Origin of the sequence: Coprococcus sp. RTP31081st1_H1_RTP31081_211007, assembly GCF_040227275.1 — a bacterium.
Taxonomy (GTDB): domain Bacteria; phylum Bacillota; class Clostridia; order Lachnospirales; family Lachnospiraceae; genus Coprococcus; species Coprococcus aceti.
Map to the genome: position 1 here is coordinate 1 of NZ_JBEHVP010000004.1, position 57,671 is coordinate 57,671.

At 44.7% G+C, this 57,671-nt stretch carries 53 protein-coding genes, 1 tRNA gene and 1 pseudogene (1 of these 55 running past the window's edge); 48 read left to right on the forward strand and 7 right to left on the reverse strand.

The annotated features are described in order from the left end of the window. Window positions 1-277: 277 nt before the first annotated feature. The 12 genes and pseudogenes from ABUA31_RS07900 (at window position 278) to ABUA31_RS07955 (ending at window position 11,709) form a co-directional block, all read left to right on the forward strand. Window positions 278-348: transfer RNA gene (locus tag ABUA31_RS07900), tRNA-Trp, on the forward strand. A gap of 196 nt (window positions 349-544) precedes the next feature. Next, window positions 545-1,450 (forward strand): cysteine synthase A, encoded by a 906-nt coding sequence (gene cysK / locus ABUA31_RS07905; RefSeq protein ID WP_055147632.1) that lies wholly within the window; start codon window positions 545-547, stop codon window positions 1,448-1,450. Window positions 1,451-1,603: 153 nt separating this feature from the next. Next, window positions 1,604-2,263, forward strand: a pseudogene (locus ABUA31_RS07910) (glycoside hydrolase family 32 protein); the annotation flags it as partial. A 42-nt stretch (window positions 2,264-2,305) separates the two neighbouring features. Further along, window positions 2,306-2,779: a GH32 C-terminal domain-containing protein gene (locus ABUA31_RS07915; RefSeq protein WP_349819003.1), complete on the forward strand. Its 474-nt coding sequence runs from the start codon at window positions 2,306-2,308 to the stop codon at window positions 2,777-2,779. A gap of 263 nt (window positions 2,780-3,042) precedes the next feature. After that, window positions 3,043-3,855 (forward strand): glycine zipper domain-containing protein, encoded by an 813-nt coding sequence (locus ABUA31_RS07920; RefSeq protein ID WP_349818973.1) that lies wholly within the window; start codon window positions 3,043-3,045, stop codon window positions 3,853-3,855. Between the two features lie 50 nt (window positions 3,856-3,905). Next, the gene (locus tag ABUA31_RS07925) at window positions 3,906-4,115 is read left to right on the forward strand and encodes a helix-turn-helix transcriptional regulator (RefSeq protein ID WP_055147626.1); all 210 of its coding nucleotides are present in this window, start codon (window positions 3,906-3,908) and stop codon (window positions 4,113-4,115) included. 55 nt (window positions 4,116-4,170) lie between these two features. Continuing rightward, a complete protein-coding gene (locus ABUA31_RS07930) occupies window positions 4,171-4,950 on the forward strand; it encodes a DUF3169 family protein (protein ID WP_349818974.1) in 780 nt (259 codons plus the stop codon). 217 nt (window positions 4,951-5,167) lie between these two features. Next, complete coding sequence (locus tag ABUA31_RS07935; RefSeq protein ID WP_055147620.1) at window positions 5,168-5,626, forward strand: ferritin-like domain-containing protein; 459 nt, start codon at window positions 5,168-5,170, stop codon at window positions 5,624-5,626. A gap of 257 nt (window positions 5,627-5,883) precedes the next feature. Beyond that, on the forward strand, window positions 5,884-7,035 hold the full coding sequence (locus ABUA31_RS07940) for a DNA/RNA non-specific endonuclease (protein ID WP_349818975.1): 1,152 nt from the start codon (window positions 5,884-5,886) through the stop codon (window positions 7,033-7,035). Between the two features lie 422 nt (window positions 7,036-7,457). Beyond that, window positions 7,458-8,087, forward strand: a complete 630-nt coding sequence (locus ABUA31_RS07945; protein WP_117874464.1) for a TetR/AcrR family transcriptional regulator — start codon at window positions 7,458-7,460, stop codon at window positions 8,085-8,087. Window positions 8,088-8,210: 123 nt separating this feature from the next. Further along, window positions 8,211-9,974, forward strand: a complete 1,764-nt coding sequence (locus ABUA31_RS07950; RefSeq protein ID WP_349818976.1) for an ABC transporter ATP-binding protein — start codon at window positions 8,211-8,213, stop codon at window positions 9,972-9,974. A 1-nt stretch (window position 9,975) separates the two neighbouring features. Continuing rightward, window positions 9,976-11,709, forward strand: coding sequence for an ABC transporter ATP-binding protein (locus ABUA31_RS07955; RefSeq protein ID WP_349818977.1), 1,734 nt, complete (start codon window positions 9,976-9,978; stop codon window positions 11,707-11,709). 89 nt (window positions 11,710-11,798) lie between these two features. Here the strand turns inward: ABUA31_RS07955 and ABUA31_RS07960 are convergent, their stop codons facing one another. Next, window positions 11,799-12,035, reverse strand: coding sequence for a hypothetical protein (locus tag ABUA31_RS07960; protein WP_349818978.1), 237 nt, complete (start codon window positions 12,033-12,035; stop codon window positions 11,799-11,801). A 103-nt stretch (window positions 12,036-12,138) separates the two neighbouring features. Continuing rightward, complete coding sequence (locus tag ABUA31_RS07965) at window positions 12,139-12,825, reverse strand: Crp/Fnr family transcriptional regulator (protein ID WP_119998045.1); 687 nt, start codon at window positions 12,823-12,825, stop codon at window positions 12,139-12,141. A 145-nt stretch (window positions 12,826-12,970) separates the two neighbouring features. Between ABUA31_RS07965 and ABUA31_RS07970 the strand changes: the two genes are divergently transcribed. From ABUA31_RS07970 to ABUA31_RS08045, 16 genes are all read left to right on the forward strand, one after another. After that, on the forward strand, window positions 12,971-13,810 hold the full coding sequence (locus tag ABUA31_RS07970; RefSeq protein WP_055147605.1) for an ATP-binding protein: 840 nt from the start codon (window positions 12,971-12,973) through the stop codon (window positions 13,808-13,810). 34 nt (window positions 13,811-13,844) lie between these two features. Next, a complete protein-coding gene (locus tag ABUA31_RS07975; RefSeq protein ID WP_015533581.1) occupies window positions 13,845-14,393 on the forward strand; it encodes a hypothetical protein in 549 nt (182 codons plus the stop codon). A 207-nt stretch (window positions 14,394-14,600) separates the two neighbouring features. Then, complete coding sequence (locus tag ABUA31_RS07980) at window positions 14,601-16,043, forward strand: MATE family efflux transporter (protein WP_015533582.1); 1,443 nt, start codon at window positions 14,601-14,603, stop codon at window positions 16,041-16,043. Between the two features lie 60 nt (window positions 16,044-16,103). Then, window positions 16,104-16,814: an ABC transporter ATP-binding protein gene (locus tag ABUA31_RS07985; RefSeq protein WP_015533583.1), complete on the forward strand. Its 711-nt coding sequence runs from the start codon at window positions 16,104-16,106 to the stop codon at window positions 16,812-16,814. Further along, a complete protein-coding gene (locus tag ABUA31_RS07990) occupies window positions 16,811-18,409 on the forward strand; it encodes a putative ABC transporter permease subunit (RefSeq protein ID WP_349818979.1) in 1,599 nt (532 codons plus the stop codon). Before ABUA31_RS07985 ends, ABUA31_RS07990 begins: the two co-directional genes overlap by 4 nt. A 146-nt stretch (window positions 18,410-18,555) precedes the next feature. After that, entirely contained in the window at window positions 18,556-19,308 is a 753-nt protein-coding gene (gene trhA, locus ABUA31_RS07995) for a PAQR family membrane homeostasis protein TrhA (RefSeq protein WP_015533585.1), read from the forward strand. Window positions 19,309-19,677: 369 nt separating this feature from the next. Next, window positions 19,678-20,307, forward strand: coding sequence for a sugar O-acetyltransferase (locus ABUA31_RS08000; protein ID WP_349818980.1), 630 nt, complete (start codon window positions 19,678-19,680; stop codon window positions 20,305-20,307). Between the two features lie 99 nt (window positions 20,308-20,406). Beyond that, window positions 20,407-21,150 (forward strand): tRNA pseudouridine(38-40) synthase TruA, encoded by a 744-nt coding sequence (truA, locus tag ABUA31_RS08005; protein ID WP_118017129.1) that lies wholly within the window; start codon window positions 20,407-20,409, stop codon window positions 21,148-21,150. Window positions 21,151-21,179: 29 nt separating this feature from the next. Further along, window positions 21,180-21,827, forward strand: coding sequence for a DUF6709 family protein (locus tag ABUA31_RS08010; protein ID WP_055280425.1), 648 nt, complete (start codon window positions 21,180-21,182; stop codon window positions 21,825-21,827). Between the two features lie 42 nt (window positions 21,828-21,869). Continuing rightward, complete coding sequence (locus tag ABUA31_RS08015) at window positions 21,870-22,682, forward strand: threonine/serine exporter family protein (protein WP_022216863.1); 813 nt, start codon at window positions 21,870-21,872, stop codon at window positions 22,680-22,682. 13 nt (window positions 22,683-22,695) lie between these two features. Then, entirely contained in the window at window positions 22,696-23,160 is a 465-nt protein-coding gene (locus tag ABUA31_RS08020) for a threonine/serine exporter family protein (RefSeq protein WP_349818981.1), read from the forward strand. A gap of 46 nt (window positions 23,161-23,206) precedes the next feature. Next, a complete protein-coding gene (locus tag ABUA31_RS08025; protein ID WP_015533590.1) occupies window positions 23,207-23,485 on the forward strand; it encodes a hypothetical protein in 279 nt (92 codons plus the stop codon). 173 nt (window positions 23,486-23,658) lie between these two features. Then, entirely contained in the window at window positions 23,659-23,946 is a 288-nt protein-coding gene (locus ABUA31_RS08030; protein WP_349818982.1) for a hypothetical protein, read from the forward strand. Window positions 23,947-24,016: 70 nt separating this feature from the next. Beyond that, window positions 24,017-25,459: a DUF6034 family protein gene (locus tag ABUA31_RS08035; RefSeq protein ID WP_055280429.1), complete on the forward strand. Its 1,443-nt coding sequence runs from the start codon at window positions 24,017-24,019 to the stop codon at window positions 25,457-25,459. Window positions 25,460-25,575: 116 nt separating this feature from the next. Beyond that, window positions 25,576-25,794 carry a hypothetical protein gene (locus tag ABUA31_RS08040; RefSeq protein ID WP_118649791.1) on the forward strand — a complete coding sequence of 73 codons (219 nt, stop codon included), beginning with the start codon at window positions 25,576-25,578 and terminating at the stop codon, window positions 25,792-25,794. A 12-nt stretch (window positions 25,795-25,806) separates the two neighbouring features. Further along, on the forward strand, window positions 25,807-26,022 hold the full coding sequence (locus ABUA31_RS08045) for a hypothetical protein (protein WP_015533594.1): 216 nt from the start codon (window positions 25,807-25,809) through the stop codon (window positions 26,020-26,022). A gap of 121 nt (window positions 26,023-26,143) precedes the next feature. On the opposite strand, the gene nrdD is transcribed toward ABUA31_RS08045, so the two are convergent. Continuing rightward, window positions 26,144-28,339, reverse strand: coding sequence for an anaerobic ribonucleoside-triphosphate reductase (gene nrdD / locus ABUA31_RS08050; protein WP_055273236.1), 2,196 nt, complete (start codon window positions 28,337-28,339; stop codon window positions 26,144-26,146). 422 nt (window positions 28,340-28,761) lie between these two features. Here nrdD and ABUA31_RS08055 point away from each other — a divergent pair, with 422 nt between their 5' ends. The 14 genes from ABUA31_RS08055 to ABUA31_RS08120 all read left to right on the forward strand — a co-directional run bounded on the left by ABUA31_RS08055 (window position 28,762) and on the right by ABUA31_RS08120 (window position 44,676). Continuing rightward, window positions 28,762-29,637 carry a phosphoribosylaminoimidazolesuccinocarboxamide synthase gene (locus tag ABUA31_RS08055; RefSeq protein WP_015533595.1) on the forward strand — a complete coding sequence of 292 codons (876 nt, stop codon included), beginning with the start codon at window positions 28,762-28,764 and terminating at the stop codon, window positions 29,635-29,637. Window positions 29,638-29,946: 309 nt separating this feature from the next. Then, window positions 29,947-31,938, forward strand: coding sequence for an NAD(+) synthase (locus tag ABUA31_RS08060; protein ID WP_349818983.1), 1,992 nt, complete (start codon window positions 29,947-29,949; stop codon window positions 31,936-31,938). Between the two features lie 116 nt (window positions 31,939-32,054). Next, window positions 32,055-32,396 carry a phenylpyruvate tautomerase MIF-related protein gene (locus tag ABUA31_RS08065; protein WP_015533597.1) on the forward strand — a complete coding sequence of 114 codons (342 nt, stop codon included), beginning with the start codon at window positions 32,055-32,057 and terminating at the stop codon, window positions 32,394-32,396. Next, window positions 32,396-32,908: a phosphatase PAP2 family protein gene (locus ABUA31_RS08070; RefSeq protein ID WP_349818984.1), complete on the forward strand. Its 513-nt coding sequence runs from the start codon at window positions 32,396-32,398 to the stop codon at window positions 32,906-32,908. The genes ABUA31_RS08065 and ABUA31_RS08070 overlap by 1 nt, the downstream gene beginning before the upstream one ends. 33 nt (window positions 32,909-32,941) lie before the next feature. Next, a complete protein-coding gene (locus ABUA31_RS08075; protein ID WP_349818985.1) occupies window positions 32,942-33,943 on the forward strand; it encodes a helix-turn-helix transcriptional regulator in 1,002 nt (333 codons plus the stop codon). A gap of 117 nt (window positions 33,944-34,060) precedes the next feature. Beyond that, window positions 34,061-35,581, forward strand: coding sequence for a hemoblobin-interacting domain-containing protein (locus ABUA31_RS08080; RefSeq protein WP_349818986.1), 1,521 nt, complete (start codon window positions 34,061-34,063; stop codon window positions 35,579-35,581). 314 nt (window positions 35,582-35,895) lie between these two features. Next, complete coding sequence (locus ABUA31_RS08085) at window positions 35,896-37,647, forward strand: ABC transporter ATP-binding protein (RefSeq protein ID WP_349818987.1); 1,752 nt, start codon at window positions 35,896-35,898, stop codon at window positions 37,645-37,647. A 60-nt stretch (window positions 37,648-37,707) separates the two neighbouring features. Beyond that, window positions 37,708-39,624 (forward strand): ABC transporter ATP-binding protein, encoded by a 1,917-nt coding sequence (locus tag ABUA31_RS08090; protein ID WP_349819004.1) that lies wholly within the window; start codon window positions 37,708-37,710, stop codon window positions 39,622-39,624. Window positions 39,625-39,866: 242 nt separating this feature from the next. Next, window positions 39,867-40,370: a DUF2798 domain-containing protein gene (locus tag ABUA31_RS08095; protein ID WP_117550981.1), complete on the forward strand. Its 504-nt coding sequence runs from the start codon at window positions 39,867-39,869 to the stop codon at window positions 40,368-40,370. A 305-nt stretch (window positions 40,371-40,675) separates the two neighbouring features. Then, entirely contained in the window at window positions 40,676-42,808 is a 2,133-nt protein-coding gene (locus tag ABUA31_RS08100; RefSeq protein WP_119998060.1) for a TaqI-like C-terminal specificity domain-containing protein, read from the forward strand. A gap of 39 nt (window positions 42,809-42,847) precedes the next feature. Then, a complete protein-coding gene (locus ABUA31_RS08105) occupies window positions 42,848-43,666 on the forward strand; it encodes a pyridoxamine kinase (protein ID WP_015533605.1) in 819 nt (272 codons plus the stop codon). Beyond that, a complete protein-coding gene (locus ABUA31_RS08110) occupies window positions 43,663-43,941 on the forward strand; it encodes a TIGR04076 family protein (protein WP_022216852.1) in 279 nt (92 codons plus the stop codon). Before ABUA31_RS08105 ends, ABUA31_RS08110 begins: the two co-directional genes overlap by 4 nt. Before the next feature lie 120 nt (window positions 43,942-44,061). Next, window positions 44,062-44,481, forward strand: coding sequence for a hypothetical protein (locus ABUA31_RS08115; RefSeq protein WP_015533607.1), 420 nt, complete (start codon window positions 44,062-44,064; stop codon window positions 44,479-44,481). A 33-nt stretch (window positions 44,482-44,514) separates the two neighbouring features. Next, window positions 44,515-44,676: a hypothetical protein gene (locus ABUA31_RS08120; RefSeq protein WP_349818988.1), complete on the forward strand. Its 162-nt coding sequence runs from the start codon at window positions 44,515-44,517 to the stop codon at window positions 44,674-44,676. A gap of 84 nt (window positions 44,677-44,760) precedes the next feature. Here the strand turns inward: ABUA31_RS08120 and ABUA31_RS08125 are convergent, their stop codons facing one another. Then, window positions 44,761-46,122 (reverse strand): MATE family efflux transporter, encoded by a 1,362-nt coding sequence (locus ABUA31_RS08125; protein WP_022216274.1) that lies wholly within the window; start codon window positions 46,120-46,122, stop codon window positions 44,761-44,763. 255 nt (window positions 46,123-46,377) lie between these two features. On the opposite strand from ABUA31_RS08125, the gene ABUA31_RS08130 reads away from it, so the two are divergent. The 4 genes from ABUA31_RS08130 (at window position 46,378) to ABUA31_RS08145 (ending at window position 50,798) form a co-directional block, all read left to right on the forward strand. Then, the gene (locus tag ABUA31_RS08130; protein WP_117874480.1) at window positions 46,378-47,424 is read left to right on the forward strand and encodes an SGNH/GDSL hydrolase family protein; all 1,047 of its coding nucleotides are present in this window, start codon (window positions 46,378-46,380) and stop codon (window positions 47,422-47,424) included. A gap of 68 nt (window positions 47,425-47,492) precedes the next feature. Beyond that, the gene (locus tag ABUA31_RS08135) at window positions 47,493-48,647 is read left to right on the forward strand and encodes an SGNH/GDSL hydrolase family protein (protein ID WP_022216276.1); all 1,155 of its coding nucleotides are present in this window, start codon (window positions 47,493-47,495) and stop codon (window positions 48,645-48,647) included. Window positions 48,648-48,856: 209 nt separating this feature from the next. Further along, window positions 48,857-49,336, forward strand: coding sequence for a cyanase (locus tag ABUA31_RS08140; protein ID WP_015533612.1), 480 nt, complete (start codon window positions 48,857-48,859; stop codon window positions 49,334-49,336). A 109-nt stretch (window positions 49,337-49,445) separates the two neighbouring features. After that, a complete protein-coding gene (locus tag ABUA31_RS08145; protein WP_349818989.1) occupies window positions 49,446-50,798 on the forward strand; it encodes an MATE family efflux transporter in 1,353 nt (450 codons plus the stop codon). A gap of 93 nt (window positions 50,799-50,891) precedes the next feature. Here ABUA31_RS08145 and ABUA31_RS08150 read toward each other — a convergent pair whose 3' ends face one another. The 3 genes from ABUA31_RS08150 to ABUA31_RS08160 are packed head-to-tail and all read right to left on the reverse strand — an operon-like array spanning window position 50,892 to window position 53,319. After that, the gene (locus ABUA31_RS08150) at window positions 50,892-51,770 is read right to left on the reverse strand and encodes a YitT family protein (RefSeq protein ID WP_055147563.1); all 879 of its coding nucleotides are present in this window, start codon (window positions 51,768-51,770) and stop codon (window positions 50,892-50,894) included. Window positions 51,771-51,808: 38 nt separating this feature from the next. Beyond that, window positions 51,809-52,468: a TatD family nuclease-associated radical SAM protein gene (locus tag ABUA31_RS08155; protein ID WP_349818990.1), complete on the reverse strand. Its 660-nt coding sequence runs from the start codon at window positions 52,466-52,468 to the stop codon at window positions 51,809-51,811. A gap of 23 nt (window positions 52,469-52,491) precedes the next feature. Then, window positions 52,492-53,319, reverse strand: a complete 828-nt coding sequence (locus ABUA31_RS08160) for a pyridoxamine kinase (RefSeq protein ID WP_349818991.1) — start codon at window positions 53,317-53,319, stop codon at window positions 52,492-52,494. 197 nt (window positions 53,320-53,516) lie between these two features. On the opposite strand from ABUA31_RS08160, the gene ABUA31_RS08165 reads away from it, so the two are divergent. Together ABUA31_RS08165 and ABUA31_RS08170 are read left to right on the forward strand one after the other, a co-directional pair. Next, window positions 53,517-56,636, forward strand: a complete 3,120-nt coding sequence (locus ABUA31_RS08165; protein ID WP_349818992.1) for a diguanylate cyclase domain-containing protein — start codon at window positions 53,517-53,519, stop codon at window positions 56,634-56,636. Continuing rightward, on the forward strand, window positions 56,626-57,671 hold the 5' portion of the coding sequence (locus ABUA31_RS08170; protein ID WP_349818993.1) for a histidine kinase N-terminal 7TM domain-containing protein. It continues 664 nt past the right edge of the window; the window shows 1,046 of its 1,710 coding nt (coding positions 1-1,046); its start codon is at window positions 56,626-56,628; its stop codon lies off the right edge, out of view. The genes ABUA31_RS08165 and ABUA31_RS08170 overlap by 11 nt, the downstream gene beginning before the upstream one ends.

The window sequence follows — 57,671 nt, forward strand, 5'->3', positions numbered from 1 at the left end:
AGTGCGGTAACGCACTCAGCTGAGAAGTACTAATAGGTCGAGGACTTATCCTTAGAGGTTTCTAAGAGATAAGCTTTGGAGATACGCAAGTGTGCATGATATCTGCAAGGTGCAGAATCTAAGGCATACACAGTAAAGAATAAAGTTTACTTTGAAACAGTCTTTGGTTGTTAGATGGGGTTAGGTTACTAGCTTTCTGTGTGAAATTCTGAAGGTACAAAATAAAAGTACCGAGAAAATTTAACGCTGCAACAGGTGTTAAATTTTTTCTGTATATAGGGGATTGGTCAAATGGTATGATAGGGGTCTCCAAAACCTTTGGTGGGAGTTCGATTCTCTCATCCCCTGCTAAAAAGCCTTGAAAACTCAGTGTTTCAAGGCTTTATTTATATTAGTGGGAAGGGAAATGGCAAACTATGAAAAAACTATGAAAAAGGAGAATAAACCACATTAATATAAAGGCAGTTCAATATATTTTATAGTGACTTTGGTGGAAAAATATGTAAAATATTATAATATAAAGTAAAGAGAAGAAGGGATTAATATGTATTACAATGATGTGCTTGATCTGATAGGGAATACTCCGCTTATGTGTCTGAAAAAGTCGACAGGATACAATATATTTGCCAAGGCGGAATTCCTTAATCCTGGTGGAAGTATTAAAGACAGGATCGCAAAAAACATGCTGGAGGTTGCAGAGAGTGAGGGAAAACTCAAGCCGGGAATGACTATTATAGAGCCTACGAGCGGTAATACCGGAATAGGGCTTGCACTCTGTGGTGTTCAGAAAGGTTATAAAGTGATAATTGTGATGCCAGAGAATATGAGTGAGGAGCGAAAGAAGGTTATCAGGGCATTTGGTGCTGAGCTGGTACTTACGGATCCGGTTCTAAGCATCGGTGGTGCTGTTGATAAGGCAAATGAGATAGCAGAATCTGATCCAGAGAAGTATTTCATGCCGCAGCAGTTTGTCAATCAGGCAAATCCAGATGCGCATTATCGCACAACAGCAGTTGAGATGTGTGAACAGCTTGGTCAGAAGATAGACATATATGTGTCTGGTGTTGGAAGTGGAGGTACTCTCCAAGGTATAGCTAAATATCTGTTGGAGAAAAATCCAGATACGAAGATTGTTGCCGTTGAGCCTAAGGGAGTGTCAGCGCTACATGGAGATGGCCCGGGAATCCATCAGATACAGGGAATAGGCGATGGATTTATACCGGATGTCCTGGATACATCACTGGTAACAGATGTAGTGGAAGTGGCGGATAAGGATGCCATTGAGATGGCGAGACGACTTGCCAAAGAACAGGGACTTCTTGTAGGTACGTCATCCGGTGCAAATGTATGGGCGGCTATGAAGATGGCAGAAAAATATGGGAAAGATAAAGTTATAGCCACTGTGATGGCGGACAGAGCTGAAAGATATTTCAGTGTAGGTTTATTATAAAATAGGAAATAAATTTATTTAGGGACATTTTCAAGAGATGCTATGTATGGTACAGTGGAAATGTCTCTATTTTTATTGATTTAAATGTGTTATTTGAAAGGACGCAAAATATAAACCATGTAAGTATAAAGGAGAAAAAGAGATGGAGAGCATGTCCTGATATATACCAGTGTTATGAAAAATCCCGACGGTGATGGGGTATTGCAGAACCAGAGCATAGCGGTTGGTGATGGCATTACATATAAAAAAATACGGAATAACCCGGTGGTGACCGGAGATATGCTGCCGGAGGGATTGAGCAGAGCGGATTTCAGAGATCCGAAGGCATGGCTTGAGGAAGGCAGATACTATATGGCTGCAGGCTGTGTGGATCAGGATAATAAGGGGCTTGTGGTATTACTTTCGAGCGCTGATATGGAAAGCTGGACATTTGAGAGTATCCTTGCACGGAATGAAGGTGATCTGGGCGGCATATGGGAATGCCCTGATTTCTTCAAATTAGACGATCATCATGTACTTCTCGTATCGCCTACGGGAATGAAAGCAGAGGGATATGAATTCCACAATGGAAATAATTCTATCTATTTTGTTGGAGAATTTGATAAAGGTGAGAAGAAATTTGACGGTGGAGAGCCATTATCACTTGATTATGGAACAGATTTCTACGCGCCTCAGACTACACTTTTGCCGGATGGCAGAAGGATAATGATAGCGTGGATGCAGTCGTGGCATAATCTGTGGATACCCGGTGGACAGAAGTGGCAGGGAATGATGACGATTCCGAGGGAGATATCTCTGAAAAATGGATGCTTGATACAGAAGCCAGTGAGAGAGATAGAGAAGTATCATGCTAATATGGTCAGGTACTCAGATGAAGTAGTGAGTGGACGGCGTAGTCTGGAAGATATAAGTGGAAGAAGTCTGGATGTGACATTTGTAATCACTGGAAACAAATACAGCAGATTTACCGTGAATCTGGCAAAGGGAAGCGGATATTATACTCGATTTATATATGACAGAGAAAATAATATAATAGAGATGGACAGAACATTTGCCGGATTTGAGAAAGATGTGGTGTGTATCAGAAGGGCCTGCGTGAAATCAGCAGAATGTTACGGGGATGTCAAGGGAAAGGTTGATGAACAGCAGGAGGCTCAAGATAGTATAAAGCTCAGATTTATACTGGACAGGAATTCGATAGAGCTGTTTGTAAATGATGGAGCTATGACAATGAGCACGGCGATATATACACCTATTGAAGCGGATGGAATAGAACTGTTATGTGAGGGACAGGCAGTCGTGGATGTGGAGAAGTATGATATCATTTAACAAAAGATGATCTTGCTCAATTGTTTAGTTGTTGCACTGCCAGGCATCAGTCTGGCGGTTCTCCAGGTTTCAGGTGCCTCCGTTCCAACATTGAGATGACAAGGAAAGTTGTCAAAAGTTATTGACAACTTTCCTTGTCATTTGTTATACTCCATTGTAAAAGAAATGACAACTATAGTTGTCATTTGGCATATATAATATATATATAGCTTGAATTTGGAATGGGATTTTAGTGGTAAGAATTAAAATGGAGTTATGAGGATATGAGGAAAAAGCAAGGTGTAAATAAAAAGGACAATCTAAGTGAAAATGGCATGGATAAAGGTAATAAGAAATCTACCTGTGAAACACTACAAGCTATGTTTGAGGGCATGATCGTCTCCCAACCAGTGGACAAATTGAAGACACAGGTCAAGGGATATTCCGTGACACCGATCACAGAAAGAATGTTAAAGAAGCACAAGCTAGGGGATGTTATTGCTGAGATCTGTGATATGACTGAGCTTGAGCGCGAAATCCGCCAAGGTCTGGAAAATGGATTCCCTGTGTATGGTTTCTTCAGAAACAAGCAGATGTGGAGCTGCTTTATCTTTGATAAAGAAGATATTGCCAGGAGTGAGTTGACGCCTGAACCTGAAAGTGGCAAGGATGTACTCAGTATATACAAGCTTAGAAAGTATTACATTCATCCTGAGGTGGAGGATCTGGCAGATGACATGATGGAGGTTGCCCACAGCAATGTGTATCAGAATGTGATAGATGTATTTGGAGATGGGAAGAGTGATGGATTCTTTTTGAGGGATAAAATATATGTGTGTAAGCGCGATAAAACCACTGGCGCACCACTTGGAATTATCATAGGTGTTGCACTTGGTATAGTGTATGGAATGCTGTTTGACAATTTGGCGCTTGGAATTTCCATTGGATTCTGTTTTGGAATAAGTTTTTCCATGATAAGGGGGACATCCACACATAAGTATGCAGAGCATGGGCTGGCAGACAGAGCAGAAGCTGAAGATGCGGACAATGTAATAAAAGGATTGGGCTCTGATGGAGAGGACGGCATAAACAGATAATGGACCTGATTATGATGACAATACAGATTAACAAGCTGGAGGTGATATAGATGCCGCTGTACAACAGGCTGAAGGAATATCGGGCGAAGCTGGGGGTAAACCAGCAGGAGATGGGTGCACTGGTGCAGACATCAAGGCAGACGATAAGCCAGATAGAGAGGGGCGACTACAGCCCATCGGTGACACTGGCACTGAAGATCGCGAAGGTATGTGGCGTCAGCGTGGAGGATATATTCCAATACGAGGATGATAAGGAATGATTCCTGACATATGGATAAGGTCGTGTTAATTCATAGAATGAAAAGAGGATATGAGATGAAGGATACTGATAAAAAAGTGAACAAGAAAAGTAATCTGAAGATATATATAATATTTGCGGTCATGATCCTGGCAAGTCTGCTGGGAGGTTTCCTGGCGGGAAGGCTTGCCGCGGTGAACAAGGACACATTGGATGGGATCAACTGGGATCATATATGGTGGGTAACAGCTGATACGCTGCCTATAGTATATGGTGTGCTCATGCTGGCGACGTTTGTGGTGTCATTTGTCATGTATGGGAAGATAAAGAGGATGATCAGAGGTTGGGACGGAGAGAACGAGGATGTGATAGTGGATATAGAGAGTCGGATCACGACTGCCTCATATCTCCCGTGTGTCATCGTGTTCGTTGGACTTGTGTTGTTTCCGGTGTGTATATACGCTGTGGACAGGACGTACAGTGATGGGCGTGGCACATTCCTGACAGTGCTGTCTGAGCTCGTATTTCTGATATCTATGGCACTGTATTGTGTGGTTGAAAAGCTTGTCATCGATGAAGAGAAGAAGCTTAACCCGGAGAAAAGCGGAAATATATTCGATATGCATTTTCGCCGTGACTGGGAGAACACATCGGACGAGGCTGAGCTTATCATGATAGCCAAATCCTCCAAGAAGGGATTTATGACTGGAATTAAGGCAGGATTTGTCATGTGGATACTTACGTTTATGAGCATGTTTGCATTTGACACAGGCGTGATGCCAATAGTGGCTGTTGGACTTGTGTTGATTGTAATGTATGTGGCTTATTGCAGAGAGTTTGTGAGACTACAGAAATAAATATATGTGATATAATGGCGGATGGCTGTATGACAATTGCAGGGCATTCGCCTTTTATTGTATGACACGGTCCTGAGATTTTTCATTGCCATACATATATATAAATGACCAGAAGGCAGAAAAATATAAAAAAATAGAGATGTAGGAATAGAGCTGTACTATTTTGGACAATAATATCTATGCGATGGGATGAATTTTAATCGAAAGGAGTATTGCTATGATATTAAAGGAAAAAGAGAAAACAGTTATCCAGGATCTTCAGACACAGGAGAAGTCCTGTGTGGAGAAATATGGAAGATATGCGGAGCAGGCGAAGGATCCTGAGCTTAAGAATCTGTTCCAGACTATACAGAAGGAAGAGCAGAAGCACTATGATTCACTTACCCAGGTGCTTGACGGACAGGTTCCACAGTGTGACTGCAATGACAGCGATGGAAAAGATTATGAGCCAAAGCAGACATACAAGATGATGGACGATTCCGAGGATAAGAAGAATGATGAGTTCCTTGCAACAGACTGTATTGGAACAGAGAAGCTTGTGTCAGGCGAGTACAATGGAGAGATATTTGCATTTGGCGAGAGCGCGGTGAGAAAGCTTCTGGCGGATATACAGATCGAGGAGCAGAATCATGCGGAGATGCTCTACAAGTATAAGGTCGCAAATGGAATGGTGTAGGGAAAAGCTTACACAAGGAAGCATAAATTGTAAGGAGGATATGTATCACATGTGGTATATATCCTCTTTTTTGTTGCAATGATTTGTTAAAGCAGCTAGTGAAAACTCTTTGTTTTGAATTGAGGTTTTATGCGGGGATGTATTCACAAAACGGATGACAAAATGTAGAATGTTATTATACATTTTGGAAAAAGATAGCTAAATTTTAATAGGATGTATATAGGCAGGGATAACATTTTCAGAGAGGAGAATGTGACGTGAAAAGAAAATTTTACAGTGTACTGTATGTAGCAATATTTGCATTGCTGATGTCCGGGTGCAGTATGTCAGGAATTGCGGATGGCAGCAGGTCCGCGGTAAAGGGATATGAGAAGGAGACTGTAGAAGATACCTCAGAATCAGAGAATACCACAGCTGCGGAGAAAAAAGATAACACCGGCAACACGTCACCTGAAAGCAGTGCGGCAGCATCTGAGAATATTGCAGATCAGCAGGCTTCGAGCATGGAGAATGCTGATATTCCCATATATTCGGGAGAGGCATATTGTGAGATAAATGGCAATGTGCCTTATTTCAGTGAGGATGAGATGGTGACGGAGGCATTTGAGAATTACAGCGATCTGGACTTTCTTGGAAGATGTGGAGTTGCCTATGCCAATATCTGTAAGGAGATTATGCCAACGGAGGAGCGCAGCGAGATAGGTATGATAAAGCCTTCAGGGTGGCATACAGTTAAATACAATGATCGTATAGACGGCAATTATCTGTATAATCGCTGCCATCTGATCGGATATCAGCTTGCCGGGGAGAATGCTAATGAAAAGAATCTGATAACTGGAACTAGATATCTGAATGTCACTGGCATGCTGCCATTTGAAAATGAGGTAGCTGATTATGTGGAAAGTACTGGAAATCATGTGCTTTACAGGGTTACACCTGTATACGATGGAGACAATCTGGTTGCGTCCGGAGTGCAGATGGAGGCGGAGTCCGTGGAGGATAAAGGCGCAGGAGTAAGTTTCAATGTGTATGTGTACAATGTACAGCCAGGCGTGATAATCGACTATGCTACAGGGGACAGCGAAGCGGATCCGGATTATGTGGTGCCGGGAGAGAATGCCAGCACTAAAGTATCAGAGGAAAAAGGAGATGATGACCAGACAGCAGAAGCTGGAATGATCGGAGAAACTCGGGATACGGAGTCAGATATTGGCAGTGATACATCGGAGATCCAGAAGGAGTCTGCGGATGAGGATACATACATAGTCAACACCAACACCGGTAAGTTTCATAAGCCATCATGCAAGAGTGTGAAACAGATGAAGGAAGCGAATAAATCTGAGAGAACGACCACAAGGGACGAGCTTATATCTGAGGGATATGAACCTTGTAAGAACTGCAATCCGTAGTTGGACTTTGCTTGGGATTCTGATACACTCAGAACAAATTAGGAGAGAGCTTCATCGGATAGTGACCGCAGTTAAGAAAGATGGAGAGGTAGGTCTTGAGTATATGAAGAGTGTGGAGATAGAGAAAAGAATAAGACAAGAGAGCAGAGAAGAAGAGAGAAAAACTAATTAGACAATCACTTGATATCGTATTGTATATCAGGTGGTTGTTTTTTATAAGGGTAAAGCGCATATTTTATCAAAAATTTGATATGGCTGAAAAAATATCAAAACAGCACTTGACAACAGGGGGATTATATATAAAATATAACAGTGTAATATAACACTGTTATATTTGCGCGTGTCTGATGGTTGGTATGGCACTTGCATTTGGAATCTGTTTCGGTCAGAAGCGAGGCATATTAAACGGGAGAGGAGTCTTTATGACAGAAAAAGCAGAGAACACAAGACAAAATATTTTGAAAACAGCACTGAATCATTTCCTTGAGTATGGATTTGCAGGGGCATCGCTCAGAAGCATTGTGAAAGATGCCGGACTTACAACAGGTGCATTCTATAAATATTATCCTACAAAGGAGGCACTTTTTGATGCACTGATAGATCCGTATGTGGATGAGCTGTATGGGATATATGACAGCGTGCTTGAGGAGTTCCAAAGTCTGCCTCCGGAGAAGCAGACAGAGAATATGGCAAGCGCATCCGGAAACGGAATGGATCAGATGGTTAATTATGTGTATGATCATTATGATAATTTTAAACTTCTGCTGCGGTGCAGCGACAATGAGAAATACGGAGATATGATACATAATCTGGTAGACCGTGAGATGAGATCTTCAAAGCAGTATGTGGATGAGATGCACAGAGCCGGTATAAATGTGCCGGACATAAGCGACAGCCTTTGTCATATGATATATAGTGGCTTTTTTTCGGCGATATTCCAGATCATAGAACACGACATGGATCGTGAGACTGCGATAGAGAATGTCGGCAAGCTCAAGAAGTTCTACACCGGAGGCTGGGAGAGACTATGGAAGGTGCAGTTTCCGGAGTAGTCAGTAGGTATGCGGCAAGGTAAAATACCGAACCGCATAATTTTAAACTATGAGGTTAGGCGAAACTAATACAAATAAGTGAAAACGAACAAGTTTTTGCTCAAGATATAAGGAGGAGAAAAAGTGGAAGAAAAAAAGAAATCAGCGGTGAGCTGGGTCCTCACATGGGCGGGGCAGAAGAAGTCATCCTATGTGTGGAGCGTCATTTTGGCGGTTATCAATGTAGTATTCAAGATAGTTCCGTATTTCATCATTGCGGACGTGGTCAGGATGTTCCTTGACGGGGATAAGGATCTCAGGGAATATATGGTGAAGGCTCTTATCATAGCGGGATCATTTATACTTGCAGAGCTTTGCCACAGCGTATCAACGGCATGTTCCCACAAGGCGACATTTACCGTGCTTGCAAATATCAGAAAGTCATGCTGTGACAAGCTTGCAAGGGTGCCGCTTGGATATGTGAAGGACACTCCATCGGGATCATTCAAGAACATCATGGTGGAGAGAATAGACAGCATAGAGACGACTCTGGCACATGTTGTGCCTGAGTTTACATCCAACCTGCTGGCGCCTATCATTGTCATCGTGTATTTTTTCATGGTTGACTGGAGACTGGCGTTGTTCTCATTTATCCCGATAGTCGTTGGATTTGCAACGTATATGGGCATGATGATCGATTTCCAGGAGAACTACAACAGGACAGTTGAGAAGACCAAGGCGCTGAACGACGCAGCAGTGGAGTACATAGATGGAATTGAGGTCATCAAGGCATTTGGCAAGACAGAGAGCTCATATGCCAAGTTCACAAAGGCGGCAAAGGAGAACGCAGACTCGTATATCAACTGGATGAAGAAGTGCTCATTCTTCCAAGCAGCCATGTTCGTCATCACACCGTACACACTTGCAACGGTCCTTCCGATAGGTGCGCGCTATGTGTCAAATGGTTCGCTCACCACAGCGGATTTCGTTGTGTGTATCATCCTCTCACTCGGAATAGTCGGCCCGCTGCTCACCATCGGTTCATACACCGATGACTTAGGCAAGCTGTCGACAGTCATCGGAGAGGTGACAGGAATCCTGGAGCAGCCGGAGCTTGTGAGACCTGAGCGAACAAAGGCACAGCCGAAGGACAATGGAATAAAGGTTACAGATATTACATTTGGCTATCACGACAAGGAGATACTCCACGGCGTGAGCATGGATATAAAGGCGGGAACGGTAAATGCGATAGTCGGTCCGTCGGGAAGCGGAAAGTCTACAATAGCCAAGCTGATAGCTTCACTGTGGGATGTGAACAGCGGAAGCATAGAGATCGGAGGCGTGGACATAAAGGATATCGCGCTGACGGATTTCAACGACAGGCTTGCGTATGTGTCACAGGATAATTACCTGTTCAACGAGACAGTCAGGGACAACATAAGACAGGGAAGACCGGATGCCACGGACGCCGAGGTCGAGGAGGTAGCCAGAAAGAGTGGTTGCTACGACTTCATCATGAACTTTGAGAACGGATTTGACACCGTGGTCGGCGGTGCAGGTGGACATTTGTCGGGCGGTGAGAGACAGAGGATATCCATCGCCAGGGCGATGCTGAAGGACGCGCCGATAGTTATACTGGACGAGGCAACAGCCTACACCGATCCGGAGAATGAGGCCATACTTCAGAGCTCTATTGCCAAGCTTGTGGCGGGTAAGACGCTGATAGTCATAGCCCACAGACTTTCCACCATCAAGGATGCGGATCAGATATTTGTGGTAAATGCAGGAAATGTGGAGGCTCACGGAACACATGAGGAGCTTCTTAGCAAATGCACACTTTACAGGGATATGTGGCAGGCGCACATCTCGGTCAAGGATACGGCAGGCGATGAAAAGGAGGGCGAGTAATATGTTTGGAGTATTAAAAAAGTTCTTCCTGTTCTCAGGTAAGGAAAACAGCCGCAAATTCAAGCGTTCAATAGTGATAAGCCTGATAGATGCACTGGCATCGGCACTGAAGATCCCGGCTATAATGTGTGTCCTCATGGGCGTTATAGAAGGAAAAGACCTTGGAAAATATATACTTGGTTCAATAGCCATCATGGCGGTATCGATCGTAGTTGGAATACTGTGCAAGATGTCGTCGACCGTGCTGCAGACAGAGGGTGGCTACACCACAGCGGCATTCAAGCGTATAGAGATGGCGGAGCACCTCAGATATGTGCCTATGGGATATTTCAATTCCAACAGCATAGGTGAGATCGCATCAGTTACGACAAATACCATGGAGAATCTGGGAGATGTGGCTACGAGAGTTGTCATGCTCACGACCCAGGGACTCCTCGAGACATCCATGATCATACTCATGATCCTGCTCTGCGACTGGAGGATCGCACTGGTATCACTTGTTGGAGTTGCCATATTCCTTGTGATAAACACGGTGATGCAGAATGCCGGAAAGCAGGCATCTTCAGCCAAGGTTGACTGTGACACTGAACTCATAAATCAGACCATGGAGTACATACAGGGCATATCAGAGGTCAAGTCCTACAACCTCATCGGCAAGCATACGAAGAGACTCAATGCGGCAAATGAAGCCTGCGTCAGGGCAAATGTAAAGATGGAGCTTGTCTATGTCCCATATCATTTTCTCCAAAGCGTTGTGACAAAACTCACCGGAGCTGCAATAATAGGTCTTTCGGCTTGTTTCTATATAAATGGAAGCATGAGCGTTCTGTATGCTGTGGGTATGTCGATAGCAGCATTCATGCTCTACGGAAGCCTTGAGACCATGGGAACATTTTCATCTCTGATACATGTGGTCAGTGTGTGCGTAGACAAGGCAAATGCAGTGCTCGGACTTGACACAATGGATATAGATGGAAAGGAACTCAATCCGGAAAATCACGATATAGAGGTTAAGAATATAGAGTTTTCATATGATAAGAGAAAGATAATAGACGGAATCTCACTCTCCATACCAGAGAAGACAACGACGGCGATCGTCGGACCATCTGGCGGTGGAAAGACAACCCTGTGCAATCTGATCGCCAGATTCTGGAATGTGGATTCGGGCGAGATAACCCTGGGCGGAACAAATGTTAAGTATTACAGCATGAACAGTCTCATGAACAACTTCTCATTTGTATTCCAGAATGTATATCTCTTTGCTGATACCATAGAGAACAACATCAAGTTCGGACGGCCGGAGGCAACCCATGAAGAGGTTGTGGAGGCTGCAAAGAAGGCGTGCTGCCATGACTTCATCAGCAAGCTTCCTGACGGTTACAACACTGTGATCGGTGAGGGCGGTGCAACCCTCTCAGGCGGTGAGAAACAGAGAATATCCATAGCCCGCGCCATCATGAAGGATTCACCTATCATCATCCTTGACGAGGCGACTGCAAATGTCGACCCTGAGAACGAGAGGGAGCTTACACTTGCTGTGGATGCACTGACAAAGGAGAAGACGATCATCATGATCGCCCATAGACTCAAGACCGTAAGACATGCGGATCAGATAGTAGTGGTGGATCAGGGAAGAATAGCCCAGAAGGGAACCCACGAAGAACTCATGAAGCAGGACGGAATCTACAGAAGATTTGTGGATTCGAGAGAACTGGCAGTTAGCTGGAAGATATAAGTGAAATGTATCCTGTGAAACACAGAAGACAGGTGTCAGATAATCGACACCTGTCTTTTGCTTTGGGATATTAGTTATCAGTTCGCAGCCTACTCAAAATCGTCCTCATCATAATCGCAGTCGCAGTTACAGCCGCCATCGCTGCAGTTGCCGTTGTATGAGCCAAATGTCTGGCTCTTTCTAGGAGAGCAGAGCATTCCGAGCACAAGCCCTGTGAGGAATGTGCAGATAGCGAAAAGCACGGCCTCTCTTGTTGAGTAGTCTTTATCCTTTACGACAACAGTGAATTTGTTCCATCCGTCTTTGATAGTTTTCATTGGTTCCATTGAAATCCCTCCTGATCATATTATATTGATAAATCCTGAATCAGGGAAAATCCCCCATCTGTAATGAATTTCCCTGAACAGTTAATTACATGATACATCAACATCACACATCAGTCCACCCCTGGGCAGGAGACTTAAGAACAAAATGAGATTTGTGGAAGTCGATCAGCCCATCTGTCTTCATCCTGCCAAGTTCAGTAGACAGTCCACTGCGGTCCACGGACAGAAAGTCAGCGAGCTGCTGTCTGGAAAATGGTATGTCAAATTCGTTGCTGCCATGTCTGTGCATCTCCGATGACAGGTAGGAGAGCAACTTATCCCTGGTTGTTTTCTGGCTCATGTGCTTTGATTTTTCGCCGAGCCTCAGGTTTTTGCCGGCGAGATCGCACAGGAGATTTCTTATCATCTGATTATGTCTGCCACATGTTACCGGGCAGGTGGTGAGCATTTTTTGAACATTCAGAAACAATACAGAACTTGCAGCTTCAGCATATACGCTGACGTCGAGTACGGAGCCAGGGGTACAGGCATATGATTCCGCAAACGTGTGTCCGGGCAGGATGGCAGACATGACGCTTTGACCACCCCAGTAATCCTCCTGGATGACTATCGCTTTGCCTGTAAGCAGCAATCCTATATATTCTGTTGTGTTGCCAGCCATGAGAATACACTCATTTTTTTGGTATTTTTTGATGATTGCACCCAGACAGTCCAGTACGGAGTCAACGTCATCAGCGGTGATACTGGAAAAAAGACTGGATTTCAATAATGTGTCCATGTATTTGTTCATATTACCTCTTAGTGGGGACGCTTCTTTTGTCACAAGGATTGTCCCTGAAAAGTATAACATTTTTATGTTGAAAATTCAACATACACAAATGTTCTGACTGAATATAATGACGTTAAAAGCAGGAAAAAGATTGGAGGAAATATATATGATAAGAAGAGTTATACAGATAGACGAGGACAAGTGTAATGGATGTGGAGCCTGTGCAAATGCGTGCCATGAGGGTGCTATAGGCATGGTAAACGGCAAAGCAAAGCTGCTCAGAGACGATTATTGTGATGGACTTGGCGACTGCCTGCCGTCGTGTCCTACAGGAGCCATAACATTTGTGGAGAGAGAGGCGGCTGCGTATGATGAGGCGGCAGTCGTGGCAAACAAACAGGCAAGACTCGATGCAGAAAAATCCAGAAATATGGTTGGCTCAGGAGTGATGCATGAAAAAAGTCCGGCACACTCCGGTTGCCCTGGTTCCATGGCGAGAAGCATATTCAGGAGACCGGCAGCAGCTTCAGGTGAAGCAGTACAGGCAAGCTCATATGAACAGGCAGCAGTAGAATGCGTACAGAATACAACTGATAAAACAGTCAATCAGCAGGCGGGTGACATATATAATTATGAGCGCCCGAGCCAGCTCACACAGTGGCCGGTGCAGATCAAACTTGCCCCGGTAAATGCGCCATACTTTGATGGTGCAAAGTTGCTTATAGCGGCGGACTGTACAGCCTATGCCTATGCATCGTTCCACGAGAAATTCATAAAGGGACATGTGACTCTGATCGGCTGTCCGAAACTTGACAGTGTCGATTATTCAGAGAAACTTACAGAGATTATCAGGCGAAATGACATACAAAGTGTTACAATAGTCCGTATGGAGGTTCCTTGTTGTGGAGGACTGGAGATGGCTGCGAAGAAGGCACTTCAGGACAGCGGCAAGTTTATCCCATGGCAGGTTGCAACAATATCAATAGATGGAAGAATTCTTGACTGACATTCTCTTCACAGCACCATGAAAGGTAAAGACAATGGAAGATAAAATAAGAATTACAACTGAGACAGGCAGTCGTCTGGTCGGTGCTCTGATAGGGCTGGTGAGAGCCACTGATGGGATGATGCATGTGACTGATGATACAAATAACATAATAATAGAAGGTTTGCACATGTCTGATATTGCTCTTGGCATCTCTGATGCAGACATGAAGGCGATGATCGCAAGGGTGCATGCTGATAAGCATACAATTGTCCCTGACTGCAGTGTATGCGGTGCACCATGTGGCAGGACTGCAGATTATGACTGGGAGAGCGTGTACAGAGAAGAACGGACAGAGCACGAGGAAGGCAATAGAGATGGCAATGTGGCAGAGCCTTCTGTCATATCGGACGTGCGGATAGACATACTTTCCACACTTCAGAAGATATCCCACAGAGTGATCTCCGGGGAGATCAACGCAGATGGCGAGGTGAACTTCAGTGTGTGCAGGGCAGTATTTGCACTGGGGGAGAACTGGAGTGACGGCGAGCTTGAGAGAGTAGAGCGTGAGCTTGAAGATTTGTCAACCAACAACAGTATGTAACAATGGCACACAAAAATATAATACTTGAAAATAACAAGGCTTGGCGCATCACAGATGGAATAAAAGTGGTGCGCCTGTTAAAATTAATAAGAAAATACTTCATACTACAGGTATAAAGCCATTGCAAATACAATTATTCGGGAGTACAATAATCGGACGCATCAAATTAAATGATGAAAGAGATAATAACAGGAAAAGGTAACAAAAATGGGAAGTGCTGCTACGGGCTTTGTAAAAAATAATAAAAAGGTGACATGGAAAGAATTTGCCAGAATGCTGGCTGTGCTTGCTGTGCCTATTGCGATGCAGAATCTGCTGGCGACCACCGCTAGTATGGTTGATACCATCATGATAGGAAGTGAGGGCGAGATCGCCGTTGCGGCGGTTGGCGTGTGTGCACAGATAGGATCACTTTTGTTTTCAACATATTGGGGATTTGTCAGCTGCTCCCTTCTGTTCATGTCTCAATACTGGGGTGCCAAGGATCCAGAGGGAATGAACAAGGCATTTGGTCTGGCGATCATATGTGCGGGAATATTTGGAATAGCATTTGCGGTGGTGACTGTGGTTGCACCGGGGTGGATACTTGGAATATATACAGATAAAGTAGAGATCATAGCACTTGCGAAGCCATATATGAGAATAGTTGGATGGTCTTATCCGCTTCAGGTATTTGCCGCAATAATTACAGCACTCCTTAAGTCAACGGAGAGGGTGAAGGTGCCACTGGTATGCTCGGTCATCTCACTTTTACTCAACTTTTGTATAAATTTTGTGTTGATCTATGGTAAATTTGGTGCTCCCAAGATGGGAGTTGCTGGTGCGGCTATAGGTACACTGGTGTCTGGTATCGTGAACATAGCGCTGCTCATTCTGTATCTTGCAAAGAGCAGGCATGAGATAAAGTTCAGTGCGCGAAAGGCATTTGATATTGATATGGGATTTGTGAAGTCCTATGCGTCCAAGGCATTCCCGATCGTATGCAACGAGATCCTCTATGGCGTGGGCCAGATGATAATCAACGTTGTCATGGGACATCAGAGTGATTCCGCCATAGCCGCCATGGCTGCATTCCGTGTATGTGAAGGGTTTGTATATGCATTCTTTGGTGGTCTGGCAAATGCGTCCAGCGTTGCCGTGGGAAATGAAGTTGGCGCGGGTAATCTGGACAGGGGACTTTCCTATGCCAAGAGAGCTGCACTGGTATGTCCTGCCATCACATTCACAATTGTGCTCATCACGATGCTGCTGCACAATCCGCTGTTTGGATTGTTTGGACTCGGGGCTGAGGCGATGATGTACACAAAGTATATGCTTATAATATATCTGTTCTTCGGAGCAGTCAGAACATGTTGCTATATACAGAACGAGTGCTTCCGTGCAGGCGGTGAGGCCATCGTTGGAACAGTTATGGAGATCAGTGGACTGATGTTGTTTTCGGTCCCGGCTACATGGGTAGCAGGAATGGTGCTCAAGCTGCCATTCCTCGCAGTGTTCTCATTTGTTTACACGGATGAACTTCTGAGATTTGTCATACTGACACCGTACTTGTTAAAAGGAAGGTGGATCAAACCTATGACGGGACCTGGTCGCGCGGCACTTGATGAGTTCAGGGGCAGGATGAAGCGAAATAAGCATAGAGCGCGATAATCTATGGGGACGGAGAGGTCAGGTACCTCCGTCCCCTGTTTTGAAAAAGGAGAAAATAATATGCTGCAAATAAAAAATCTCACAAAGAGATATGGAGATAAGTTGGCGGTGGACAATCTAAGCCTACATATAATGCCGGGGGAGATATATGGTTTCATCGGACACAACGGGGCAGGTAAGACAACCACTATAAAAGCGTGTACAGGGATCCTGAATTTTGAGGAGGGAGATATCCTTATAGATGGTGTGTCCATAAAGGAAAAACCGCTGGAATGCAAGAAACAGATGGCATATATTCCTGACAATCCAGATATGTATGATTTTATGACCGGAATCGGATATTTGAATTTTATAGCAGATATATTTGACGTGCCGGAGGAAGTCAGGGACGAGCTCATAGACAAATATGCTGACGCATTTGAGATAAAAGACAACCTAGGACAGCTGATATCCGAGTATTCCCATGGTATGAAGCAGAAACTGGCAATCATATCAGCATGGATACATGAGCCGAAACTTGTCATCATGGATGAACCGTTTGTCGGACTCGATCCAAAGGCTTCCCATATACTCAAGCAGATGATGAGAAAAATGTGCGATGACGGAGGGGCGATATTCTTCTCCACACATGTATTGGAAGTCGCAGAAAAGCTGTGCGATAAAGTGGCGATCATAAAAGGCGGACGACTGGTGAAGGCGGGCATAATGGAGCAGGTGAAGGGAGACGAGTCACTTGAATCCGTGTTCCTTGATCTGGAGGGTGAGTCATGATAAGGATATTGATGAAGAAACAGCTTAAGATGCTGTTCAGTGGATTTTTCGTTGACCGGAAGACTGGAAAGTCCAGACCCAAAGGTGCTGTAGTTCTGGGTATCATCAGTTATGTGGCAGTGCTGCAGGGCTGTATGGGAGCCATGTTCGGAATGGAGGCATATTCGGTGTGTGAGCCGCTTTGTTCTGCGGGGCTTGATTGGATGTACATGGCGATGATGTCTATGATGGCGTTGACCATCGGTATATTAGGAAGTGTGTTCAATACATATGCGAGCTTGTATCAGGCAAAAGACAATGACCTGATGCTGTCACTGCCCATCCCGGTCAGGGCTATATTATTTGCAAGACTGTCAGGAGTGTACATCATGGGTGCGATGTTCGCCGTGACCGCCATGGTTCCCGGTATCATAGTATATGGAATAGTAGCCCATCCCGGTGTGTGGCCGGTCGTGTCATCTATTATAGTGCTGGTTCTTCTGACATTTGTCATACTGGTGCTCTCATGTATACTTGGCTGGGTAGTGGGGAAGATAGGCAATAAGACCAGAAATAAGAGCTTTGTGACAGTTGTATTGTCACTGGCATTTATAGCCGCATATTATGCTGTATACATGAATGCAAATAAGCTGCTCTCAAAGATCCTGGCAAACAGCGGAGAATACAGTGCAAAGATAAAAGGTGCTGTATATCCGCTCTATTCAATTGGTCGTGCGGCTACAGGAGATGGACTGCAGCTGGCGTTTGTGGCAGCAGGCACATTGATCATCTCTCTTGTAGTGTGGCTGGTACTTGAGAGAACATTCATCGGAATCGTGACGACAAAAGCCGGACATACCAAAAGGAAGAATATAATAAAAGCTGCAAAGGCGCAGAGCCAGGATGCAGCACTTCTTCAGAAAGAGTTCAAAAGACTGGCAGCATCTGCCGTATATATGCTCAACTGTTCCCTGGGGACATTGATAATGATCGCTATGGCAGTGGTTTGTCTTGTTAAAGGACAGTATGTAGTAGATATGATTACGAAAACTCCCGGACTACCGGATGGTGTACTTATAATTGGGGCGTGTATAGTCGTATGTGCCGCTGCGTCGATGAATGATCTGACTGCACCATCGATATCTCTGGAGGGAAAGAATCTTTGGATCGTGCGTTCGCTTCCAGTCACATCGTGGCAGATACTTAGGGCAAAACTGAGGATGCATGTGATACTTACCCTGATTCCGGCGCTGGTCCTTGATATAGTGATGCTTGTTTTTGTGACACCATCACTTGTAGATGGCGTGATGATGTTACTGATACCATGTCTTTATGTGTGCCTGACTGCATACATAGGGCTTGCAGTCAATCTCAAGATGCCAAAGCTTGACTGGACGTCGGAAGCATCAGTCGTGAAGCAGAGCATGGGTGTACTTGTTGCTCTTTTATCTAATTTTGTGTATATTATAGTACTTGTAGCAGGATACGTAGCCTTCGGAAGCCTGACTGGATCGACATTATATCTTATAATAAGCGCAGTGTTGACAGCTGTCATTGCCGCGTTGTTCAGGATATGGCTGAAGAGACGCGGGGTGCAGGTGTTTGAGGCACTTTAGCGGTCTGCGATGATGATCCCAGGGCTGTACTCTGCACGGGAGCTGGAGACTGCGGTTGTAAGACAGTGTAGATTATAGATAGCAGTATAAATTATAGATAGAATTATAGATAGAGTTATAGATAGAAAGAAGTTTTAGGATTAAATATGGCAGAAGTAAATAACTTAGAAACAGACATGAGCAGTCAGCAGAAAGCTGAACTGGACAAAGAGAAAAGCAAAGAAGAGAAGAAAGAGGCAAAAAGAGCAAAAAGGCAGCACTACAGGGAACTGAATGAGCCGCCAAAGCTCACCGTTCTCGAGGAGGTGGGAAATGCTGTTACCCACGGAATAGGAGCAGGACTTGCCATAGCCGGCTTTGTCCTTCTTCTCCTGAAGTCAGACACAGGACTCAAAGTGATGGCATCGTGTTTTTATGGAATATCACTGATATTGATGTTTCTCATGAGCTGTCTGTATCACTCATACAAATCCGGGCTGGCAGTCAAGCGGCTCTGGAGAAGATTTGACTATTCCTCGATATATCTGCTGATAGGCGGAACATTTGCTCCGCTGTACCTTGTGTACTGGGGAAATGTGCTTGGAATAGTGTTGTTCTGTGTGCAGTGGGCGCTCATCATAGCGGGGATCACCATCATATGTGTGTTCGGGCCGGGCAGGTTCAGACCGATACACTATACGTTGTACTTCGTCATCGGATGGAGTGCCATCATGTTCATTCCGGGCTGGTTCAGAAATGATAAGCCGCTTTTGGGATGGATCGTGGGCGGTGGCATTGTCTATACGCTTGGCATGATTCCATTTGTGAAGGACACCAAGGGGGCGCACTTTATCTGGCATATCTTTGTGATGCTGGGGGCTGCGCTGCATTGGTTTGGAATGTACCTTTATGTGTATTGAGGACGGACGAAAAACTGCTCTCCAGACATAATAAGCCGTGTGCCTGTATTCTGAATCACACTAATCTTCCGTCACTTCAGCTTGCTTATATTTGCACTGCGCTCTGCGCACGATAAGGGCGTTTGTGCGCGCCGCTCCGGCAATAAGCGCTGAAGTTCAGTCGATTACGCTATCGATTCAGAATACAGGCACGCGGCTTATTATAATATCTGGAGAGCAGTTTTTCTGTTACCGATAGAAGTTTATTGCTTATATTGGATTCGATTTACGAGTAATTATATTTGCGGTTGATTGCAGCCATAAAGAATGGTATCTTTTAGTCAGATATAAACATGATGAGTAAATATTATAATACGAGGAGAAAATTCTATGGATAGAGTAGAGAAAATGTTTGGCAGAATGAAAGCTGGCAAGTTATATAAATGTGTGGACTGGGATCCAGAGGGGAAGGCGAAGGATCTGGTTGATAAGTTCAATGGTGCTCCGAGGTCTGAGACAATGACAAGAACCGGCGAGTATCTTGGAAAATTATTCGCACACATGGGAAAGGAGTGTTACATAGAGCCGCCATTTTACTGCGACTATGGAACAAATATACATGTGGGAGACTATTTCTATGCAAATACAGGGCTGATAGTCCTGGATCAGTGTGACGTCGTCATTGGAGATCATGCATTTCTGGGACCAAGGGTCAATATATATTGCGCAAGTCATCCGATAGATGCGATGATCAGAAATGCCGGTGTGGAGCTTGGCAAGCCGGTCACAATAGGCGATAATGTATGGATCGGCGGCAATACGGTCATCAATCCGGGTGTGACCATAGGTTCAAATGTTGTCATAGGCTCAGGGTCGGTTGTCACGAAGGATATTCCGGATGGTGTGATAGCTGCTGGAAATCCATGTAAAGTCATAAGACCGATAACAGAAAAAGATAAGCAATATTGGCTTGAACAGGTAAAGGAATTTGAGACAGACACAGGCGAGCAGGTGCTGTAGTGGGGACGCTTCTTTTGTCACAAGTAGTGTCCCCTGGATTGGATTTATATGACAGAGGGACACTCCTTGTGACAAAAGAAGCGTCCCTGGAGAGGACATATGGTAAATTACAGATTTACTTTCAGCTATGATGGTACACGTTATCACGGCTGGGAGAGCAAGACAAATGCGGATACAGTGGAGGGGCGAATAGAGGCGGTCCTAACCAGGATGGTCGATGCAAAGGTCGATATCCATGGTGCAGGCAGGACTGATGCGGGAGTACATGCCAGAGCCATGGTGGCGAACGGAAGGCTAGAAACAGATAAGACTCCGGAAGAGATAAAAGATTATCTGAACAGATATCTGCCTGCGGATATCTGCGCGCTTGATGTTGCTGTGGCCGGGGACAGGTTTCATGCAAGGCTGAATGCAACCGGTAAAGTCTACGAATACACGCTGTATGTAGGTGCTGAGAAACCTGTATTTGATAGAAATTATGTGTGGTGTGTGCCACAGGGCAGTATACTTGATGTGGATGTGATGAAAAAGGCTGCATCGTATCTTGTCGGAAAGCATGATTTCAGATCTTTTTGTGGCAACAATAAGATGAAGAAATCCACGGTCAGAACCATATACGATGTGGATATAGTCAAGGAGGGAGACTACGTCCGCATGAGATTCCATGGAAATGGCTTTTTGCAGAACATGGTGAGGATACTGACCGGAACACTGGTAGAGGTTGGATATGGGAATATGAGTGCGGAGCATATTCCTGAGATCATAGCCGGGATGGACAGGCAGCTGGCGGGGCCTACGGCGCCTCCACATGGACTTTGCCTGATGAAGGTGGAATATGACTGAGTACAATTAAGAAAATGGGGTTAAAACAGATGATAAAGAAGCTTGGAACAAAGTACAGGATAAAATGTATTATTGGAGCAGTGATATTTGCAGCAATCGGAATCTCCGGTGTTGCTGCAGCAATGGGGGTAGATGAAGGATCGATATGGATAGGGCTTGGATCCGCGATGTTCCTCGCATTTGCGGCATGGTTTGTATCCCTGGCAATAAGGCAGAGCAACATAAGAGACGTGCTGGATTACTGTAAGAAGAAGCCGAATCCTGAGTATGAGATGGAGAGGATAGAGCAGTTTTACAGATCAGGTGCTGCAGTGAATGGTCTCAGATTAAATAATGAGTTCTTCATGTATATCAAGGGTGATACGGTGAATTTTGCCGAGACCAGGGAGCTTATGTGGGTATATAAGCTCATAACCCAGAACAAAGTGTACGGAATTAAGGCGGGTAAGTCTTACCAGATCGAGGTCAGGCTGAATGATGGCAGCGGAATGGCGCTTCCGATGAGGAAGGAGAAGGACTGTGATGACACCCTTGCATACATAGAAAGCATGGTTCCATACATAATAATAGGATATAACGATGAGATAAATAAGATATATAACCACAATCAGAAGGAACTGGAGAAAATGGTGGATGAGAGAAGACACCAGTACTTCCAGCAGGTTCCAATGAGATAGATAATGGCATGAGGTATATCTGTACAAAAAGGATGGTGGCATATGGGTATGGCGGATATTGACAGGCACAGCGGAATGGAGAAGCTGCGGGATATGCCTCAGGGAAGTCCGGAGGATGTGAAAATGCTCGGTCTGTTCATGGATGTGGGAGCCATGATGATCCGGAATGGCTCGGAGGTGAAGAGAGTGGAGGATACACTCAGACGAATGGGAGCTGCTTATGGAGCAGAGCGTATGGACGTATTTGCTATTACATCCACTCTGGTATGTACCATGAACATGCCGGATGGATCGGTGTGCTCCATGACCAGAGGAACCAGGGATGGGACAAAGACGGACTTCTGGAAGCTGGAGCGGATAAATGCCCTGAGCAGAGAGTATTGCAGACAGCCACTAGCCACTGAGGGCCTGAAAGAACGAATTGAAGAGATAGAGCAGGCATCAGCGCCGAGATTCCGGGTGTGCGTGGGAAGCGTGCTGGCGGCGGGAGCGCTTGCGGTATTCTTCGGCGGAACCATACTTGATGGAGCTATGGCGGCGGCATTTGCTGTGGGGATATGGCTGATGCAGATGTATTTCGCCCCGATATGTACCAACAACATACTGTTTAATTTTCTGTGTTCATTTGTCACAGGAGTGCTGATCGGACTGGCGGGGCGTGTGTTTCCAATACATGAGGACAAGGTCATGATAGGAGACATTATGCTGCTGATCCCGGGACTTGCGCTGACAAATGCAGTGAAGGACATGTTTGTCGGTGATACGATAACTGGAAGCCTGAGACTGGTTGAATCAGTTCTGTGGGCGGCAGGCATAGCCTGCGGATTTGCACTGGCGGTATTTATCACGATTTAGGAGGTGCAGACAAGTGCAGCAAACGATCATACAGGTTGTAACTGCTCTATTAGGTTCGCTGGGATTTGCGCTTATGTTCAATCTTGGCAGGCGGAATGTGATACCGGCGGCGGTCAATGGAATGTGCACATGGATAGTATACATTCTGGTCAGAAATATCATAGATGACGTATTTATTCCATCTCTTGCGGCAAGCCTGTGGGCTGCCATATATGCTGAGATAGCGGCAAGGATCATGAAAGCACCGGCAAATCAGTATCTAATAGTCGGACTTATCCCGCTTCTGCCGGGGGCTCCGCTCTATTACACACTGAGCGCGGCATTTGATTCAGACTGGAAGGCCGCAAGCGCATATGGCAATTCCACAATGCTGTTCGTGCTGGGGATTGCGGTGGGAATAAGCGCAGTCTGTGGATGTGATGACATAATAAGGAGGCTTAAGAACAAAAAGACGGAAAGCTTGAGTAAACACATATAAGGTGTTATGATACAGGTTAAGTGTTATATTAAGGAGATCGAGGGTTATGCTTGAGAAGTATGGAAAAAAGCTGTTTATATTGCTTGGATGTGATGTAGTATATTTTATATTGTGGGTTATACCGGCCATAAGGATACCTGCTTCATCTGCGATTTTTACCGGACTTGGGCTTATGACCATGACGGCACTCAGCTTTGTTGAGGTTGAGGATGATACATTTGACAGGGTGACAGGTGATGAGAAGTGGTTTAAGATAGCCTTTCTGGTGGGAGCGGCACTCACGCTTGTGGGAATCATACTCCTGCTGATGTTTTTCAAATTCTAAATATAATGTGGATTACAGATCCCTTCCGTATGATTAGGTACATCATACGGAAGGGATTTTTTCGTCTTAAGAATATCTTAAAGTTCCCGGCAATTGTTTCTTAATGTACACCCATTTTACAATACATTATGAGCAGAGACATTTCTGAAGTTTAATGTGAAGGGAGGCAGAAAATGTCAGGAAATTTGTGGCGGAAAACTGCGCTGGTCATGTCTGTACTTGCCGTATGTGGCATGTGTGGCTGTGAGAACAGGTCGAGCGGTGATGAGGACAGGACAGATTACATATATGGTGATTCCATTGAGGAGGATCATGGCGCATACGATAATATAGTGCAGCTTGTGTACATAAACGCAGTGGATGGAAGCTGTGTAGATATAATTGAGACTGCAAAATGTCTTGAGACATGGTACGGAACAGACCCGGAGACTGGGGCAGGAACAAAAACCATATCAAAATAAATGTGCTGATATGGTCAGATGAAATGTCTAATATATGAATATTTGCGAAATGACAAGGAGGAAGATAATCATGGGAAAGAGAGCGACAAGAATAGCGGCATGTGTGCTGGCAGGAGTGATGGCGATGCAGATGACAGGATGTGGAAATAAAAAGGTTGATTATACATTGGATGGAGAGTCGGGTTCGGCAAGTGGATACAGTGATGATGGCAGTAACGATGCGGGTGGCAGCCTTGCAAAGAGTCTGGGAATCCCGGAGAAGTGTGATGAGACATTTGATGTGGGCAATTCGGGCTTGTCAGAGATAAGCTGTTCCGGTTCGATAGATATTCCTGATACGGATTCCATGAAGAGGGTATATTACAGCACTATGAAGCTTGATGCTGCACAGATACAGAGCATTGTCGAGGGACTCCTGGACAAGTCCCAGGGCATATATATCCGCAAGGATGGAGTGCAGACCAAGGATGAGCTGAAGAGTATGATAGAGAGTACAGAGAAGTTTAAGAAGGAGGCTCAGGGGCAGGGGGATGATTCGTCGGATGCCTGGTATGATACCCAGATAGAGACATACAAGAAGCAGATGGCAGATGCACCGGATTCACTTCCTTTGCTGGAGAATTATGATGATCCGTATTCATCGTATACAGGCAAATATGGAGACAAGGAATATACGGTGAGTATATCACAGTATGGCGGTGAGGATGACAATACAGACGCAGGTGTGTATATATCATTTTACAAATCCGAGAGTGAGGAAAACAAGCTTTTGGATGGTGTGAGCGGCGCAACATACACCTATGTGACGGGCATCAGCAATGCCACAGACATAGATCTGACCAATGTCACAAATGAGAGCAAACTCACGGAGAACGATGCCATATCCCAAGCGATGAATTTCCTCTCAAAGATGGGGATAGACGGTATGGAGAGTACAAAGACAGAGCCGCTTGCCAGAATATGGTCGGATGACAATGGCGAGGTAAAGCAGACCAAGGTGAGTGGATACTCGGTAACGCTCAGCAGGTCTATATACGGAGCAAAGGAGAGAGAGGGCGAATTATATAACGTTGACAATCTCCAGACACAGAATGGCTATATGTTTGAGCCTGGTGACAGTGTAACATTAAATATTGATGATGATGGAGTTGTAGATATGTTTGCCCAGCTTTACACAGATCCTTCATCCCTGCAGGCGGAGGATGTGGAACTCATGAGCTGGAACGACATGATCGCAAAGGCAAATGAGGGCATTGCAACATATTATGAGAAATACCAGACCAGATATGGCAAGGTTCAGTTCAACAACGTGGCACTCAGATACATGGCGACAGCAGATGACGATGGAAAGCTCTGCTACATTCCTGCATGGATATTTACACAGAGCGAGGAGCTTCGGGGACAGGACACGGTAGGGGAGATATCCCAGATTATATGTATAAATGCAATTGACGGAAGCTGCATTGACATAGTGGATAATGCCAAGAAGATGAAGTTGTGGGAGACGTATTAAACGGATTATTACATCTAAATCTATCAAAAATTACATTTGCATTAATTATCACAAATTAGGGTATATAATATGTTTTGGTGTTAGCTTGTGTAATTTATGTGCAGATGATATTATGAATGATAGGAGAAGTTGTGAGATTTGTTTATAATACATTTATCTTGGATAGGGCAGAATATGCAAAAATCTGCAGAGAAATAAATACGAATTATAGTAAATACGAAGGAAAAACATACGCAGTACATATTTCGTATGGAATAGATAATAAACCATATTGGTATTATTTTGAGAATCATGGATATGATAACTATAATATATATATGAGAATAGAAATGTAAGGGGGCGTAGTTATGGAAGAATTAAGAAAACTGCTCAACAATATAGATGATTCTTATTTTGAGTTTGTCTCGGCTATGGAGCATTATGCTCAGAAGAATGCGGCAAGATTAGAAATGCTCACTGCTTATATCAAAAGAAATCCAGGCGTAAAATCCGCAGATGTTATAAAGTTTGTTTCGGATCAGCCGGATTTTGCAGATGATGCCGCTTACATGAGGGTATGCTAGATATTGTAGTTATAAGAAAGTAATAAAAATACAGACAGTCAATTGTTTTTTGAGGTCACTTCATTCACAATTGTGCTGTCTGTATTTTTATCTGAAAGTATCAGTTTTAAGCTGACTAATTCTACAGGTGAAGGACTCTGTCCTTGATCTCCTGTGTACGTCCCTGATTCCAGAACTGGGTTCCGATATAACCGCAGGTACGTCTTGCAACGAAGAGAGTGTTCTGGTCGCGGTTGCCGCAGTTAGGGCACTCCCACACCAACTTGCCATAATCGTCTGTCACGATCTTGATCTCGCCGTCATAGCCACATTTCTCACAGTAGTCGCTCTTGGTGTTGAGCTCTGCATAGAGAATGTTGTCGTATATGAACTTCATGACTTCAAGGACTGCGTCTATGTTATTCTGGAGATTTGGAACCTCAACATAGCTGATGGCGCCGCCCGGTGACAGCTTCTGGAATTCTGACTCAAACTTCAGCTTGCTGAAGGCGTCTATGTGCTCGGTTACATGTACGTGATAGCTGTTGGTTATGTAATTCTTGTCTGTTACGCCCGGGATGATGCCGAAACGCTTCTGCAGATTCTTGGCAAATTTATAAGTAGTGGACTCCATAGGTGTTCCGTATACGGAATAGCTGATATTTTCAGCAGCCTTCCACTCAGCACATTTGTCGTTGAGCTTCTGCATTACAGCAAGCGCAAATTTCTTGCCTTCCTCGGATGTATGTGTTTTGCCGATCATACGGACACACATTTCGCAGAGACCGGCATAGCCAAGGGAAATAGTTGAGTAGCCGCCGAAGAGCAGCTTGTCAATCTTCTCGCCTTTCTTAAGTCTTGCCAGCGCACCGTGCTGCCACAGTATAGGAGCGACATCTGATATGGTTCCGAGCAGTCTTTCATGTCTGCATCTGAGTGCCTTGTGACAAAGCTCAAGACGCTCGTCCAGGATCTTCCAGAATTTGTCCATGTCGCCGTATGATGAACATGCCACATCAACAAGATTGATGGTCACGACGCCCTGGTTAAAACGTCCGTAATATTTGCGGGATCCATCAGGATTCCTGATGCCGTCCTCCTTTGTAGGAAATGATCTGCAGCCCATGCATGGATATACGTCGCCGTCCTTCATCTCTCTCATGACTTTGGCGGAGATGTAGTCAGGAACCATACGTTTTGCGGTGCATTTGGCGGCAAGCTCAGTCAGATACCAGTATTTGGAATCTGTGGTGATGTTGTCCTCGTCCAGAACATATATGAGCTTAGGAAATGCCGGAGTGATCCAGATTCCCTTCTCGTTCTTAACTCCTTTGATCCTCTGATTCAGGACCTCCTCTATGATGAGAGCCAGGTCATCCCTTGTCTGTCCCTCAGGAACCTCATCCAGGTACATGAACATGGTGACAAATGGTGCCTGTCCGTTACATGTCATCAGGGTGATGAGCTGGTACTGTATAGTCTGTATTCCACTTTTGACCTCGTTCAGAAGTCTCTTCTCTGTTATCTTGTCGATAATGGCATCATCAAGGGATTCGCCACAGTCCTTGCGCTCCTCGATGACCTGTGCACGGAGCTTCTTCCTGCTAACATCCACAAATGGTGCCAGATGGGACAGGGTAAATGTCTGTCCGCCGTACTGGTTGCTGGCAACCTGTGCCACGATCTGCGTGGTGACGTTGCATGCCGTGAAGAAGCTGTGCGGCTTCTCGATCATGGTCTCACTTATCACTGTTCCGTTCTGCAACATATCCTCAAGGTTGATGAGGTCACAGTTGTGCTCCTTCTGAGCGTAGTAGTCAGAATCATGGAAATGTATGATTCCGGCCTCATGTGCCTCAACTATATCCTCAGGCAGAAGCATTCTCTTAGTCAGATCTTTGGATACCTCACCGGCCATGTAGTCACGCTGTGTCGAGTTGATCACCGGATTCTTGTTTGAGTTTTCCTGATTGACTTCCTCGTTCATATGGTCTATGAGCGCAAGGATTCCGTTGTCCGTGGTGTTGGACTTACGTGCGAGCTCTCTCTTGTAACGGTAACGCACATATTTCTGTGCAACCTCATATCCTCTCATCTCCATGATACCGGTCTCGACCATATCCTGAATGTCCTCCACGTGAACTGCATGGGACATTGATTCTATCTGTTTCTCCAGGTTATCCGCGATGGCGTGAACCTGATATTCGTTGAGCTGGTGGAGTTTGTCAACCTCATTGTTGGCAGCTTTGATGGCATTCTCGATCTTTGACAGGTCAAATGTCACCTCTTCTCCATTCCTTTTGATTACGTGTACGTGTGTTTTAGCTTCCTCTGGCACAGCAATAGCCTCCCTCTTCCAATTCAATGGTAAATTTAATCGTAATATTCCAATCATTCAAGTTAACTGAAATCAGGCCAATCAGGTCTGGTTCGACGTAATATAGTAGATGCGGCTGCCTGTGCCGCATGGAATTATTTATAAAGAAAAAATATGTAAACACAATATATTTGGTGGAGATAATGTGAAACACCCACTAGATATTGTGCTCTGTTATTATAGCCATCACAAATGATATTGTAAAGATGAAAAATGTGCTTTTACACAATAAAAATCCCGTGAGGCGCATAAACCTTGACAAATTTTGAGAAAAAATTTTTGAGGGCTTCCAAAGCCTTGACAAGCAACCATAAAAAGTGATACACACTTATATGGATACAATTTCTAACAGGTATTAATACAAATATCAAGGAGATAAAAAAATGCAGGAATTAAAGCCAATCAAAGAAGGTAAGGTACGTGAGATTTATGACAATGGAGACAGCCTGATCATGGTAGCTACAGACCGTATAAGCTGCTTCGATGTCATCCTCGACAATGTAATTTCCAAGAAGGGAACAGTTCTGACACAGATGTCAAAGTTCTGGTTTGACATGACACAGGACATTCTTCCTAATCACATGATCTCAGTTGATGTAAAAGATATGCCTGAGTTCTTCCAGCAGGAGAAGTTCGATGGCAACAGTATGATGTGCAGAAAGCTTGAGATGCTTCCAATCGAGTGTATCGTTCGTGGATACATCACAGGAAGCGGTTGGGCAAGCTACAAGGAGAATGGCACAGTATGTGGAATCAAGCTCCCAGAGGGATTAAAGGAGTCTGATAAGCTTCCTGAGCCTATCTACACACCATCAACAAAGGCCGAGATTGGCGATCACGATGAGAATATATCATATGAGCAGAGCATTGCTCACCTTGAGAAGTACTTCCCTGGCAAGGGCGAGGAGTACGCTTCAAAGCTCAAGGAGTACACCATCACACTTTACAAGAAGTGTGCAGAGTACGCACTTACAAGAGGAATCATCATTGCAGATACAAAGTTTGAGTTTGGTCTCGATGAGAATGGCAATATCGTTCTCGGCGATGAGATGCTTACACCTGACAGCTCAAGATTCTGGCCAGCAGATGTATATGAGCCAGGTCATGGTCAGCCATCATTTGACAAGCAGTTCGCACGTGACTGGCTGAAGGCTAATCCTGACAAGGGCTGGAAGCTTCCTGATGATGTCGCACAGAAGACCATCGACATCTACCTTGAGGGCTATGAGAAGCTCACAGGCAAGCCACTTGGAAAGTAATCAGTACATTATAATATATAGATGCAGTGTTGAGTGATGGCGGATAAACCGTATGTCACTGGATGTCTGCATGGCAGAAAAAAGACTCCCGGCGCAATGATATGTCCGGGAGCCTTTTTTTAAAGCATTTTCGCCAAAAGATAAAAACACAAAGTTATCTGACACCCGGCGGACAAGCCCTGAACTGGGAAATGACCGAAAATAGAGACTCATCAGGTTGTGAACTTCGTTGAAATAAATGTCTCCGGGTGGTAAAGTGTAAATGTTATGAAAAGGCAAAATCAAATGAGATTTTACAAGGAGGTAACAATGAAGAATATGCTGCGTGTGGCAGCCGTTACGCCGAAGGTTCACATCGGAAGTGTCAGCGGTAATGTAAGAGAGATAATGGATATATATGAAGAGTATAAGGATGCTGCGGATGTCATAGTGACGCCGGAGCTGTCCATCACGGGATATACCTGTGCGGATCTGTTTGAGAACAGAAAGCTCATAGATGGTGCGAGAAGAGGACTTCTTCAGCTTGCCATGGCTACATGTACTGGTCAGTCGGCACTGGTGGTCGGTCTGCCATTTGAGGTGGACGGTGAGCTGTTCAACTGTGCGGCGTTCCTGCAGGGCGGAAGAGTCATGGCCATCGTGCCGAAGACTTACCTTCCAAACTATGGCGAGTTCTACGAGAAGAGATGGTTCTCAGCCAGAAAGTATGATGCGGTGATGGTCAATCTCATGGATCCGGAAGATGATGGAGATGAGCTTGAATATAATGCCGGTTCAAAGAAAGCCGGAGGCAGGGTTGTTGGCAGTGAGGTGCTGTTTGGCAACAATGTGATGATAGAGATGGGCAGCGGAGACCAGAGAGTCAAGCTTGGCATAGAGATATGTGAGGATGCCTGGACTCCGGTTTCGCCGGGAAGACTTCTTGCCATGGCGGGAGCTGAGGTCATACTCAACCTTTCCGCGTCAAATGAGGTCATCGGAAAGGCTGCATACAGGCACAAGCTGATAGGAAGTGTGTCATCGGACTGCCTGTGCGGATATGTGTATGTGTCCGCTGGAATGTATGAGTCCACATCAGATCTGGTATTTTCAGGACACAATCTGATGTACGAGAACGGCAAGCTCCTCGGCGAGGTAAAGCCATTTGAGGACGGAGTACTGATAAGGGATATAAGTCTCACCAAGATCAGACATGACAGGATAGCAAACAAATCATTTGCCGACTGTAAGCGTGATTTCGCATTCAGAAAGTATGAGACGGTGGTGTGCGATACCCCACTCATGGACAAAGGGAATGTGCTCATGAAGGTGAAGATGACACCATTTGTCCCATCGGGAAATAAGCTTGAGAGGTGCATGGCGATATTTAAGATGCAGGTTGCCGGACTTCAGAGAAGGATAGAGGCGACCCACTGCAAATGTGTGGTCGTGGGAGTGTCAGGCGGACTTGATTCCACACTGGCTTTGCTGGTTTCAGCACAGGCGGTGAAGAATGCGGGACTTCCATCCACAACTGTCGTGGGAATCACCATGCCGGGATTTGGAACGACAAACAGGACGAAGAATAACTCCACGGAACTCATGAGACTGCTCGGCTGTGACAGCAGAGAGATAAGCATAGCTGCATCGGTGAGACAGCATTTTGCCGATATCGGACAGGATGAGAGCGTGCATGACATAACTTACGAGAACTGTCAGGCGAGGGAGAGAACGCAGATACTCATGGATGTCGCTAACAAGGAGGGCGGATTCGTGGTTGGAACCGGAGATCTCTCGGAGCTGGCACTTGGCTGGTGCACCTACAACGGCGACCATATGAGCATGTATGCGGTGAATACAAGTATACCAAAGACGCTGGTGCGCTCACTTGTGAACGAAGTCGGACACTTCATGGAGGTTGACGGATTTGCGGGCATCGCGCCGATCATAGACGATATTATAGACACACCGGTCAGCCCGGAGCTGTTGCCACCGAACCCTGACGGAACCATCGCGCAGAAGACGGAGGACACCGTGGGATCATACATCCTGCACGATTTCTTCTTATATTATACGCTGCGATATGGAATGTCACCTGAGGAGGTAAATGAGCTGTGCAAGGAGGCTGTAAGACAGAGTGACGAGTACAATTTCTCAGACAGCGAGATCGATAAATGGCAGAAGGTATTCTACACGAGATTCTTCCGCCAGCAGTTCAAGAGGAACTGTATGCCGGACGGTGTGAAGGTTGGAACCGTGTCGGTCAGCCCGAGAGGAGATCTGAGACTGCCGTCTGAGATAGAATTTGAGGATTTTTTGTAGACATTTGCCTGGGATAGTTATTAACGTGGCAGAATCATAATAGCATACAAAGACAAATGTCTACAAAAGTCGTGTATATATTTTATATGAATAATATAATTTAGGAGGACAAAGAAATGCCATTTATAGATTCAAAGGTTACAGTGAAGATGAGCGATGACCAGAAGGAGACTCTTAAGAGCAGTCTCGGTCAGGCGATAACAACGATGAACAAGACGGAGAGCTACCTTATGGTCGGCATCAACGATGGATACGACCTGTTCATGGGCGGAAAGAAACTTGATAAGGGTGCATATGTGGAAGTCAGCGTATTCGGTGATGTGACTCCTAAAGCGTGTGATGCCATGACAGGAAAGATCTGCGATATATTTGCAGATGTACTTGGAATCCCGGGAAATGCGGTGTACGTGACTTACCACGGCGTGCATGACTGGGGCTGGAACGGCGGTAACTTCTGATGTGGGAGATAGAAGTCCTTGACGCTCTCCAGAATATACATACCCCATGGCTTGACAAGATCATGGTGGCGATCACATCCCTTGGAAATGCGGGAATACTGTGGATAGTAATGGCGGCGGTGCTGCTGATCATTCCAAAGACGAGGAAGGCAGGGCTGTGCATGGCCATCGCACTTATCCTTGATCTTCTCATAACCAACTGCCTGTTAAAGAATCTGGTTGCCAGAACAAGACCGTATGATGTGGCGAATTTTACAGATCTGATAGTGAAGAAACCAAAGGATTATTCCTTCCCATCGGGACACACGGCGTCATCATTTGCAGCTGTCACGGCGTTGTTCATGAGCAGAAAGAAACTGCTGGGCGCAATATCCTGCGTGATAGCGATCCTTATAGCGTTCTCAAGAATGTATCTGTATGTGCATTTCCCGACAGATATCATTGGCGGAATAGTGGTAGGCGTGGCAGCTGGAGTGGCAGCAGGATTTATACTTAGAGCGATTGATAAATGATTTGGCGGATCGTTGGTTTGGAGGGATACTATTATGAGTGAATATACCATACTGCCGTTGATCAATGCAGCATTTCAGCCGGGTGAAGCGAAAAAGATGGTAGACAGTTTTGAAGACAGGGATTTTCAGGAGATAGCACGTGCTGAATACTATTATTTTACCGGGCAGGCGGAGGAGTGCAATCATATAGCAGAACGTTATCTGATGAGCCATAATATAAAATTGAAGATGTCATCCTGCCTGTTATATGTATATTCTAATCTGACACTTGGCAGAGAAGCTGCATCAAGAAAAGGACTGAGGGAGATTCAGGAATGTCTTGAAAAAGAGACGAAAAATCCTTCATCCGCTGAGGACAGGGCTGTCAGTGTATTTGCGGGATATATGTCCTCTGTGCTTTTGCATCTTTCGGTGGATGAACTTCCGGATGTGGAGCTTTATGCAGTAACATTGCCGCCTGGAATTAAGCTGTTTTCTGCCTATGTAATAGCTCACATGGCATATTTAAAAGGCGAGTATGGCAGAGCACTTGGAATTTGCGAGGCAGCATTGATGTTCAGGGATGATATATATCCTATTAGTATGATCTATCTGTATTGTATGATTGCAATGTGTCAGATGAATCTGAAAAATCAGCAGAAAGCAAAAGATGCATTGATGCTGGCGTGGAACGTGGCGAAAGAAGACGAATTTCTGGAACCTTTCGTTGAACATCATGGTTTGCTGCAGGGACTTCTGGAGTCATGTATCCGCAAGGAGGATTCAAAACTATATAACAAATTATCTGATAAAGTCATTGCCTTTAGCAGGGGATGGATGTCAATCCACAATCCTATGTCAGGAAATTCAGTGACGGATGCATTATCCACAGTGGAATTCTCGATTGCAATGCTGGCAAGCCGAGATTGGAATAATCAGGAAATTGCAGATTATATGGGATTTTTACCCAATACGGTTAAAACTTATCTGAGCAGGATTTATGAAAAAATGAATATAAATAAGAGGGATGAGCTGAAAAATTATATGCTGAAATAGGAAAATATACATTTTCGTATCGAAACGGAGATTACATGGAAGAAGTCAAAATGATAAAATCTTTATATACAGAAATCACTAACCAAACTCAGATTTATTTTTAAGGGAGGGAACTATATGAAGAGAAGAATTTTGACCACCCTGCTCACTATGTGCATGGTGCTGATGCTGCTGCGGATACCGGCATATGCGGGCAGAGCCTATTGCGACATCTGTGGTAAATGGGTAAGTACAACCGGAACTTATGAATACAAAGACGCTGGATATCATTGGCATCACGTTTATTGCACAGAATGTGGCACTAATATCACCAATCCACGTTCTGCGCATGTGTGGAGCGGAACGGCAACCTGCACAAGCGGACAGACATGCACGATCTGCGGAGGAACATCCACCCCTCTCGGACATGATTGGAACTCAAACTGGATTTCGGATGAAAACAATCATTGGCATGAGTGTAATGTCTGCGCAGAAAAGGGCGATGTTGGAATACATATTTGGGATAATGGCACTATAACTATTTCTCCAACCTGCACAACAGAGGGGGAGAGAAAGTATACTTGCATTGGATGCGGCAGAATAAAAACAGAGACGATCCAAGCTACGGGTCACGACCTCGTACATCACGATGCACAGGCGGCGACTTGTACCGCAAACGGTTGGGAAACTTACGATACCTGCAGTAACTGTGATTACACCACCTATACGGAGATTCCGGCAGTAGGTCATAGTTATGGAGATGTAACATACACATGGAGCACAGACAATCAACACTGTACAGCAGAAAGAAAATGTACAGCATGTGATGGCGTAGAAAGTGAGACAGCAGATACAACAGCAACAGTAATACAGGAAAAGAACTGCGTATTGCCAGAATTAACTACATACAGTGTGACATTTGAAAATTCTGCTTTTGAATCTCAAACAAAGGAAAATGTACGGACAGCAGAAAACGCCGGTCACGATATGGAAAAAGTAGAAAAGCAAGCTGCTACTGCTGCAAAAGAAGGAAACAGCACATATTGGTTCTGTGATAAATGTAATAAGTATTTTAGTGATGAAGAAGCAGAAAATGAAATTAAAAAGGAAGACACAGTGCTTGCGAAACTTGCCCCTGTTATTATCAAGGGAGACGGAGCGACAGTAACAGCAGGTGCGAAGAATGCACTATCATTCACATCTGATGCTGCATACAGGGATTTTATTCGTGTTGAGGTTGACGGAAAGACCATAGATGAGAGTAATTATACGGTGGAATCTGGAAGTATAATCGTAACATTGAAAGAGGATTATGTTGCCGGTTTTTCGAAGGGTGAGCATACACTTGGCATTGTCTCTGAGAGCGGAACAGCGACAGCTCATTTTACAGTAAACGAGAAGACAACGGGGACACAGGAGCCTTCGGAAGACACAACCGGTACAACACAGGAGCCTTCGGAAGACACAACCAGTACAACACAGGAGCCTTCGAAAGATACAACCAATAAAACACAGGAGACAAGTACAACGGATAAAACAACACAATCATCTCCAAAAACTGGTGACAGTACAGACTTGCAGTTGTATGTGATTCTTATGTTTGTTTCAATAGTGGGGGTTGCAGGAATTTGTGTTAAGAAAAGGTTCAAGACCCATTGATGGCTTTGAATGAAATGGTTGTTAGAGCGGAAATTACATATTAGATCTCTATAAAATGAGGCATATGGACTAAGAAGATGTTCATATGCCTCATTTTTAATATGTCTTTAAATACTTTGAATACACAGAAATTTCACAGATGAAACACCTCTGCATACTATTGACATTAAAAAATATAAGTATTAATATTTATGCAACTTGCGTCAAATCATACATAGCTGACGATCAGATATCGCATATCATAAATCAAGTTCCTGATTTTGTACATCTGAGGATTCTGTCAGCATTTCAAACCGAAACAAGGAGGAAATAGAATGATCAAAACATTGCTTGGTCAGGTGGGCGAGTACAAGAAGGATTCGATACTCACACCTGTATTTACGGCGGCAGAGGTCTTCATGGAGATACTCATTCCATTTGTGACCGCCAAGATAATCGATGAGGGAATCAACGGACAGGACATGAGCAAGGTGTATATGTATGGCGGACTCATGCTTGTACTGGCTTTCCTAAGCCTTTTCTTTGGAGTGATGGCGGGCAAATTCGCTGCCAGCGCATCAACAGGATTTGCATGCAATCTGAGGGAGGGCATGTACAGGAATGTTCAGGAGTTTTCATTTACCAACATTGACAAGTTCAGCACCGCCAGTCTTATAACACGAATGACAACTGATGTGACAAATGTACAGAATGCATATCAGATGCTCATACGAATAGCGGTAAGGGCACCGCTTATGCTCATATGCAGCATGATAATGTGTTTCACCATCAACGTGGAACTGTCATTCATATTTGTGGCGGCACTTGTGGTTCTTGGATTTGGCCTGTTCTTCATCATATTCAAGGTGACACCTATATTTGACGAGGTGTTCAGAAACTATGATAACCTGAATGCCAGTGTTCAGGAAAATGTATCAGCGATAAGAGTTGTAAAGGCATTTGTCAGGGAAGAATATGAGGATAAGAAGTTTGGGAAGGCAGCAGAGGTGCTTGCGGAGCTGTCCATAAAGGCAGAGAGCCTGCTGGCTTTCAACAATCCTATAATGATGTTTGTCATTTTTACATGTATGATGCTCCTTTCATGGATCGGAGCGCATTTTATAGTTGGTGGAAGTATGACCACAGGTAATCTCACATCACTTTTCAGTTATGTCATGAGCATGATGATGTCGCTGATGATGCTGTCCATGGTATTTGTCATGATCTCCATGAGCATGGCGAGTATGAGACGTATATCTGAGGTACTTGAGGAGACTTCAACCATGACAAATCCTGATGAGCCGATCATGGAGGTCCATGACGGAAGAATAGATTTTAACCATGTTGATTTTGTATATAAGGCAGGAAGTGCAGAGGACACGCTGAAGGATATCGACATTCACATAAAGTCTGGAGAGACAGTTGGTGTGATAGGTGGAACCGGCTGCGGTAAGTCGACATTTGTCAATCTGATAAGCAGACTTTACGATGTGAAACCGGACGGTGGTTCGGTCTGTGTTGGAGGACATGACGTGCGTGATTACGATATGGAGGTCATCCGAAATGAAGTGGCGGTTGTGCTCCAGAAGAATGTGCTGTTTTCGGGTACGATACTTGATAACCTGAGATGGGGCAAGGCGGATGCCACGGAGAATGAGTGCCGTGAGGTGTGCGAGCTTGCCTGTGCGGATGAGTTCATAGACAGGATGCCGGATGGATACAACACCTGGATCGAGCAGGGCGGAAGCAACGTGTCTGGTGGTCAGAAGCAGAGACTCTGTATTGCCAGAGCGCTGCTCAAGAGCCCGAAGGTACTCATTCTCGATGATTCCACAAGCGCAGTTGACACCGCTACGGATGCGAAGATCAGGCAGGCATTTGCAACCAAGATACCGAACACCACCAAGATCATCATATCCCAGAGAATATCAAGTGTGCAGGATGCTGACAGGATCATAGTTCTGGATAACGGAATGGTCAGCGGCTTCGACACACATGAGAATCTGTTAAAGAACAACACGATATATAAGGAGATCTACGACGTACAGATGTCTGGCGGCGGTGATTTCGATGAGAAGATGAATTAATTATGGAGGAAAGGAGGCAGTGTAATGACAGGAAATACAGAGAAATACAGTGAAAATAAGATGGATGATAAAGTGGATGCAGGGCTGAAGAGACCTGGAAAGGATCAGGGCAAAAATCCCATGAAGGCACTTGGAAGATTGTTCAGATATGTCCTCAAGGAATACAAGCTGGCATGCGTTACAGTTGTGGTCAGCATACTTATATCAGCACTTGCAATACTGAGTATATCGATGTTCATGCAGAAACTTATCGATGTATATATTGAACCGATGATGAAACAGAGCTCACCTGATTATGGTCCCCTGGCCCACAGGATGCTGGGGCTTGGACTTATACTTGTGCTGGGAATCATCTGCGCATACGCATACAACAGGATCATGGTAAATGTGACTCAGGGAACCATGAAGAGACTCAGAGTTGAACTTTTTGAACGTATGGAATCCCTTCCGATATCTTTCTTTGACACACATGCACACGGAGATATCATGTCGGTGTACACCAATGATGTTGACACACTCCGTCAGGTCATAAGCCAGAGTATGCCGCAGCTTATCAACTCAAGCATCACATTTATCTCAACACTCATTGCTATGATAGTCCTTGATATACCGCTCACGGTTCTGTCGGTCGTCATGGTGCTTATCATGATAAAGGCGACGTCGAGCTTGGGCGCGAAGTCGGGAAGATACTTCATGAAGCAGCAGCAGGATCTTGGTAAGGTAAATGGCTATATAGAGGAAATGATGAGCGGCCAGAAGGTTGTCAAGGTGTTCTGCCACGAAGAAAAGGCATATGACGATTTCTGCAAATTGAATAGATCTCTTCAGGACAGCGCCTACAAGGCAAATATGATAGCCAACATTACCATGCCGGTGAATGCGAACCTTGGAAACATAAGCTATGTTCTCTGCGCTGTACTTGGAGGTGTACTTGCAGTAAATGGATGGTCAGGTCTTACCATAGGAACGCTTGTGGCATTCCTGACGCTTAACAAGAGTTTTACGATGCCGGTTACACAGATAAGCCAGCAGATCAACGCCATAGTCATGGCTGCAGCTGGAGCCGACAGGGTATTTACCATGACGGATGAGAAGCCAGAGGAGGACGAGGGCTATGTTGAGCTGGTAAATGCAAAGAAGGATGCAGATGGCAATCTCACGGAGACCGAGGAGAGAACCGGACTCTGGGCATGGAGACATAGGCATGAGACTGGCGAGGTCACATACAGGGAGCTCACAGGCGAGGTTGAATTTGAGAATGTGGACTTCGGTTACAATCCGGATAAGATAGTTCTGCACGACATAAATATGTATGCAAAGCCTGGTCAGAAGATAGCATTTGTCGGAAGTACAGGTGCGGGCAAGACGACCATAACCAATCTGATAAACAGGTTTTATGATATACAGGACGGCAAGATAAGGTACGACAATATCAACATAGGCAAGATCAGGAAGCCGGATCTCAGACGAAGTCTTGGTATAGTTCTTCAGGATACACATCTGTTCACAGGAACAGTCATGGATAACATAAGATACGGCAAGCTAGATGCCACGGATGAGGAGTGTATCAAGGCTGCAAAGCTTGCAAATGCCCACGACTTCATAAAGCGTCTCCCGGACGGTTATAACACAATCCTTACTGGCGATGGTTCAAACCTCAGTCAAGGACAGAGACAGCTTCTTGCGATTGCAAGGGCAGCGGTTGCGGATCCACCGGCATTGATCCTTGATGAGGCTACATCATCCATCGATACGAGAACTGAGGCCATGGTATCAAGGGGAATGGATGCCCTCATGGAGGGAAGAACGTCATTTGTCATAGCGCACAGACTTTCCACGGTCAAGGATGCAGACTGCATCATGGTCATGGAGCAGGGACGTATCATAGAGAGAGGCACCCACGACCAGCTCATAGATACGAAGGGCAGATATTATCAGCTGTACACTGGCAAGAAGGCCGTGGCTGGGCAGGCGTAAGCACTTGAATTGTATATAAAAAACTGAAAATTACTTGCAATATAAAAGTTTATGTGCTATTATAGGGGCAATTAATGGTAGTCGCAGTTAAGCTCAACGAGATGAAAGTTTCGTTGGGCTTTTTATTTTCATAAGGAGGGGCCCGCGTAAGCGGGAGGAATCCTTGAGAAGCACGCATGCGCCTGCGCGAAGCGCCTTTGAATGCGCATGCTCAATATTATTTTCGTAAGGAGGAAATTATTATGCCACAAAACAAATTACAGGAATTCGTATTCACAACGATCATGGCCATGTTCATGGTCTATGGAATGATCTGCTACAATGTAGCATTAAGCACAGGAGGTTTCACCAATCAGACATTTGTCATGGCACTTCATGAGATGCCGATCATGTGGCCGATAGCTATTGTGCTTGAGCTTTTCGTGGTTGGAAAGCTTGCACCAATGCTTGCGTTCAAGATCGTGAGACCGACTGACAGACCACAGGTGATAACCTTCATGATATCATTCTACATCTGCATAATGATGTGTCCAATCATGAGTCTTATAGCAACTGTTTTGTTCAAGGATTCACCAAGTGTTGGTACATTTATCCAGACATGGGGAATGAATCTCCCTGTTGCACTGCTCTGGCAGCTCTGCTATTGCGGACCACTTGTGAGATTGATATTTAGAACTATATTTAAGAGACAGCTTGCGGGTTCTGGCTGTGTAGAGCCATCCAAAGAACCTCAGCCAGAGTCATAATTCTCCGTTTTGGAGAGTTTTGCCTAAAGTATAGACAAAGGCTGGGCGAGGTGTTACAATCCGTTCAAAGCATAGGTTTCAAGTCGAAGGTTTCTATGAGTCCGAACGTAAGAAACGGACCATTCCAACGTATCTATAATTTGCGAATTTCTCATGCTTTTATATCACATTTTTCATAAGAGCAGGAATAATATTCTGGCTGATTTTTTGAAGAAGAATAAGGCGGAGATTTTGCGTATGAATATATTTGAATATGATCAGGAAAAGCATATGAGGCAGACATATGAAGAAACGAGGGGCTGTGTATGAGTGAGGAATACATAACGCTGGATGGATTGTGTCAGCAGCTTTCAATATCGAGGGCAACGGGGCGGAACTGGCTCAGACTTGGGAAAATTGAATCACAGGGCATAGATCCGGCCGGTCAGATGTATTTCACAGAGGAGTACGTAAGTAATCTGAAACAGTCACTGGAAACTGGCGAACGAAGGTCGCTCAGAAGCCGGCGGAATAAGCGGTATGTGTCCGGCAAAGGATTGTATGACAGATATGTGTCAGACATTTGCGAGAGTACAGACACAGTAAAAAGTCTGGTGGATAAGCTGGAGAGGCAGAATATATGTGTGACTGAGATGGTCATGAGAACTCTGCTGGCGGATTGTGCACTCAAGCTGCTGGTAAGCAGTGGTGAGATTACTGTTGACAGAGAAATATTCCCTGCATATATAGATGGAAGCTTGACAATTGGTGTATGGAGTGCGCTGATCGATGATATAATTCAGGACAAAAAAGCAGCATTATCATGGGCAAATAATAACAAAAATCTTATGGACACCAATTACTATTATCAAAAGGGGGAGGACGTACTTGGACTTCTCTATATGTCTATAAGAGATGCAGGCAGCCGGAAGGCGGCTGGTTCATATTATACGCCGACAAAGGTAGTAAGAACGCTGATAAGTGATGTGACCGGTGATATGGGAAGCAGAATATCTGAGGGCGGTAAGCGATTATTCGATCCATGTTGCGGAACCGGTAATTTCCTTATACAGCTTCCGGATGATATAGAACTAAATAATATATATGCGTGCGATATAGATGAACTCAGTGTACAGCTTGCGAGGTTCAATCTGGCACTTGGGAGATTGTCCGGAAGAAGACATGTCAATGTGGACGAAGCGATCCGGACAATATATGAGCACATAGAGCGCAGAGACTTCATTTCAGAATACAGGAATGATTCAGAATGTGGTGGGGATGATAAGAAGCTCTTGGCTGATCCGGGATATGACATCATCATCGGTAACCCGCCGTGGGGATATACATTTGACAGGGAGACACGGACATTACTCAGGAAAGCATACAGAACTGCAGCCGGAAGGGGCGTGGAGTCGTCTGATGTGTTCGTGGAGTGTGCGCTGAAGCTGTTGACAGATGAAGGAGTTCTTGCATTTGTGCTGCCGGAGGCATTGTTAGATGTACATAATCATAAGACGATCAGGGAGATCATAGCCGAATCGGCAAATGTGAGCCGGGTGAGTTTCCTTGGCGATGCATTCTATGGTGTGCAATGTCCATCGTTGGTGCTGCAGCTTGAAAAGAGTTTTGATCCTGGACATAGCAAAGGTGCGGTGATCGAGAGAGACGGCAGAGAGTTTGTTGTAGGAACGGACAGGCCGCTTGGCAGTGAGAATTTTATGCTTAGGCTCACTGATGATGAGTACAGGCTGCTTTGCAGAATAGAAAATACAGATAACTGTGAATTTCTGCGTGGACAGGCAGATTTTGCACTGGGAATAGTGACCGGGGATAATGCAAAATATGTGTCCACAGAATGCGGAGAGGGAATGGAGGCAGTGATAACCGGAGCAGATGTATACAGATACAGATGCGGAAAAACGGAAAAATATATGTATCCGGAACTTACCCTGTATCAGCAGGCGGCGCCGCTGGAGCTTTACCGGGCTCCGGAGAAACTGATCTACAGGTTTATCAACAGACAGCTTGTATTTGCATATGACGACAGGCAGAGGCTTACGTTGAACAGTTGCAATGTGGTCATTCCACATATACCGGGACTTGATATGAGATATATCATGGCGATACTCAATTCAAGGGTGGCGCAGTACATATATGAGAAGCGGTACAACGCAGTGAAGGTTCTGAGATCCCATATAGAGAATATTCCTGTTCCAGTCGCAGACGAGGAGACACAGAGACGCATAATCTCAAAGGCAGAAGAGCTTATGGCAGAAGAACTTATCACAGAAAGTTCTGTGAATTCAGAAATGCAGACGTACAAGACAGGTAAAGACCATTTGCAGCGATACAGATTGTATGAAGAGATAGATGACATTGTTAGGAAGCTGTACTCAGTTACCGATGAAGAGTACGAGTTCATAAAGCAGTCTTTATCCGGTGACAAATATATGTTATAAAAATAATATACTTTAATTGATCAGGAAGAGGAAGAGACTATGAATAATATACTGCTTATAAACGATATGGCTGGTTATGGCAAGGTTGCACTGTCAGCGATGATACCGATAATGTCCAACATGAAATTCCAAGTGTACAACCTTCCGACGGCACTCGTGTCAAATACACTGGACTACGGGAAGTTCGATATACTTGAGACGACCGGATATATGAAGAACAGCATGAGAGTGTGGGGTGAGCTTGGATTTACATTTGACACCATAGCAACCGGATTTCTTGTATCGGAGGAACAGACCAGGCTTGTGGCTGAGTTCTGTGAGAAGAAGAAAGACCAGGGTGCGTTTATATTTGTCGATCCGATCATGGGCGATGACGGAATCCTGTACAACGGTGTTACGGAGAATACGGTTGGCTATATGAGACAGATGTGCAAAGTGGCGGATCTCATAGTGCCAAACTGCACAGAAGCAGCATTTCTTGCCAGCAAATACACTGACAAGAGGATACTGACCATGGCGGAGGCCGAAGATCTGGCACATACGCTTCACGGATATGGAGCAAAGACCGTAGTTATTACCAGCGTGAATATAGATGGACAGACAAGCACTCTCCTGTTGGATGGCGAGACAGACAAAATGAACGTGTTCCCATATACAGAGATTCCTGTGAGATTTCCGGGAACCGGTGATATATTCTCTGCTGTGCTTATCGGAAAGTACAGAGGCGGACACAGCATAGAAGACAGTGTGCAGTCAGCCATGAAAGTGGTGGAGAAGCTTATAGCCTTGAACAAGGACAATGTTGACAAGTACAAGGGAATCCCTCTTGAACAGTACATAGAGGTGATAACGGAATGAGCAGACCGCAGATCAAGATAACACTCATAGACCGCAAAGGCCCTCACGGCTGCCACAGGGGGCATAAGATAGGTGACAGCTACGATTTTGATACTGAGCGAGGGCAGCTCTGTCCCATGGCCATGCATGTGGCATTTCCATATGTGGATATTCTTAGATATGGTGGAACCATCCCGGGAAATGAGCCGGGAACTGCAGTGTTCTGTTGTCCTGATGTGGACACGATCAATGTGTTCAGGATAGAGGTTGTCCAGCCTGAGCAGGATAAGAATTGACAAATAAACGGCAAAGAGACAGCTAAAGAAGCGGTGTATCGGAAGAAAAAAACTCCCTTATATAATATAATACATGGTAAGTAAGACAGATGTATTTATCAAGTATGGGAGGTGGCACATATGGCAGGATGCAGAGCGCATTACAATATATATGCATGGATAATTGCTGTGGTTATGTGCGTCTCATATCTTGGAGTTTGTGGGCTTTACAACCCGAATGTCAGGAATTATTCTGCGCATTCGGTATCATTGCTTGGTGAGAGTCGGGGAATAGACGCCGGGAACAACGATGTGCTCATGGTTGACAGTTCTGCGGGGCTTGTGATCCAGACAAGAAACATACGGACTGGAAATTCAGAAGAATCCATAGACGATACATGGATGCTGTCGGCGGTTCTTGCGGCATTGCTGTTGAGTCTGATATTCTGTGTATGTGCATCTGCAGGCAGATATCCCGAGATGACAAACAGCCGCAGATGGATACTTCTGGAATATATACACAGGTCAGACGGGAAAAAGCGCGCCTTCATTGGAATTTAAATAAATAAGATTACCAGTGAAGGAGAGATAATTATGGCAATGGATATATTGGCTTATACATTTGGGGTTATAGCACTTGTAGCAGCAATCAAATGCTTTGTGGACGAAAACTGGGGTGAGAAGATGCACCATGAATCAGAGGATATCACGGCTCCAGATGCAAAGGATATGATTCAGGATAATAAAGCGGCTTAGATAATAAGCAGTTTAACCAGACAACAAAATAGAGAGAAATTAATGATCCCACAGATATTACTATGGATATCTGTGGGATCATTTTTATTTTTTCATCCGGTTAAGCTCCGGTATTACGGTTAACAGCATTGTGAAAAAGCATGCGCTTCCTCCGAGTATATTTGATATAGGTTCAGCCATGAATACGCCATTTGTTCCGAGATGGAAAGCATACGGCAGCAGGTATGTAAGAGGGACTACGATGATCGCCTTTCTGAGCAGAGAGAAGAAAATCGCCTGCTTTTTCTTGTTCAGCGATTTGAAAGTAGTCTGGCCGATATACTGAAGCAGCATAAATGCAAATGCAGCGAAATATATTTTGAGAGCCGGGATGGAGTCACTTATAAGTGAACTGTCTGAGCTGAATACAGATATAAGTGCTCCCGGAGCAATCAGGATGATTCCCCATGCTATGACCATATATATCACTGCAAGCAGAGACATGATGGCTATGGATTTTTTGACATGATCGGGCTTTCTGGCTCCATAATTGTAGCTGATGACTGGGGAAGCACCTTCGGCTATTGACCAGATAGGAGTTTCGACGATCTGTCTGACGCTTGACACGATGGTCATGACTGACACATAGACATCGCCTCCGGTACGTGACAGGACACTGTTACAGCATATTGATACAAGGCTGTTTGTGAGCTGCATCACAAATCCAGCGGTTCCCAGACTGACAATATCCTTTGCATATGTCACACACTCCCTGAATTGTCCCAATGAAAGCAACTTTACCTGCAATTCGGCTTTGTTCTTCAGAAAGTAGAGGACAAAAGCGGCAGACATGATCTGCGATATCACGGTGGCTATGGCCGCACCTCTGACGCCGAGATGTAGGACAAATATAAATACGGGATCGAGAATACAGTTGGCGGCAGCACCGACGGCCACTGTCAGCATACCTGTTACAGAATATCCCTGTGCATTGATGAATGGGTTCATGCCTGTTGATACCATGGATGGCAGAGTGCCAAGCAGATATATCATCATATATGGGTACGCATATGTGAGTGCGCTTTCCGATGCTCCGAACAGGACCAACAGCGGTCTTGCAAATATCATACCGACAGCCATGAGAATAATGGCAGCACCACATAACATAGTGAAGGCTGTATTCATTATGGTATCTGCGGTTTTATCATCCCCCATCCCTCTTCTGATTGAGAACAGAGGGGAACCGCCACTGCCAAACAGATTGCTGAAGGCAGTGATTATGATGGTGATCGGGAAACAGAGACCGACTCCGCCGAGAGCAGCGGTGCCCACATCAGGTATTCTTGCTATGTAGATCCGGTCGATCACGTTGTACAGAAGACTTATGAGCTGAGCCACTAGCATAGGCATGGCCACACCGAGTATATTTTGAGTTATCTTTCCATTTTCAAAGTTTACTCTTTTCATAGATTTCATTCCTTACAAAATGTATTGAATAGTTTACTTTCATATAATAGAACTGCAGTTAAAAATAATCAATAGACGTATATGGGGGTGTGTTATAGATATGAAACTACCTTCTCAATCATATTTTGTTTAAAGTGATTAAAAAATAATTAATATTTAACTAAATTAAGTTTGACTATTAGGTAGAGCTTAACTAATATGAAAACAGAAATGTATAATGTATATAGAACAAATGGAATGACAGGAGACAATATTATGAAGATCAAGCCAAATGATGTTATGATCAGGTATACAGGACGTATTGACTGGACAGATGCGGAGAAGCCGGTGTGGGTATATCCTTGTACATCTGCGGAGATGAAATTTACGGGCAATACTCTTAAGATAAAGGTGTCCAACAGGAATAACTATTGGGACAATTATCTTGGATGTATAATCGATCAGTCGCAGAGAAGTTATCTTTTAAATAAAGAGGGAATTACAGAACTTGATATAGTTGTTCCGGATAACGATACAAATGAACATTGTGTACTGTTCTTCAAGAGACAGGATGCATGCCATGAGGTAACAATACTTGAGTATGAGATTGGAGATGGGGAGAGACTTCTTCCTTTGAAACCGCTGTCAGGCAGGCGAATAGAGGTGTATGGAGATTCGGTGTCAGCGGGCGAGGTATCGGAGGCTGTCGACTGCGTTGGAAAGGAAGACCCGGTACACAATGGCGGTTATTCTAATAGCTGGTATTCGTATGCGTGGATTACTGCAAGAAAGCTGAAAGCACAGATTCATGACATAGCCCAGGGAGGGATAGCTCTCATGGACAGGATAGGATGGTTCCAAGAGCCGAATCGGATTGGCATGGAAAGTGTGTGGGATAAGGTTCACTACAACCCTACATTTGGTCCGGTGACACAGTGGGATTTCTCTCAGTACACACCTCAGGTTGTTATAGTTGCTATAGGACAGAATGACAACCATCCGTATGATTTTATGAAAGATGACTATAACGGCAGGCAGGCGGAAACGTGGCGTGACCATTACATGAAATTTCTGGGAAAACTCAGGAAGACATATCCGGATGCACACATAATCTGCTGTACCACACTTCTCTGTCACGACTGTTCATGGGACAAGGCTATAGATGAAGTGGTTGACACTATGAATGATAAAATGATAACTCATTATGTATATGGAAGAAACGGATGCGGCACGCCAGGACATTTGAGGATACCGGAGGCGTGTGAGATGGCAACGGAGCTGACCGAATATATAGAAGGTCTCGAAATTGAGGGGTGGAATTAAATTATATCCTAACTTAGAGGTAAGATAGGATTATTAATGAGCTGATGTTCAAATATGGAGGATGAACCATGGAAAATTATGATCTTGAAAGAATAAAATCAGTTATACAGCGCGCCCAGAGTGGACAGGAACTTACAATAGGTTTCCTTGGCGGTTCGATAACGCAGGGAAGTCTGGCGACGGAGCATGAAAATACTTATGCATACAGGGTATACAAGTGGTGGTGTGATACATTTCCACAGGCAAAGTTCAATTATGTGAATGGCGGAATAGGCGGCACAGACTCATACTATGGTGTGTCCAGGGCTGTGACTGATGTGCTCATGTACCAGCCGGACTTTGTGGTTGTGGATTTCAGTGTAAATGATGTGGATAACATATACTGTGAAGAGACCTTTGAAGGTGTGCTGAGAAAATTGCTTTGCTGGTCATCAAGACCGGCGGTGGTGGTGCTCAATAACGTTTTCTACGACACGGGTGTAAGCACCCAGGATATTCACAACAGACTTGCAGATCACTATGGAGTGCCACATGTGAGCGTGCACGACACCATATACAGGCGGATGAAGGCGGGAGATTATAACAGGATCGACATAACCCCGGATGGACTTCATCCAAATGATAAGGGACATGGTCTGGTAGCCGGTGAGATAACAAAGTTTCTTGAGAGAATTATGGATGATCTCATACAAGATGAGAATTTGACTGATGACTCAAATACGGATGCCGCAGATGCTGGCGCGGACACAGAGAATGATATCCAGGACGAATCAGCCTGCTCATGTGTACTTCCGGCACCTGTGACCGCAAATGCTTATGAGTATGCAAAGAGGCTTACCATACGCGAGATATGTCCTAAGCTTTCAGGGTTCAGGGCTGATACTCATGAGAAGATGGGACACCTTGATCATTTCAAGAATGGATGGATCGGAGAAAATGCCGGTGATAGCATAACATTTGAACTTGAGGGCAACTGCATAGGAATACAGTACAGAAAGACAATATCAAGACCTGCTGTCAGGGCTCAGGCTGTGCTTGATGGAGATGTTGAGCATCCGGTTTTATTGGATGGCAATTTTGATGAGGACTGGGGTGATTGTCTGTATATAGAGCCTGTGCTTCATCACGATGAGAAGAAGAAACACACACTTGAGATAACGGTTCTTGATGATGAGTGTGTGGGTACAACACCATTCTATCTTATGTCCATAATAGTTGCATGATAAGTATGTGATTAAGAGAATGACAATGTTCAGATTGGCATAGATATTTGAAGAATTAAATTAAAATAAACAATATTGTGTATTGCAATATTGGGGATAGAGGACTATTATTAGCTCAGATGTACAAAGAGGTACTGCAGAATCTTGCAGTGCCTCTATTTTTTATGATGAATTTTATATCCGTACAGATTTTTGAGGAGGATGATATTATGACACCGATGAACAATGCAGATTATCTTATCAGATTGCAGCACGCAGATGAACTTGACGCTATGAAGGCAGCAAAAAAGGCAAGCGGACTCACATATGAGGCGCTGGCAGAGAAAATAGGTGTGAATAAAGTATGGCTCGCATCAGCATTTGAGGGACAGCAGTATGTGCCTGAAGAATATTGCGATAAGCTTGCAGAAGCACTGGGAATAGATAAGTCAGCCACGGCATTTCTCGCAGAGCACCCATATAAAGGCAACACGGATCCTATTCTCTACAGACTTCATGAGGTCATTGATACATATGGCCCTGCCATCAAGGACATAATCCACGAGCAGGGCGGAAATGCCATCATGAGTGCCATCGATTTTGGCCTTGACGTGGATGTGACTGAGGATGCCGAGGGCAACCACAGAGTCATCATCAAGTTTGACGGAAAACTCCTGCCATATGCCAAGAAAGGACAGTATCCTTGGTAGAGTTGATGTGTTGACATTACAATTGTTGTAAGGTTTAATATCATGTGGGGACGGAGGTAACGGACGCCCTCCGTCCACATCAACATGAAAGACGAGGCCATACAAATCAATGGAAAAGAACCTTACGACCGGCAGTGTGCCAAAGACGATGGCGTACTTTACACTGCCTTATCTATTATCTTATTTTCTACAGACTCTATACGGGATGGCGGATCTGTTCATCATAGGGCAGTTCTGTGGCAATGATGCCGGAGCCACCACAGCGGTGGCAAATGGCTCCCAGGTCATGCACATGCTCACGGTTATTCTGGTGGGACTTGCCATGGGAACAACTGTTGTCATAGGAAAAGCAGTGGGGGCGAAGAAGCTTCAGGATGCACAGGCGGCCATAGGAAATACAGTCACCATCTTCATGATAATATCAGTATTGCTTACAGTAATGCTGCTCATTTTTATAAATCCAATAGTTGCAGTTATGGATACCCCGGAGGAGGCTGTCAAAGGAATCACGGATTATCTGATAGTATGCTTCATAGGAATTCCATTTATAACAGCATACAACGTGATAAGTTCCATATTCAGGGGACTTGGCGATTCTAAGAGTCCTATGTACTTCATCGCGGTTGCATGCGGCCTTAATATTGCACTTGATTATATATTTATAGGTGTCTGTGGCATGGGCCCTCTTGGCGCAGCACTTGGAACAACGCTGGCTCAGACGTTCAGTGTCATCATATCATTTGCCGCAATAAAGAGGATGAATACAGGGCTGAAGCTCACGAGAAATGACTTTGTTCCGAGAAAAACCGTGCTCGGCGAGGTAGTGAAGATCGGTCTCCCGGTGGCTGTTCAGGACGGATGCATACAGATCGCTTTCATTGTGATAACAGTCATAGCCAACAACCGTGGTGTTAATGATGCCGCGGCAGTTGGAGTTGTGGAGAAGATGATAAGCTTTATATTCATAGTGCCATCCTCCATGCTGGCAACTGTATCCGCGCTTGCCGCCCAGAATATAGGAGCGGGAAAGCACGACAGGGCGGAGCAGGTCCTGAGATACGCACTGGGGATCATAGTGGCTTATGGAGTCATTGCAATAGCTGTTGTTGAACTGTTTGCACCTGAGCTCGTGGGACTTTTCAGCAAGAACAAGGTGGTTGTGACCATGGGTGTCCAGTATATAAGCAGCTATATCGTGGACTGCGTATTTGCGGGAATACATTTCAGTTTCACCGGATATTTCTGTGCCTATGGCAAATCCTACATAGGATTTATACACAATATGATAGCCATAGTATGTGCAAGGATTCCGGGATCTTACATTGCATCTATCATGTATCCAGACACATTGTTCCCGATGGGATTTGCGGCACCGGCTGGATCATTTATATCCATAGTGATATGCGTGGGAGCATTTGTGTGGATGAAGAGGCGCGGTACGTTGTATAAGACAAACTTATAAGAGATATGTATATTGGTGACAGGAATGTTTATTGTGCGTTCATTTCGTAAAGGTATTATGATCGTTCGGATACAAGTGGCAGTTCATTGATCATCAGTCGTGAGGAATATCATGGAACCTACCGTCCAGCTCCTCGGTCTTGACCACGTTGATAAATGCGTGCTCATCGATCCCACGGATCATCGGGATGAGCTCACGCTTCGCTTCCGAGTTGATGACGGAGTAGATGAGGGTTTTCTCCTTCTCCTCGTAACATCCGACACCCTTGAACAGAGTAGCGTCATGGTGAGTCAGGTCGCTGATGGCGTGGTAGATCTCATTTGACTTGTCGGAGATGATGAACAACGTTTCTTTCTTATATCTCTTATACAGAAGCTGGATCACCTGCGTGCTGCAGAACTGGTAAATGATCGAATACAGAGCCTTTGACCAGCCGAACAGTGCACCGGCGGCGATCAGCATCACGATGTTTCCGAGCAGTATGTAGTTCCACGCATCTATACCCTTCTGGTGGGACAGGAATATGCTGATGAAATCAGTTCCCCCGGTGCTGGTTCCAACGTTCAGGCACAGGCTGATGGCGAGTCCGTTGATGAGACCGCCGAACAGGCTTACAAGCATTATGTCGTCAGTGAATACATATGATGGCAGAATATCCACAAATATACTCGACAGAAGAATGACTATGATCGAATAGAGGGTAAATCTTTTGCCGATATATTTGTATGATATGTATGTGGGAAATAGATTCAGTCCAATGTTGAATACTGCAAAAGGCACGCTTATGTGCAGAAATTTTATTCCAATGTTCTGGAGAAGCAGGGATGCTCCGGAGAACCCGCTTGGAAACAGTCCTGCGGTCTTGGCAAAGCATCGGAGATTCCATGCGTATAGTATAGATGCAAATACGACGATGAACAGGCGGAATATCTGATAAAATCTTGGGTGTTTTAACTCTAGAGATTGAAACATAGCGGTACCTCCTTTGTAAGTGTCACTGTAAAATGCGGTTAATTTTCAAATGGGCGAACCCTCAAAGTCACGCCTAAATCCTTGCATATCTGGCGGCATCGCTTGATCTTATCCTCGGGCATGACCTTGTCAACAACTGTCATGACAACGTGTGGCACGTACCTTTTGGCAAGAACGGCAAAATCCTTGATGGCCGCGTAGGACTGGATCCCATAGCGTGATCTGGTCAGTTCAAGAAATTCATTTTCATCAGGGGCGTTCAGGGATATTGATACAGTGTCGAATCGGCCCTCAAGCTCTGGTGTGACATCTCTCCCATATATAAGATTGGCAAGTCCGATGGTGTTGAGACGGACTTTGAGATTGGAATATGTGTTTTTCAGTGAATCGATCACCGCGCACACGTCTTCAAGTCTCTCAAGAGGCTCGCCAAATCCACAAAATACAAGTTCATTTATGATATTCAGGTCATACTTTGAGAAAATTCCCAGAACCTCCTCTATAGAAGGCTCGCCATCCTTCAGCCAGAGAGTATTGTTCTCCTGCTGCTTTTTTGTCTGCCTCAGGCAGAACACACAGCTGCATGGACATTTGTTTGTCATGTTTACATATATATTTTTGCCTGTGAGATCCCCGCTCTTTGCAATGTCGAGGTAACCTTCCTCACCGACTTTTCCGGTTACAGTGTATAAAACCATAGTTGAATCTCCAATCGTTTAAGTTATTCCTCAGTCAGATCATTCATGTACATCTCAAAGCACAATCCCCAGTTCTCCGGAACATTGTTCTCAACGCAGTAGCTTATGCACTTTGATACATATGAAGCGGCCTTTTTCACGGACTCATAGACGCTGTGTCCGTTCAGATACATACCCGCAATGATGGCTGCGATCACATCTCCGGTGCCGCTCCTGTCGCCGCCGATCCTGTCAACCATGACCATCTGGAAATCCTCATCCTTGTTGTAGATGAAGTTGGCTATCTGAGTCTTATTGAAATGTATTCCTGTCACAACGATATGTTCCGGTCCCTGCTCCGCCAGGGCCATGCACATTTGCCTTAGCTCGTTCACGGTCACAGTGTGCTCCGGATATGGAAGATCAAGGAGGGTGCAAAGCTCCGTCAGATTAGGAGTGATAATGTCGGCATATTTTACAAGCTCCTTCATCTTGCTGCACATAGACGCGGTATAGGTTGGGTACAGCTTGCCGTAGTCACCCATGACGGGATCGACGATAACAAAATTCTTCTCGTTTTTAAAGTATTTGATAAAGTCGATAACTATATCAACCTGTTCCTCAGAGCCGAGAAATCCTGTGGATATGGCATCGAACTGCAGCTCCAGATCTTTGTAGGTCTGGATGTAATCCCGCATTTTGGGTGTGTAGTCATCAAAGTAAAATATAGGAAACTGTGTATGTGTAGATAGTATTGCCGTCGGCACAGTGACAGCCTGGATCTTCATGGCGGACACTATCGGCGCCATGACAGCGATGGAACATCTTCCGAATCCTGTAACATCATTTATTAGAGCGATTTTTTTCTGCATCTTAGTTCTCCAAATTCAATAAATATAGTAGATTTTATCATCAAATGCAGGTGTGTTCAATATTTGAATTCCGTCAGATCAAGTGAAATTTATGTGCAAAAGGAAGAGAATAGGTAAAATTTCCACATTGCCCCATATCTTGATAAGTAGTAAAATATAGGCAAATTTTGTATGGCTGGTGTTCAGGAGGAATGAGTATGAATGAAGTCGTTTTGAAGATATATGTCTTTTCGTCAATTATAATAGCCGTCATGGATATTATACTGGCGATGAAATCCATAAAAAAGAATAAGACGACGGGAAGGTTTCTGGGACTTGCCTGCATAGGAGCAGCTATAGTCGATATCAGTTATCTTATCAGCATTATAAGCGATTCGTATATGGCCATGTCCGTCATGTCGAGTATATATTTCGTAAGCATTGATTATATGCTGGTATGTCTGCTCATATTTATTGTTTATTTTACAAAAGGACGTTTTTCAAAGTATGGAAGAGCAGCGATAGGCGTCTGCTTTTTTTACTGCCTGTATGAGCTTGTAATATTTGCCATAAATCCATTCAAAAATATAGCGATAGGGTATGTCAGAAGAGACACCGTGATAGCAAAATACAGCTATGATATGAAACCGCTGTATGATATGCATCTGGTTTTTTCATATGCGCTGGTGGGAGTGGTACTCATACTCCTTTTAAAGAAGCTTTGCAAGATTCCACATGAATATCGTTTGCAGTACAGCAGTGTCATCCTGGGAATTCTTGCGCTTGTCGGGATAAATGCAATATTTCTCTACGTTCCGGGAGCGGAGGTATACAAACTTCTGGATTATTCCATCTGTGGCTACAGTCTTACATCATATATTCTGTACTGGAGCTGCTTTAATTATTCAACCCATGGAATGCTCAACAAACTAAAGACAAACATATTCGAGAATATAGGTCAGGGAATAGTTTTGTTTGATTATGACAATCATTTGATCCTGCACAATGACAGGGCGGATGATTTCCTTGGAAAGGAACTCCTCTGCAAATGTGAGAATCTGCAGCAGTTTCTTGAGACGTATGATCTGTCCGTTGATCTTGCAGCTGATGACGACAGTTTTTCTCTGCAGTGCTATATAAAAGGTGATGATGGAGACAGACCTTTAAGGTGCGATATCAGAAGGCTTGACAACAAGGAAGGCTACAAACTTGGTCAGATGTTTGTATTTTCTGATATATATCTGGAGACGGATATGCTTACAGGATTTCAGAAATGGGATAGCTTTCAGAGACTTGCCATGGAAGAGGTGGACCATTTTACGTTTCCGGTTGGAGTGGCAATATGCGATATCAACGGATTGTCTGTGATCAACAGCACTCGTAGTAATCAGGCGGGTGACCAGAGGATAAATGCACTTGCGGGCATCATGAGAAAGAACTTTCCAGAGAGAACATATTATGTCAGGGGTATTGATGCGCACCTGATAGCACTTTGCAGTCACAGCAGTGAGGAAGAGATGACGGCATGTGTTGAAAAGGTCAAAGAACAGTATGATGGAAGTATACAGTATGCAGTGGGGGTGGCTGCGGATGAGGGACAGAGCATCGTCGCTGCAATCACTGATGCGGCAACAGCCATGAAGACAAAAAAGCTTGTGGACAGTGAATCATCGCACTCAGATATGCTGACATCGCTTATAAGGGCTCTTGAGGAGTGCGACAGCGATACGGAACAGCATGTGCGTCGTACACAGGAGCTGGGGGCTGAGCTTGGCAGACGAATAGAGCTGTCAGATATCCAGCAGAGCAAGCTGGCGCTGCTCTGTCTGCTCCATGACATAGGGAAGGTAGGAGTTCCTATGGAGATACTCAACAAGCCGGGAAAACTCACGGATGAGGAATGGAAGATCATGCGTTCCCACGTTGAGAAGGGTTATGAGATCGCCATGAGCAACACAGAACTCAGACAGATCGCGGAGGAGATAAGGCATCATCATGAGAGATGGGATGGAAATGGATATCCGGATGGACTGAGCCGTGAAAGCATACCGGTTCTGTCACGTGTGATCGCGGTGGTCGATGCATTTGATGCAATGATCAATGACAGACCTTACAGAAAGGGTATGCCGATATCAAAAGCGATAGAAGAATTAAAGAGCTGCGCGGGCAGCCAGTTTGATCCATATATAGTTTCGGAGTTTATAAGGCTTGTATCAGAGAAGTATGCAGATTCGCTGGCAGCTGACTCAAAGCAAGGGGCTGCTGATGGTGGTGTCGGTGCAGATGGTAATGGAGAGAATGTTGGTGATCGAACTGCCCCAGGAGATGGTCTGGCGGACGCTGATGGTGATGGCGCCAGCACAGACGACGAACAGACAGAGATCCGGATTATGGCGCGCAGACAGATGGCGGATTTTACTGAATATGGCAAGGATGCGTTTCGTGTACATACAGTCAAATATAGCAGATATCTGGTGGATGAAAACTGGAGGATCATATCTGTAGACGATAATTTTGAGGAGCTTACGGGTTACAGCAAGGAGGACATAGAGAATAATATCATAACCCAGATCGACCTTATACCGGACGAGGATAAAACAGAATATCTCTGTCAGGTAAATGCGAATCTGGCAAAGAGCACATTTGTATTTCAGGAACACAAGATACATAGGAAGGATGGCAAGGATATATATGTATTATGTACTGGAAGAATGTTTTATGATTCGGCACTTCAGAAAGACAGAGGAGAAATAGTAATAGTGGATGTATCAAGTACATATGCTTTGAAGATGCTGACAGATGCGGAGCAGAATAAGGCGGATGTGAGACTCAGAAACTGGGAGAATACCTATCGTACAGATCCCCTCACAGGACTTTTGAACCATGCGGCATTTAGAAGTGACATGGAGCAGAGACTTCTTGAGTGTACGCACACAGCGGTGATGATCATGATGGATGTAGACAGATTCAAGCAGTACAACGACACCTACGGACATCACAATGGCGACAAATATCTTGTCCTTGTGGCACAGACACTGCAGGCGGCACTCCGCGGTGATGACCATGCATGCCGTATGGGCGGTGATGAATTTGCAGCCATGCTGTTCTTCAACAAGAGTGTGTCTGATGACGTGATAAGGGAACGTGCTCAGCAGATATTTGACAAGGTGAACCTGACTGTGAAGGCCACAGAGGGAGGAACAGGAATCTCCATGGGTGCGGTGATCGCAAGAACTGAACTGACATTCAACGAGATGTATGAGGAGGCGGATAACGCCCTCTATGATGTTAAGGAGAGTGGAAGAGGCAGGATTGAGGTGAAGAGGCATGGGGAGTAGATCGTATATCTTCAACATACTTCATAAAGATCTTCACAAAAAACTCCACAAAGAACCTTTGCTTCCTATGAGTCTGATCTTGTTTGCCGTAATTTTGGCATATTCTTTTCGACTTATTGGAAGAGGAAGTTTCTATCCTACTCTGTTTTCTTATCTGCGTAGTTTCATTTATATCGGGCTTTATGCCGCTTGGGGAATTTCAATCCGCCAACGTATCGTGCAGAAACAGGTCGGACAATATCTGGTAGGCGTTTCGGTGCTTTTGATTTTGTGGTTTACCTTTCGCTCAGCAAAATACTTTATATTCTGGCAGCCGGTTGCAATAAGATACCAGTGGTATCTATTCTATCTGCCAATGCTGTTTGTACCCATGCTTGCACTGCTGATCGCAATGTCTCTGGGCAAGCCCGATGAATATAAACTGCCAAAATCTGTCTGGCTATTGTCTGCCGTTTCGGGAGTTTTGCTTATTCTAGTGCTTACGAATGATCTACATCAATTAGTTTTCACATTCCCTAAAGATGCGGATGTCTGGTCTGATGCAGATCATGGCTACGGTGTGTGCTATTTTGCCGTGATCGTATGGCAGGTGTTTTGTGCCGTAGCAGCACTTATTTTTATGCTCTTTAAATGCAGGTTAAAGAACGGTAAGCATCGTTATTTGCCCGTAATTCCATTTGCGATATCGCTGGCTTATCTTGCATTGAACTATGTTGGTACGCCATGGCTGAAACACTTATTCGGTGACGTTACGGCATTTCAAAGTCTTATGTATATGCTCGGTTTCGAGGCTTGCATTGCCTGCGGATATATTCATTCAAACAGCCGCTACGCAGATCTTTTTGCCTCATCTGTCGGCACATCGGCAGAAATTACTGACAGAGACTTCAACATTCGCTATGCAGCGTTGAATATTGAACCTATATCAAAGGAAACAATGAGAAAAGCCGAGAAAGCTCCTGTCACAGTAGACGGTGGGCTGACCGTACATACTATGCCCATCGGCGGCGGTTATGCGGTATGGACAGAGGATGT

Bases quoted from the DNA above. Each gene is read 5' to 3' on its own strand.
- ABUA31_RS07980 (WP_015533582.1), top strand. From the start codon at position 14,601: ATGGGAAGTGCTGCTACGGGCTTTGTAAAAAATAATAAAAAGGTGACA.
- ABUA31_RS08065 (WP_015533597.1), top strand. From the start codon at position 32,055: ATGCCATTTATAGATTCAAAGGTTACAGTGAAGATGAGCGATGACCAG.
- truA (WP_118017129.1), top strand. From the start codon at position 20,407: ATGGTAAATTACAGATTTACTTTCAGCTATGATGGTACACGTTATCAC.
- ABUA31_RS08030 (WP_349818982.1), top strand. From the start codon at position 23,659: ATGTCAGGAAATTTGTGGCGGAAAACTGCGCTGGTCATGTCTGTACTT.
- ABUA31_RS08035 (WP_055280429.1), top strand. From the start codon at position 24,017: ATGGGAAAGAGAGCGACAAGAATAGCGGCATGTGTGCTGGCAGGAGTG.
- ABUA31_RS08165 (WP_349818992.1), top strand. From the start codon at position 53,517: ATGAATGAAGTCGTTTTGAAGATATATGTCTTTTCGTCAATTATAATA.
- ABUA31_RS08090 (WP_349819004.1), top strand. From the start codon at position 37,708: ATGGATGATAAAGTGGATGCAGGGCTGAAGAGACCTGGAAAGGATCAG.
- ABUA31_RS08040 (WP_118649791.1), top strand. From the start codon at position 25,576: ATGATAGGAGAAGTTGTGAGATTTGTTTATAATACATTTATCTTGGAT.
- ABUA31_RS07915 (WP_349819003.1), top strand. From the start codon at position 2,306: ATGGTCAGGTACTCAGATGAAGTAGTGAGTGGACGGCGTAGTCTGGAA.
- ABUA31_RS08100 (WP_119998060.1), top strand. From the start codon at position 40,676: ATGAGTGAGGAATACATAACGCTGGATGGATTGTGTCAGCAGCTTTCA.
- ABUA31_RS08010 (WP_055280425.1), top strand. From the start codon at position 21,180: ATGATAAAGAAGCTTGGAACAAAGTACAGGATAAAATGTATTATTGGA.
- ABUA31_RS08135 (WP_022216276.1), top strand. From the start codon at position 47,493: ATGGAAAATTATGATCTTGAAAGAATAAAATCAGTTATACAGCGCGCC.
- ABUA31_RS07965 (WP_119998045.1), bottom strand. From the start codon at position 12,825: ATGAACAAATACATGGACACATTATTGAAATCCAGTCTTTTTTCCAGT.
- ABUA31_RS08070 (WP_349818984.1), top strand. From the start codon at position 32,396: ATGTGGGAGATAGAAGTCCTTGACGCTCTCCAGAATATACATACCCCA.
- ABUA31_RS08140 (WP_015533612.1), top strand. From the start codon at position 48,857: ATGACACCGATGAACAATGCAGATTATCTTATCAGATTGCAGCACGCA.
- ABUA31_RS08080 (WP_349818986.1), top strand. From the start codon at position 34,061: ATGAAGAGAAGAATTTTGACCACCCTGCTCACTATGTGCATGGTGCTG.
- ABUA31_RS08145 (WP_349818989.1), top strand. From the start codon at position 49,446: ATGGAAAAGAACCTTACGACCGGCAGTGTGCCAAAGACGATGGCGTAC.
- ABUA31_RS07945 (WP_117874464.1), top strand. From the start codon at position 7,458: ATGACAGAAAAAGCAGAGAACACAAGACAAAATATTTTGAAAACAGCA.
- ABUA31_RS08085 (WP_349818987.1), top strand. From the start codon at position 35,896: ATGATCAAAACATTGCTTGGTCAGGTGGGCGAGTACAAGAAGGATTCG.
- ABUA31_RS08110 (WP_022216852.1), top strand. From the start codon at position 43,663: ATGAGCAGACCGCAGATCAAGATAACACTCATAGACCGCAAAGGCCCT.
- trhA (WP_015533585.1), top strand. From the start codon at position 18,556: ATGGCAGAAGTAAATAACTTAGAAACAGACATGAGCAGTCAGCAGAAA.
- ABUA31_RS08125 (WP_022216274.1), bottom strand. From the start codon at position 46,122: ATGAAAAGAGTAAACTTTGAAAATGGAAAGATAACTCAAAATATACTC.
- ABUA31_RS07955 (WP_349818977.1), top strand. From the start codon at position 9,976: ATGTTTGGAGTATTAAAAAAGTTCTTCCTGTTCTCAGGTAAGGAAAAC.
- ABUA31_RS08015 (WP_022216863.1), top strand. From the start codon at position 21,870: ATGGGTATGGCGGATATTGACAGGCACAGCGGAATGGAGAAGCTGCGG.
- ABUA31_RS08060 (WP_349818983.1), top strand. From the start codon at position 29,947: ATGAAGAATATGCTGCGTGTGGCAGCCGTTACGCCGAAGGTTCACATC.
- ABUA31_RS08000 (WP_349818980.1), top strand. From the start codon at position 19,678: ATGGATAGAGTAGAGAAAATGTTTGGCAGAATGAAAGCTGGCAAGTTA.
- ABUA31_RS08150 (WP_055147563.1), bottom strand. From the start codon at position 51,770: ATGTTTCAATCTCTAGAGTTAAAACACCCAAGATTTTATCAGATATTC.
- ABUA31_RS08055 (WP_015533595.1), top strand. From the start codon at position 28,762: ATGCAGGAATTAAAGCCAATCAAAGAAGGTAAGGTACGTGAGATTTAT.
- ABUA31_RS07930 (WP_349818974.1), top strand. From the start codon at position 4,171: ATGAAGGATACTGATAAAAAAGTGAACAAGAAAAGTAATCTGAAGATA.
- ABUA31_RS08160 (WP_349818991.1), bottom strand. From the start codon at position 53,319: ATGCAGAAAAAAATCGCTCTAATAAATGATGTTACAGGATTCGGAAGA.
- ABUA31_RS07975 (WP_015533581.1), top strand. From the start codon at position 13,845: ATGGAAGATAAAATAAGAATTACAACTGAGACAGGCAGTCGTCTGGTC.
- ABUA31_RS08025 (WP_015533590.1), top strand. From the start codon at position 23,207: ATGCTTGAGAAGTATGGAAAAAAGCTGTTTATATTGCTTGGATGTGAT.
- ABUA31_RS08045 (WP_015533594.1), top strand. From the start codon at position 25,807: ATGGAAGAATTAAGAAAACTGCTCAACAATATAGATGATTCTTATTTT.
- ABUA31_RS08155 (WP_349818990.1), bottom strand. From the start codon at position 52,468: ATGGTTTTATACACTGTAACCGGAAAAGTCGGTGAGGAAGGTTACCTC.
- ABUA31_RS07990 (WP_349818979.1), top strand. From the start codon at position 16,811: ATGATAAGGATATTGATGAAGAAACAGCTTAAGATGCTGTTCAGTGGA.
- ABUA31_RS08105 (WP_015533605.1), top strand. From the start codon at position 42,848: ATGAATAATATACTGCTTATAAACGATATGGCTGGTTATGGCAAGGTT.
- ABUA31_RS08095 (WP_117550981.1), top strand. From the start codon at position 39,867: ATGCCACAAAACAAATTACAGGAATTCGTATTCACAACGATCATGGCC.
- ABUA31_RS08075 (WP_349818985.1), top strand. From the start codon at position 32,942: ATGAGTGAATATACCATACTGCCGTTGATCAATGCAGCATTTCAGCCG.
- ABUA31_RS08115 (WP_015533607.1), top strand. From the start codon at position 44,062: ATGGCAGGATGCAGAGCGCATTACAATATATATGCATGGATAATTGCT.
- cysK (WP_055147632.1), top strand. From the start codon at position 545: ATGTATTACAATGATGTGCTTGATCTGATAGGGAATACTCCGCTTATG.
- ABUA31_RS08120 (WP_349818988.1), top strand. From the start codon at position 44,515: ATGGCAATGGATATATTGGCTTATACATTTGGGGTTATAGCACTTGTA.
- ABUA31_RS07985 (WP_015533583.1), top strand. From the start codon at position 16,104: ATGCTGCAAATAAAAAATCTCACAAAGAGATATGGAGATAAGTTGGCG.
- ABUA31_RS08130 (WP_117874480.1), top strand. From the start codon at position 46,378: ATGAAGATCAAGCCAAATGATGTTATGATCAGGTATACAGGACGTATT.
- ABUA31_RS07925 (WP_055147626.1), top strand. From the start codon at position 3,906: ATGCCGCTGTACAACAGGCTGAAGGAATATCGGGCGAAGCTGGGGGTA.
- ABUA31_RS07935 (WP_055147620.1), top strand. From the start codon at position 5,168: ATGATATTAAAGGAAAAAGAGAAAACAGTTATCCAGGATCTTCAGACA.
- ABUA31_RS07970 (WP_055147605.1), top strand. From the start codon at position 12,971: ATGATAAGAAGAGTTATACAGATAGACGAGGACAAGTGTAATGGATGT.
- ABUA31_RS07960 (WP_349818978.1), bottom strand. From the start codon at position 12,035: ATGGAACCAATGAAAACTATCAAAGACGGATGGAACAAATTCACTGTT.
- ABUA31_RS07920 (WP_349818973.1), top strand. From the start codon at position 3,043: ATGAGGAAAAAGCAAGGTGTAAATAAAAAGGACAATCTAAGTGAAAAT.